This window comes from Flavobacterium gilvum (assembly GCF_001761465.1).
Classification (GTDB): Bacteria; Bacteroidota; Bacteroidia; order Flavobacteriales; family Flavobacteriaceae; genus Flavobacterium; species Flavobacterium gilvum.
In genome coordinates this window covers 1036926-1094596 of sequence record NZ_CP017479.1, presented here as the reverse complement: position 1 = coordinate 1094596, position 57671 = coordinate 1036926, and the positions used below count along the sequence as shown (strand labels likewise).

Annotated in this window: 42 protein-coding genes (2 of these 42 cut by a window edge); 24 read left to right on the top strand and 18 right to left on the bottom strand. The window is 36.4% G+C overall.

What is annotated here, in order from left to right; translation table 11 throughout:
- From EM308_RS04705 to EM308_RS04695, 3 genes are all read left to right on the top strand, one after another.
- Positions 1–678, top strand: the 3' portion of a protein-coding gene (locus EM308_RS04705; protein WP_035635488.1) for a DNA polymerase III subunit. 459 nt of this gene lie to the left of the window's left edge; the window shows 678 of its 1137 coding nt (coding positions 460–1137); the start codon falls outside the window, past its left edge; its stop codon occupies positions 676–678.
- 5 nt (positions 679–683) lie between these two features.
- The gene (locus EM308_RS04700; RefSeq protein ID WP_035635490.1) at positions 684–1067 is read left to right on the top strand and encodes a hypothetical protein; all 384 of its coding nucleotides are present in this window, start codon (positions 684–686) and stop codon (positions 1065–1067) included.
- Between the two features lie 211 nt (positions 1068–1278).
- Positions 1279–1788, top strand: coding sequence for an acyl-CoA thioesterase (locus EM308_RS04695; RefSeq protein ID WP_035635493.1), 510 nt, complete (start codon positions 1279–1281; stop codon positions 1786–1788).
- A 161-nt stretch (positions 1789–1949) separates the two neighbouring features.
- Here the strand turns inward: EM308_RS04695 and proC are convergent, their stop codons facing one another.
- From proC to EM308_RS04660, 6 genes are all read right to left on the bottom strand, one after another.
- Complete coding sequence (gene proC / locus EM308_RS04690) at positions 1950–2726, bottom strand: pyrroline-5-carboxylate reductase (protein WP_035635496.1); 777 nt, start codon at positions 2724–2726, stop codon at positions 1950–1952.
- Positions 2727–2886: 160 nt separating this feature from the next.
- Entirely contained in the window at positions 2887–4236 is a 1350-nt protein-coding gene (gene mgtE, locus EM308_RS04685; RefSeq protein WP_035635499.1) for a magnesium transporter, read from the bottom strand.
- The gene (rsmA, locus tag EM308_RS04680) at positions 4226–5005 is read right to left on the bottom strand and encodes a 16S rRNA (adenine(1518)-N(6)/adenine(1519)-N(6))-dimethyltransferase RsmA (protein ID WP_035635502.1); all 780 of its coding nucleotides are present in this window, start codon (positions 5003–5005) and stop codon (positions 4226–4228) included. The genes mgtE and rsmA overlap by 11 nt, the downstream gene beginning before the upstream one ends.
- 69 nt (positions 5006–5074) lie before the next feature.
- On the bottom strand, positions 5075–5551 hold the full coding sequence (locus EM308_RS04675) for a nucleotidyl transferase AbiEii/AbiGii toxin family protein (protein ID WP_035635505.1): 477 nt from the start codon (positions 5549–5551) through the stop codon (positions 5075–5077).
- Positions 5552–5759: 208 nt separating this feature from the next.
- Positions 5760–6071: a DUF4286 family protein gene (locus tag EM308_RS04665; RefSeq protein ID WP_035635510.1), complete on the bottom strand. Its 312-nt coding sequence runs from the start codon at positions 6069–6071 to the stop codon at positions 5760–5762.
- 123 nt (positions 6072–6194) lie between these two features.
- Positions 6195–7973: a tetratricopeptide repeat protein gene (locus tag EM308_RS04660; protein ID WP_035635513.1), complete on the bottom strand. Its 1779-nt coding sequence runs from the start codon at positions 7971–7973 to the stop codon at positions 6195–6197.
- A 369-nt stretch (positions 7974–8342) separates the two neighbouring features.
- Here EM308_RS04660 and EM308_RS04655 point away from each other — a divergent pair, with 369 nt between their 5' ends.
- On the top strand, positions 8343–9260 hold the full coding sequence (locus tag EM308_RS04655) for a hypothetical protein (RefSeq protein ID WP_051877687.1): 918 nt from the start codon (positions 8343–8345) through the stop codon (positions 9258–9260).
- Positions 9261–9392: 132 nt separating this feature from the next.
- Here the strand turns inward: EM308_RS04655 and serS are convergent, their stop codons facing one another.
- Entirely contained in the window at positions 9393–10664 is a 1272-nt protein-coding gene (gene serS / locus EM308_RS04650; protein WP_035635516.1) for a serine--tRNA ligase, read from the bottom strand.
- 255 nt (positions 10665–10919) lie between these two features.
- On the opposite strand from serS, the gene EM308_RS04645 reads away from it, so the two are divergent.
- Positions 10920–11435, top strand: a complete 516-nt coding sequence (locus EM308_RS04645; protein ID WP_035635519.1) for a ferritin — start codon at positions 10920–10922, stop codon at positions 11433–11435.
- A 571-nt stretch (positions 11436–12006) separates the two neighbouring features.
- Here the strand turns inward: EM308_RS04645 and EM308_RS04640 are convergent.
- Positions 12007–12330 carry a single-stranded DNA-binding protein gene (locus tag EM308_RS04640; protein ID WP_035635522.1) on the bottom strand — a complete coding sequence of 108 codons (324 nt, stop codon included), beginning with the start codon at positions 12328–12330 and terminating at the stop codon, positions 12007–12009.
- Between the two features lie 325 nt (positions 12331–12655).
- Between EM308_RS04640 and EM308_RS04635 the strand changes: the two genes are divergently transcribed.
- The 6 genes from EM308_RS04635 (at position 12656) to EM308_RS04610 (ending at position 20468) form a co-directional block, all read left to right on the top strand.
- The gene (locus tag EM308_RS04635; protein ID WP_035635525.1) at positions 12656–13558 is read left to right on the top strand and encodes a class I SAM-dependent methyltransferase; all 903 of its coding nucleotides are present in this window, start codon (positions 12656–12658) and stop codon (positions 13556–13558) included.
- A 265-nt stretch (positions 13559–13823) separates the two neighbouring features.
- Entirely contained in the window at positions 13824–14171 is a 348-nt protein-coding gene (locus EM308_RS04630) for a hypothetical protein (protein WP_035635527.1), read from the top strand.
- A gap of 11 nt (positions 14172–14182) precedes the next feature.
- Positions 14183–16576 carry a M20/M25/M40 family metallo-hydrolase gene (locus EM308_RS04625; RefSeq protein WP_035635530.1) on the top strand — a complete coding sequence of 798 codons (2394 nt, stop codon included), beginning with the start codon at positions 14183–14185 and terminating at the stop codon, positions 16574–16576.
- 146 nt (positions 16577–16722) lie between these two features.
- Complete coding sequence (locus tag EM308_RS04620) at positions 16723–17565, top strand: NAD-dependent epimerase/dehydratase family protein (protein WP_070261784.1); 843 nt, start codon at positions 16723–16725, stop codon at positions 17563–17565.
- A gap of 5 nt (positions 17566–17570) precedes the next feature.
- A complete protein-coding gene (locus EM308_RS04615; RefSeq protein WP_035632876.1) occupies positions 17571–18518 on the top strand; it encodes a DMT family transporter in 948 nt (315 codons plus the stop codon).
- A gap of 3 nt (positions 18519–18521) precedes the next feature.
- Positions 18522–20468, top strand: a complete 1947-nt coding sequence (locus EM308_RS04610; protein ID WP_051877594.1) for a S9 family peptidase — start codon at positions 18522–18524, stop codon at positions 20466–20468.
- Positions 20469–20573: 105 nt separating this feature from the next.
- On the opposite strand, the gene EM308_RS04605 is transcribed toward EM308_RS04610, so the two are convergent.
- Positions 20574–22637, bottom strand: coding sequence for a M13 family metallopeptidase (locus EM308_RS04605; RefSeq protein ID WP_035632874.1), 2064 nt, complete (start codon positions 22635–22637; stop codon positions 20574–20576).
- Between the two features lie 134 nt (positions 22638–22771).
- Between EM308_RS04605 and EM308_RS04600 the strand changes: the two genes are divergently transcribed.
- From EM308_RS04600 to EM308_RS04585, 4 genes are all read left to right on the top strand, one after another.
- Positions 22772–23449 (top strand): SCO family protein, encoded by a 678-nt coding sequence (locus tag EM308_RS04600; protein WP_035632872.1) that lies wholly within the window; start codon positions 22772–22774, stop codon positions 23447–23449.
- A 71-nt stretch (positions 23450–23520) separates the two neighbouring features.
- A complete protein-coding gene (locus EM308_RS04595) occupies positions 23521–23757 on the top strand; it encodes a FeoA family protein (protein ID WP_035632871.1) in 237 nt (78 codons plus the stop codon).
- Position 23758: 1 nt separating this feature from the next.
- Positions 23759–25858: a ferrous iron transport protein B gene (feoB, locus tag EM308_RS04590; protein ID WP_035632868.1), complete on the top strand. Its 2100-nt coding sequence runs from the start codon at positions 23759–23761 to the stop codon at positions 25856–25858.
- Between the two features lie 328 nt (positions 25859–26186).
- Complete coding sequence (locus EM308_RS04585) at positions 26187–26672, top strand: YybH family protein (protein WP_035632865.1); 486 nt, start codon at positions 26187–26189, stop codon at positions 26670–26672.
- A gap of 334 nt (positions 26673–27006) precedes the next feature.
- Here EM308_RS04585 and EM308_RS04580 read toward each other — a convergent pair whose 3' ends face one another.
- The 3 genes from EM308_RS04580 to EM308_RS04570 all read right to left on the bottom strand — a co-directional run bounded on the left by EM308_RS04580 (position 27007) and on the right by EM308_RS04570 (position 30949).
- Positions 27007–28137 (bottom strand): hypothetical protein, encoded by a 1131-nt coding sequence (locus EM308_RS04580; protein ID WP_035632864.1) that lies wholly within the window; start codon positions 28135–28137, stop codon positions 27007–27009.
- 208 nt (positions 28138–28345) lie between these two features.
- Positions 28346–28999: a metal-dependent transcriptional regulator gene (locus EM308_RS04575; protein WP_035632862.1), complete on the bottom strand. Its 654-nt coding sequence runs from the start codon at positions 28997–28999 to the stop codon at positions 28346–28348.
- A gap of 78 nt (positions 29000–29077) precedes the next feature.
- Positions 29078–30949, bottom strand: a complete 1872-nt coding sequence (locus tag EM308_RS04570) for an Nramp family divalent metal transporter (RefSeq protein ID WP_035632860.1) — start codon at positions 30947–30949, stop codon at positions 29078–29080.
- Positions 30950–31042: 93 nt separating this feature from the next.
- Between EM308_RS04570 and EM308_RS04565 the strand changes: the two genes are divergently transcribed.
- Positions 31043–31798: a transporter gene (locus EM308_RS04565; protein WP_051877593.1), complete on the top strand. Its 756-nt coding sequence runs from the start codon at positions 31043–31045 to the stop codon at positions 31796–31798.
- 228 nt (positions 31799–32026) lie between these two features.
- On the opposite strand, the gene EM308_RS04560 is transcribed toward EM308_RS04565, so the two are convergent.
- Entirely contained in the window at positions 32027–34558 is a 2532-nt protein-coding gene (locus tag EM308_RS04560) for a mechanosensitive ion channel domain-containing protein (protein WP_035632859.1), read from the bottom strand.
- Between the two features lie 364 nt (positions 34559–34922).
- Here EM308_RS04560 and EM308_RS04555 point away from each other — a divergent pair, with 364 nt between their 5' ends.
- A complete protein-coding gene (locus tag EM308_RS04555; protein ID WP_035632858.1) occupies positions 34923–35333 on the top strand; it encodes a BrxA/BrxB family bacilliredoxin in 411 nt (136 codons plus the stop codon).
- Positions 35334–35434: 101 nt separating this feature from the next.
- On the opposite strand, the gene EM308_RS04550 is transcribed toward EM308_RS04555, so the two are convergent.
- The 5 genes from EM308_RS04550 to EM308_RS04530 form a co-directional block, all read right to left on the bottom strand.
- Positions 35435–39163, bottom strand: coding sequence for a PAS domain S-box protein (locus EM308_RS04550; protein WP_051877592.1), 3729 nt, complete (start codon positions 39161–39163; stop codon positions 35435–35437).
- 489 nt (positions 39164–39652) lie between these two features.
- On the bottom strand, positions 39653–42610 hold the full coding sequence (locus tag EM308_RS04545; RefSeq protein ID WP_051877591.1) for an ATP-binding protein: 2958 nt from the start codon (positions 42608–42610) through the stop codon (positions 39653–39655).
- Between the two features lie 274 nt (positions 42611–42884).
- Positions 42885–44252, bottom strand: a complete 1368-nt coding sequence (locus tag EM308_RS04540) for an efflux transporter outer membrane subunit (RefSeq protein WP_035632856.1) — start codon at positions 44250–44252, stop codon at positions 42885–42887.
- The gene (locus EM308_RS04535; RefSeq protein WP_035632854.1) at positions 44242–47415 is read right to left on the bottom strand and encodes an efflux RND transporter permease subunit; all 3174 of its coding nucleotides are present in this window, start codon (positions 47413–47415) and stop codon (positions 44242–44244) included. Before EM308_RS04535 ends, EM308_RS04540 begins: the two co-directional genes overlap by 11 nt.
- A gap of 28 nt (positions 47416–47443) precedes the next feature.
- A complete protein-coding gene (locus tag EM308_RS04530) occupies positions 47444–48592 on the bottom strand; it encodes an efflux RND transporter periplasmic adaptor subunit (RefSeq protein WP_051877590.1) in 1149 nt (382 codons plus the stop codon).
- 282 nt (positions 48593–48874) lie between these two features.
- Between EM308_RS04530 and EM308_RS04525 the strand changes: the two genes are divergently transcribed.
- The 7 genes from EM308_RS04525 to EM308_RS04495 form a co-directional block, all read left to right on the top strand.
- The gene (locus EM308_RS04525; RefSeq protein ID WP_081907207.1) at positions 48875–49849 is read left to right on the top strand and encodes a polyphosphate kinase 2 family protein; all 975 of its coding nucleotides are present in this window, start codon (positions 48875–48877) and stop codon (positions 49847–49849) included.
- 216 nt (positions 49850–50065) lie between these two features.
- Positions 50066–51748, top strand: coding sequence for a SulP family inorganic anion transporter (locus EM308_RS04520; protein ID WP_051877589.1), 1683 nt, complete (start codon positions 50066–50068; stop codon positions 51746–51748).
- A gap of 361 nt (positions 51749–52109) precedes the next feature.
- Entirely contained in the window at positions 52110–53468 is a 1359-nt protein-coding gene (trhO, locus tag EM308_RS04515) for an oxygen-dependent tRNA uridine(34) hydroxylase TrhO (protein ID WP_035632852.1), read from the top strand.
- A 136-nt stretch (positions 53469–53604) separates the two neighbouring features.
- Positions 53605–54846, top strand: a complete 1242-nt coding sequence (locus tag EM308_RS04510) for a peptidase U32 family protein (protein WP_035632849.1) — start codon at positions 53605–53607, stop codon at positions 54844–54846.
- A complete protein-coding gene (locus tag EM308_RS04505; protein ID WP_035632846.1) occupies positions 54846–55076 on the top strand; it encodes a ferredoxin in 231 nt (76 codons plus the stop codon). The genes EM308_RS04510 and EM308_RS04505 overlap by 1 nt, the downstream gene beginning before the upstream one ends.
- A gap of 127 nt (positions 55077–55203) precedes the next feature.
- Complete coding sequence (locus EM308_RS04500) at positions 55204–56730, top strand: hypothetical protein (protein WP_035632843.1); 1527 nt, start codon at positions 55204–55206, stop codon at positions 56728–56730.
- Positions 56731–56925: 195 nt separating this feature from the next.
- Positions 56926–57671, top strand: the 5' portion of a protein-coding gene (locus EM308_RS04495) for a PSP1 domain-containing protein (protein WP_035632842.1). The gene runs 664 nt beyond the window's last position; the window shows 746 of its 1410 coding nt (coding positions 1–746); it begins with the start codon at positions 56926–56928; its stop codon lies beyond the right edge, outside the window.

Sequence of the window (57671 nt, the reverse complement as noted above, 5' to 3'; positions counted from 1 at the left end):
TGGATGGCTGACAAAATGAATATTTCGGCATCCAATAAACTCCTCAAACTACTGGAAGAGCCACCCGAAAAAACAGTATTTCTCCTCGTTTCAGAAAATGAGGAAGATATCATTCAAACGATTCGTTCGCGATGCCAAATCACAAAATTCGGTGGTTTGAGCGAACAGATTATTGCCAATGCTCTTGTGGACAGAAAGCAAATCGAACTAAACATGGCCTTAAAAATTGCCCATCAGTCTCAAGGCAATTACAACAAGGCCTTGCAATTGCTCAATGACGATCAGGAAGGACTTCCGTTTGAACAATGGTTTGTAACCTGGGTACGTGTTGCGTTTAAAGCTAAAGGAAATGCAGCCGCCATACAGGACTTAATTGAATGGAGTGAACAAATTGCTGCATTGGGAAGAGAAACACAAAAAAAATTCCTTCAGTTTTGCATAGAAATGTTCCGTCAGGCGTTATTACTTAATTATGAGACCAAAAGTCTAGTTTATATAGAACCAAAAGTCGAGAAATTCAAATTGGAAAACTTCGCGCCATTTGTAAACGGGAATAATATTACCGAAATTTTCAAAGAATTATCGGATGCGATGTACCATATAGAACGTAATGGTAATGCAAAAATAATATTAACCGATCTGTCGATAAAACTTACACGTTTAATTCATAAAAAATAAAAACCATGGACAATGTTGCCTCAATCTTAATACTTGTTTTTTTGGCCATCACTTTTTTGCAGTCTTCACAGGATAAAATATTCCATTGGAAAGATAATATCGATTGGTTAAAAGAACATTTTGCCGAAACACCTTTACGCAATCAAGTGCCATTGGCCTTGGTAAATGTATTGATATTAGAATTAATCTCCGGAATTTTATGCGTCGTTGGCGCTATTGAACTCGCTGTAAACAGCGGCAGAATATACGGATTGTATGGCGGGATTTTTTCCTGTATTACGCTTATCATGTTGCTTTTTGGACAGCGTTTGGCCAAAGATTATGATGGCGCAAGAACTATTGTATTGTATTTTATCCCCTCGGTTATGGCTGTTTACTGGCTTAACTAATAACTAAATAACTATGAACTTGAAGTCCGTAGGTTTGGTTAGAAAACATAATTTTAACGACAAATTGCACAAATTTCCACAAATTGATCTGTGAAAATTTGTGCAATTTGTGGCAAAAGAACTTTTTTGGAAGCTGAAAGCGAAATGCATTAAACTGCATAGTTTTAAACTATTTTTGAGACCAATAAATTTAAATTATAAAACTACCTAAATGACGCCAAAACACCCTTCTGAATCCTTAACGGTATTAACCGATTTGGTTTTACCAAGCGAAACCAATCCTTTGAACAACTTATTTGGTGGGGAATTGTTGGCAAGAATGGACCGCGCAGCTAGTATTGCCGCCGGAAGACATTCGCGCCGCATTGGCGTAACCGCATCGGTTAACCACGTAGCTTTCAACAAATCTATTCCGTTGGGAAGTGTTGTTATAATTGAGGCCAAAGTATCGAGAGCATTTAAAACTTCGATGGAAATCTACCTAGATGTCTGGATTGAAGACCGCCAATCTGGGAAAAGAACCAAGGCCAACGAAGCGATTTATACTTTTGTCGCTGTTGATGAAACTGGAAGACCCGTTGAAGTTCCAGAAATTATACCCGAAACTGAACTGGAAAAACAACGCTACGAGGCTGCTTTGAGAAGAAAACAATTGAGCTTGGTATTGGCTGGCAAAATGAATGCCAACGATGCCACAGAATTGAAAGCTTTATTTGTATAAAAGACAAAATTCTCTGCTAAATTGCAAATGCTGTTTTGCGTGAGGGATAGAAGCAAGCTACCAAAGTAGCGCGGATAGCCCGACAGCATAAAGAAAAGGGGCCGAATCACCAGTGCGATGATTTGGCCCCTTTTCTTTATGGTGACACGCCCAAGTGATTATTACCCTTGAATTTGTTTTAAAGACGTTTTGATTCCTTTGATTAATGAAGAACTAAAGCCGTGCAATTCCATTTCGTTCAATCCGGCAATTGTACAACCTTTTGGCGTTGTTACACGATCGATTAACTGTTCTGGATGTCCTTTTTCTTCAAGAAGCATTTCGGCAGCCCCTTTTACGGTTTGTGCCGATATCGCCAAAGCTGTTTGCCAATCGAACCCAATTTCGATTCCTGCCTGCATTGAAGCACGAATATAACGCAAAGCAAATGCAGTTCCGCTCGCGGCAAGAACCGTTGCGGCATCCATTAATTTTTCATCGATAATTGGCGCTGTTCCCAATCCCTGAAAGAGCGTAACCGTTTCTTCGGCTTTACTTTTGTTTTTCTCGTTGTAAGCAATACAAGTCGCCGATGCGCCAAATTGAGCAGCGATATTCGGCATGATGCGAACAGCGGTATGATACTCTCCTATTTTGTTTTGTAAATTTTCGATTGACAATCCGCTTACCGCCGAAGCAATTACTTTATTCGAAATTACTGGCAAAATCTCCGCCAAAACTGTATCTACCTGATACGGTTTGATGGTCAGGATAATGACATCTGCCTCTTGTATATTTTGGGTATTGTCTGAAGTAATGGTAACTCCTAATTCTTTCAAATGTGAAATAGGCGCAAGGTTACGTCTGGTTACAGTTACTTGATTATTTTTGGTGAATTTTGCAATTCCTATTGCTACAGAAGCGCCAAGGTTTCCTCCTCCTATAATGTGTACTTTCATTTTGGTTTCGATTATGCTAAAGTTGGTAAATTATAAATCTGATATAAAAGCAACTTTATTGCCATTTAATAACTGACAACAAACTATACTTAAAGAGTGCAAAGTACACGAATTATCCCGAATTTATTATTTTTTAATATAAATAAAATCAGATAAAATGTTAAAATCCAAGAATTAATTTGGCTACTGCAAAATAAATCATAATTCCAAAAACGTCGTTTGTCGTAGTAATAAATGGACCGGTAGCAATAGCAGGATCGATTTTATTTTTATGAAGAAAAAGAGGCACCAAAGTACCTAAAGTAGCTGCAAACAAAATCACAACCACTATCGAAATGGAAATTGCAAAACCCACCATATATTGCTGATACATTACAGAATGGTACACCAACAAAAACATTGAAATTATAAATCCTGATATCATTGATACCGTTAATTCCTTACTGAAATAATCGCGGCTATAGGTTTTTAGGGTACCGTTAGCCAATCCCTGCACAACGATTGCCGAAGCTTGTACGCCAATATTTCCTGCAGTAGCAGAAAGCAACGGTACAAAAATAATTAGGGTAGAATATTTTTCAAATACAGCTTCATTTCCTTTCAATACAAATGAAGCAATAATCTCGATAACCATTCCGATTAATAACCAAGGCAAACGAGCTTTGGTTAATTCATAAACACTGTCATTGGTCTCAATATCATTTGTAATACCCGCCGCCAATTGGTAATCTTTATCAGCTTCATCCTTGATTACGTCAATGATGTCATCAATTGTGATTCGACCCACCAAGCGCCCCAATTCGTCGACCACAGGAATGGCTTCCAAATCGTATTTCTGCATGATTCTGGCTACCTCAACATCTTCTGTATCAACAGTAACAGAATTCAGTTTACTGATATACACATCACTGATTGCAGTTCTAGTCGAAGTAGTCAGCAAATCTTTTAGAGATAATCTGCCTTTTAATCTGTCTTCGTCATCTACGACATAAATGGAATGTACCCTCGAAATATTCTCGGCCTGAATACGCATTTCCTTAACGCAGGTAAGTACGTTCCAGTTTTCGTTTACTTTTACCAACTCTTTGTGCATGATTCCCCCCGCTGTATCCTCTGGATAACGAAGCAAATCCACAATATCTTTGGCGTGCTCTACGTCTTGCAGCTCGGAGATAACCTCAGCTTTCTTTTCTTTGGAAAGTTCCCCGATAATATCCGCGGCATCATTGGTATCAAGTTCATCCAGCTCTTCGGCAATCTCTTTTGCAGAAAGTCTCTTTAATATATTCTCCCTTAAATCATCCTCTAACTCTAAAAGAATTTCCGCTGTCTTTTCGCTATCTAATACCTTAAAAATATAAGTCGCTTCATCAATATCAATTTCTTCAAGAATTTCTGCAAAATCAGCATGGTGCATATCATTCAATAAAACTTCCAATTGCTGGTCGTTCTTCGTTTGAATGAGTTGCTCTAGTTGTTGTATTAACTCTTTGCTGATTTTAAACTCCATCTGCTTCTATTTTTTGGGTCAATGCAATAAATTCTTTGTAATCCAATTGTTCGGGACGAAGATTAAAAAGTTCTTCTTCTCTCAAATTATCCGACAAATTTAGGCTTTTTAGACTGTTCCGCAAAGTCTTTCTCCTTTGTTGAAATGCTGTTTTCACTACCGTAAAAAACAACTTCTCTCCACAAGGCAAACTAAAATCTTCTTTCCTGCGCAAACGCAACACGCCAGACTTTACTTTTGGCGGTGGATTAAACACATTTTCATCTACCGTAAATAGATATTCGGCATCGTAAAAAGCCTGCGTCAAAACCGATAAAATACCGTAGGCTTTGCTCCCTTTCTTTTCGCAAATACGTTCTGCTACTTCTTTTTGGAACATCCCGGCAAACTCTGGAATTTGTTTTTTGTATTCTAATACTTTGAAAACAATTTGAGTCGAAATATTATACGGGAAGTTTCCAATTATGGCAAATTGTTTTCCTTTAAACACTTCATTAATATCGTATTTCAAGAAATCTTTTGAAATGATTCTGTCTTTCAGTTTATCGTAATGAATTCCTAAATATTCAACCGATTCGGTATCAATTTCGATAACATAAGTATTGATGGGTTTCTCCAACATATATTTGGTCAAAACTCCCATTCCCGGTCCTATTTCTAATACATCCTCATAACCCGAAAGACTCAGCGTATCGGCAATGTCTTTGGCAATGCTTTCGTCCTTTAAAAAATGTTGTCCGAGGTGTTTTTTGGCTTTTACTTTTTCCATTTTCTCATTGCGAGGCACTTATGTCATCTCGCTGTGTTTTGGGGTTATTTTCTCGCAAAGACGCAAAGCTTATTTTTTATTTATTTCGCGAAGTTGCTGAACATCAAACAAATCTTTTGTTCGATTAGCTTTAATTTTACTTGTAATCAAATCTTCTAAAGACAAAACATTCCATTTCAAAAATGTTTTATCATTTACAACAACTTCTTCACTGTCATTATAAGCATCTTCAAAACTTTTATTCACAGAAAACTTCGTTATAAGTTCTAAATCCAAATCTAACGGTGAAAATTTTATGGATATATTTTGTTGTTGTTGCTTTACATTTTCAGGAAAATCATCAATCTCGTATCCCATTTCATTAAAAACCAACACGAGTTTTTTAAAATTTTCATCTGTTGTTTCTATCCAAAAATCAACATCTGCCGAATGCCTCTGATAACCGTGAAAATTTACAGCTCCTCCTCCAACCATAATCATTCTCACATTATGCTTGGCTGCTAAAGTTATGAACTCATCAATATTTTGATCCCACAATTTTGACATATTATTTTGATGGTATTACAATCAGAAAATTGTCTTTGTTTTTATTATCTCTGTTCTTGACTGGAAATTTACTTATACGTTCGCTTAAGCGCAAAAAGCTATAAAACCTTTCAACTTTTGATAACTTCAAAAAGTCTTCTTGTTGCCTTTGGTTACTTTCTTCTTTGGTTTGAAATCGAATTTCCATAACACTTATTTTTAAAGTAAATTAATGCACACTTATCACTTCCAATTCGGTTCTAAAAGTCAGCATTTTATCACCAAACAATTTAGCTCCTTCTTCTCTCAATTTAGGCGCGTCTTCCTGATAATATTTCTCTAATGTTTCTTTACTGTCCGTTTCATATTGAACTGAATAGGTAACCCCGCCCATTTCTTCTTCCACCAAAACGCGAACTAAACGTGCCGAAGTGAATTTTCCGCAAGCCAGCATTTCGGGAATGTGTTTGTGTTGCATCCAAATCATCCATTTGTCGTGAACACTTTCGTGTATGTTTGTGGTAACGTTGTATATAATCATTTTATCCCCCTAACCCCCGAAGGGGAACTCCTACTAGGGGTAAGTAGGGTTGAAAATTGATATTTTACTACTTCTATATTTAAAAATCCTATAGGAATTCCCCCTTCGGGGGTTAGGGGGATACTATAAGTTCGTATCTCCCCTCAATTCCCTGAATTTTCTTCTGGCATCGACAAAATAAATACTGTCTTGATGTCCAAAAATAATTTTTTCATACAAAGCCTTGGCTTTTTCGGGCTGTTTCAATTCCTTATTGTAAATATCTGCCGAAAAATATAAGGCTTCGTCTATATAAATTCCATCGCTGTGATGGTCAATTATATCTTGATATTGTACCAAAGCCTGAGTAAAATCTCCTAGCTTTTCATAAATTCTTCCCAATCGCAACAAGGTCACGGCTTCGATTTCCTGTCCTTTGAAGGTTTTCAAAATCTGCTGAAACTGTGCAATCGCTTCCTTGTTTCTATTTTGGTACAAAAGATAATCTCCTTTGGCAAATTGCTTCAAAGCGGTTTGGGTTGAATCTGCAACGGTATTATCATTAATCAACAGAAAATACTCCAATGCATCATTTGCAATCAACTGTGTATTGGCGGCTTTCAGTTCCTTGAATTGTTTCAGAGCCCATTCAAAATCGGTTTTGAAATAACTCGTTTTTGCCGATTTCAAACTCGCCTCGTGCGACAACACATTATTCTGCAAATTCTCCTGAATCTGCGAATAATAAAGAAGCGCCTGATTGAACTTTTCTTCTGAAAGCAAAATATCTGCCAACTCCATTTTGCATTGCGCCTGATCGTAGGGATTCAGTGGCAATTCCATCGCCTGTTTGATAATTGCTTTCCCTTCTTCAGGATTTTTCATTATGAAACTCGCAAAATACGCCTGTTTCAGCTGCAAAGATAAGGTAACCGGAGTAATACCGTATTGTTTTAACAAAAGTCCAAATTGGACATCAATAGCAGCATAATCTTTCTCTTGTGCTTTGTCAATTTTCATTTGCAAAAGATACGCATTGGCTTGCACTATCAATTCAACATCTGAAGTATTTGCTAATACATAATCCATAACCTCTGTAGCCACTTCGTTGTCACCTTCGCCAATGGCAATTTGTCCCAAACTTAAAATATTCGCCAACGATTCCGGATTGCGTTTATAGATTGCTTTTTCCTGTATAAATGCCTTTCCGAATTCTTTTTGCTGCATATAAAACCAACTCAAAAACTGATTCCAAAAAATGTCTTGGCTTTTTTGAACTCTCACTATTAATGCTTTTCGAAGGCTTTCATTAAATTTCGAATCTCCATCGGTTGACATAAAGCGCGACAATTGATTCTGAATCATAACTGAAGCTTGAGGGTTAATAACCGCTTCCTCGAGAAAATTGTCAATCATCTGATCCATATTACCCAACTGCCCATACAACAAAGCTGTTTGATATCTAAAATCAAATGTTGGCACCAATTGAGAAGCAACTTCATACGATTTTAAAGCATATTCAAGAAGCACTTTTCTTTCAAAAGAAATGGCAACCCCAAACACTTCATTCGGACTTTTCCTGATTCTGTCGATGGCATCGTCGTAATACTTTTTTGCTTTTGCATCATTTTTTTGTAATTGAAAATTGTATCCCAATTCGACCAAAAGTGTTGCCTGCTTGTATCTATTCAAGCGATCCTGAATTTCTTTTTCAGCTGCTTCAAACTGGAGCAATTGCTGCATACAATCTATTTTTCGCTGAAAATAAAAAGGATTGGTTGCCAAACCTTCCGATAATTCCTGATAGCTAACCAACGCCTTTTCAAAATCACCTTTATCATAGTAATATTGTGCCAATTGCTCGTTTTGGGAAAAAACAAACATTGGCAAAAACAAACTCAGATATAGCAGTAACTTTTTCATAATTTATAAAGTTCACTCAGAAAATCTGTTTTTCGACGATATAACAACGGTAAATTCTACTTTTTGAAACATTAAAACAACATTAAAAAAAGCTGTTGTTTCATTAAGTTGGTAAAAGTAATTATTATTATTCTAAATCTATTTTAGGGAAACCGATTTATTGATTATTTTCACGCTGACGGCGCAGATTTTTGCAGATTTTACGCTTTTAAATAATTAAAAATCTTTATGAATCTGTTTAATCTTAATCATCTGTGTCCCATCTCGAAACTTCAAATTAACCATTCAAAGTAATCGTACAAATTTTTTAGTATTAAAATTTTAATTTCCTTTACGGTCTGATTTTTGTTTAATAATCAAAAAAACTTTATGGAATTCAAATCTAAATTAAACCTAATTTCTCCTCTATTTCTTATTCTTATTTTGTTTTTCGCTGCCTGTAGCGGTGATAGCAACAATGAAGAAACTCCGGCAACACCTGCAACGCCTCCTGTGACTACCAATTTAAAGATTGAACCTTCAAATACTTTTAGCGCTCTAAAATTATCAACCGAAGAATACAATTACTGGAATAGCCATTCCATCAATTCTGTAGAAGCGACTGCAAAAATAAAAACGCTTTGTAAAACAGAGATTTATCCCGCTCTAAAAGACGAATTCGATTTCATCATCGTAGTAATGAACAATGCAGATCTTCCGCAGGGGATGCCTTACGGAGAATTTCAGCATGTAAAAAATGATACGCAAGGTATTGGGTTGGATTTATTTGACCACAGCTCAAAATTTGGTTCATCAGGCAAACTGCAGGGTATTTATTTCCTTTACAAAAACAACATTGATAGTGGTCCTGTTTTACACGAAATGTTTCACCGTTGGGGAAATTGGGTGGTACCTCAAAATTTCACAAGTCATTGGGATAAAGTACAAGGAATACTCACGAGCGTTGCCAATAATTATGCGGACATCGAATTGTATCTTGCAGGAGCAATCCCCGCTTCGGAAATCAAAGATCCCGAGAGTTTAGCAATCTACAATGATCCCCGTTTTACAAATAAAACAAGAATTCCGAATAGCTCAAATTCACAGAAAAGTTTTAAATCGCTTGTCGTTGTCATGAGCACTTCTAATTTGACCGACACAGAAATAACCGATTTTAAAACCCGAATCGCCAATATCACCCGCACACCTTCGCAGGGAACAACAAATTCTGGATATCAAAACATATACAACAAAAGCAAAGGCTTATTGACCCTAACAATAGGAGAACTTGATAAGGCTAAAAAATAGATTTATAGTAACTAAAACACCCTGCTTTGTCGGAATGACAAACTTGACAAAAAATACATTATCCAACAATCGAATTCAGGTTAATAAAAAAGGGAAATCTTGCGATTTCCCTTTTTCTATTTTTAATCGAAATTAATCGATGATATCAAACCCACAGTATGGTCGCAACACTTCTGGTATCACGATTCCTTCCGGCGTTTGGTAATTTTCCAAAATTCCGGCAAGGACTCTTGGCAAAGCCAATGAACTTCCGTTTAGCGTGTGTGCCAACTGGTTTTTACCGTCCTTGTCTTTGAAACGCAATTTCAAACGATTGGTCTGGAAAGTCTCAAAATTAGACACCGATGATATTTCCAACCAACGTTCTTGCGCCGTAGAATACACCTCAAAATCATAAGTCAATGCCGATGCAAATCCCATATCGCCTCCGCAAAGACGCAAAATTCGGTATGGCAATTTCAAATCCTGCAAAAGACTTTTTACATGTTCTACCATTTCGTCTAGCGCTGCATACGATTTATCAGGATGCTCCACACGAACGATTTCGACTTTATCAAACTGATGCAAACGATTCAAACCACGTACATGCGCCCCGTATGAACCCGCTTCACGACGGAAACATGGCGTATAACCAGTGTATTTAACCGGGAATTCATTTTCGGTCAAAATAACATCTCTGAAAATATTTGTCACAGGAACCTCAGCAGTTGGAATCAAGTACAAATCATCGGCAGCGTCGTGATACATTTGCCCTTCTTTGTCTGGTAATTGCCCGGTTCCATAAGCCGAAGCTTCATTTACCAAATGTGGAACCTGAACTTCTTTGTAACCTGCCTCTGTATTTTTATCAAGGAAATAATTGATTAATGCGCGTTGCAAACGAGCACCTTTTCCTTTGTAAACAGGAAATCCGGCCCCGGTTATTTTTACACCCAATTCAAAATCGATGATGTCATATTTTTTCACCAATTCCCAATGCGGTTGCGCTCCTTCGTGCAAAACGGGAATTTCTCCTTCCTCAAAAACATTTAAATTATCTTCGGGGGTTTTTCCTTCGGGAACAATATCAGCCGGAAGATTTGGCAAAGTGTACAGTTTCTCTGTTAGTTCATTGGCTAAAGCGACAGCATTTTCACCCAATACTTTGCTTTTCTCTTTTAATAAAACCGTTTTTTCTTTAAGGATAGCCGCTTTCGACTTTTCCCCTGCTTTCATCAAATCCCCAATATCTTTGGACAATTTATTAGATTCGGATAAAGTGTTGTCCAACTCGGCTTGTGTAGCACGACGTTTTTCATCCAGTCCTACCACTTCTTCAACAATCCCTCTGGCATCCATATTTCTTTTGGCCAAAGCTTTGATTACTTTCTCTTGATTCTCTCTAATAAATGCGATTTGTAACATAGTCGTTTTTTTATAACTAAATAATGACAGCAAATTTAGGGAAATGTTTCCTAAGAAAATGACAAAGTTTTTCTCCAATTTTTATTTTAGTTTTCACCTTACAATTTTGGGCAATTCAGCCATTCATTCTTACTTTTTGGTTCAATTTTAAGGCGTTTTTAAAGATTCTAAATTGACAGTGTTATTTCGTTTTTGCAAATAAAAAGACATTCATTTAACTATTTTTTTTCTAATTTTACTAAAAAACCAGAAATCATGTTACTAAAAAATATTGAAACAGCACTGAATAAACAAATTCGTATCGAAGCAGAATCATCCCAAATTTATCTGTCAATGGCTTGTTGGTCTGAGGTAAATGGACTCGAAGGAATTGCAAGGTTTATGTATGCCCAATCAGATGAAGAGCGTTTGCATATGCTCAAATTAATCAAGTATGTTAATGAACGTGGTGGTCATGCTCAGGTTACCGACCTGAAAGCACCCAAAACGTCTTATGAAACTTTCAAAGGAATGTTTGAAGAATTATACAAACATGAAGTTTTTGTTTCGGAATCGATTAATAAGTTGGTTCACATCACATTTGAAGAAAAAGATTATGCCACCCATAATTTTCTGCAATGGTATGTAGCCGAGCAAATTGAAGAAGAAGCAACTGCCAAAAATATTTTGGATAAAATTAACCTTATTGGTGATGACAAAGGCGGTTTGTATCTTTTTGATCGTGATATTCAGCAAATGGCAATCGCCAGCGCCGCAGCTCCAGCCAAATAAAACAACTGTAGAGACGTTGCAGTCAGAGACGTTGCATTGCAACGTCTCTACAACGAAATGAATAGCAACCCCAAAATGCATGATTTGCCTTTTGGGGATTTTTTTTACTCCAAATATGTTAAAGTTTATTTAGAATAGATAAAAATAATATACATTTGTCTTGGTTTTAATTCTTTACAAAGTGAGCAAGAAAGAAAAAGAAAAGAAGGATAAGAAGAAGAAAAAGGATAAAAAAGAAATCCTCAAGAAAATAAAAGCGATAGAAAGCTGTAAATCGAGTTGCAAGTCCAGTTGTAAAGTGGCTTCAAACTGCAAATCGAATTGTTGCGAAAAATACAAAAAGAGTGAAAAAAAGCGCTGCAGTCGTTGCCCAATGTTTGATTTACTGAAAAAATCGGCTTGATTACAACACATTCAAAATGCAATATACCAACGGGTTTCAATTTCCTGTTGTTTTATCATAAGCCCTGACAATTGTTAATTAGTTAATATTGAGAAAAAGAGTTCCAAAACCATGGAACTCTTTTTTTTTTTTTGGAAATTACGAGATGTAATTGTGAGCAACAAGAATCTACTTCCCGAGCAGTGTAATTTCATTTACCAGTACTTCGGTGATGAATCGTTTCACACCGTTTTGATCATCATAACTTCTGTGGGTGAGTTTTCCTTCAACGGCTATTTGTTTACCTTTGATAACAAATTTTTCGATGATTTCGGCGGTTTTTCCCCACGCGACAATGTTATGCCATTCTGTTTGTTCTACTCGTTCCCCTTTGTCGTTTTTGTAATGATCATGCGTAGCGATGGTTAAATTGGCGACTTTTCTTCCTCCATCCAAAGATTTGATAGTTGGGTCATTTCCTGCGTTTCCGATTAATAGTACTTTGTTTTTCATGGCGTGTAAAATTTAAATAGTGCGTATAAATGATTTTTATTAAAACTGAAACTTGCTATTGCTATTGACATATACTTTGTTTCATTTCGATGGGGCAAAGATGCGGTGGCTTACAAAAATTATTCGGTTGCTAACTGCTTACTTTCGATTGTAATTATTTGTAACCGTTTGTAAATGGAATTTTTTTATGTATATTTGGCTACAGTTAATCTAGAGAGAAATACTGTGCGCTGAATATTAGCCATTTTTTAAAAGTGAATACAAACCATTCACAAAACCATAAATCCTAAATAGCCCTGTTACCTGAAATTATAAAAAACCGATTATGAAATTAAAAAATAAAATAAAAACTTTTGTAAATAAATTACCATACGTTAGGGTCTTATATAAACAAAGTTTAAATTCTGCTCACCCTAATGGACATTTCTATTCTCCAGTTATTTCAATTGAAGATATTAAAAAAAGAGAAACTGAAATATGGAAAAATGTAGAAATAGATGGTATTCAAGGTGTTGATTTGCGAACAGATGAGCAAATAAAACTAGTTAAACAATTTACTCAATACTATAATGAAATGCCTTTTAAAGCTGAAAAACAAACTAATATAAGGTATCAATTTGAAAATGGATACTACTCTTATACGGATGGCATTATTTTGTATTCATTTATAAGACATTTTAAACCAAAAAGAATAATAGAAATTGGTTCGGGATTTTCATCGGCAGTTATGTTAGACACCAATGAATTGTTTTTTAAAAATCAAATTGATTTAACTTTTATCGATCCTTATTCCGAAAGATTATTTTCATTAATGACAGAAAAAGATAAACAAAAAATAAAAGTGATTGAATCAGATGTTCAATTAATTTCATTAGATGTTTTCCGAAAACTTGAATCTGGAGATATCTTGTTTGTAGATAGTACACACGTGACAAAAACTGGAAGTGATGTAAATTATATTTTATTTGAAATTTTACCAATTCTTAATAGTGGTGTTTTAATTCATTTTCACGATGTTTTTTATCCGTTTGAATACCCAAAAGAATGGGTATTTAGAGGATTTAATTGGAATGAAGACTACATTTTAAAAGCATTTTTAATGTATAATGAAAAGTTTGAAATTAAAATATTTTCAGAATACTTACACAAACATCATAAAAATACTTTTACTGATTTACCTCTTACCTATTCCAATACTGGGGGAAATTTGTGGATTGAAAAAAAATAACTTCAGGTAACAGCTACAACGGATTTGGGCAATAGGTTTAATAGAAAGATGGTTTTGTATTTGGAATGATTTTGCCAATCCGAAGAATGGGCTTAATTTAATCCCAAACCCGCTGTAGTACCAGAAACGATGGCGCCGATATCCTCGTAACGGAGTGGAGAGATAAAGGCAACAGCAGGAACCCATGATTACAAATAATGCCTTATCATTCGCTCCAAAAAAATGAAATAATTTTGATTATTAATTGTTATAAAAAGAAAGTACTATGAAAACTTGTCTTGAATGTGGAGAACCTTTCGTGGGTCGCGAGGACAAAAAGTTCTGTAGCGATGGCTGCCGAAATGCTTACAACAATAAAATAAATAAAGACAGTACGAATTATATGCGCAATATCAATAACAAATTGCGCAAAAATTACCGAATTTTGTCGGAATTAAATTCTGACGGAAAAACTACAACAACCAAAACCAAGCTGATGAGCAGGGGTTTTGATTTTGAATTTTTCACCAACATATTGAATACCAAGTCTGGGAATACCTACTATTTCCTGTACAACCAAGGTTATATGGCTTTGGAAAATGATTATTATGTGCTAGTTAAAAAAGACATTTAAAACCCCACAATATGAAAAAGAATTATTCCTCCATTATAAGCGTTGTCATCATCCTTGGGATTTTGGGACTATTATTTGCTACCCTGATGCCATCGTGGTCAGCTGGCGAGGAAAATAAAATAACGGAATTTTCAACCAGCAGGGCTTTGGAACACGTTAATTCGATTGCCAAACAACCCCATTATGTAGGAACTCAAAACCACGAAGTTGTGGGCGGTTACATTATCCGCGAACTCAAAAAACTGGGTTTACAGGCAACTGTTCAGGAAGGTTACACACTGACTGATTGGGGAAATTTGGTGAAATCCAAAAACATTATGTGTCGCATTAAGGGTTCCAAAGATGGTAAAGCATTGCTGTTACTCTCGCATTATGACAGCGCACCACATTCTTTTTCGCACGGAGCAAGTGATGATGCCTCGGGCGTGGCGACAATTTTGGAAGGCGTACGTGCCTTTTTGAATGCAAAAACCAAACATCAAAACGATATCATTATTTTGTTTACCGATGCCGAAGAATTGGGCTTGAATGGTGCCGCTCTTTTTGTTACTGAACACCAATGGGCCAAAGAAATAGGATTGGTATTGAATTTTGAAGCCCGCGGTTCATCGGGGCCGAGTTATATGCTGATGGAAACCAACAAAGGAAATGCAGGTTTGGTTGCTGCATTTTCAAAAGCCGGTGTATCGTATCCGGTTTCAAATTCGTTGATGTACAGCATTTATAAAATGTTGCCGAATGATACCGATTTAACCGTTTTTAGAGAACAAGGCGATATTCAGGGATTTAATTTTGCTTTTATCGACGGACATTTTAATTACCATACGCAACAGGACGATGCAGCGCATTTGGACAAAAACAGCTTGAAACATCAAGGTTCGTATTTGATGCCATTGCTAAATTATTTCTCTAATGCTGATTTGAACGCCACGGCTTCGACAACCGATGATGTTTATTTTACGATTCCGTTTACGTTTATCAGTTATCCATTTTCCTGGGTAATGCCAATGACATTGATCGCCGCCGGTTTGCTACTTGTTTTGATATTTTTGGCGAAAGCCAAAAGAATGCTGAAGATAAGAGAAATTATGAAAGGATTTTTTCCGCTCTTGGGTGCTTTGATTGTAAGTAGTTTAATCACTTATTATGGTTGGCAGGGATTGTTGATATTGAATTCGCAATACAATGACCTTCTCAACGGATTCACTTACAACGGACACGATTACATTGCCTCTTTTGTATTGTTGAGTATTTCGATTTGTTTTTTCTTTTATAAAGTTGCTTCCAAACCAAAAGTCACAATGATACATTATGTGGCTCCCTTATTGTTTTGGATTGTTTTAAATGCATTCCTTGCCGATAGTTTACGTGGTGCAGGATTCCTTATTATTCCAGTATATTTTGGACTGGTTGCCTTTGCCATTTTTGTTTTCACCCAAAAATCAAATTGGATTGTAAACCTCATTTTGGGTATTCCTGCCTTGCTGATTGTTGCTCCGTTTATCGTAATGTTTCCGGTTGGTTTGGGACTGAAAGTGTTGTTTGGAAGCGCGATTTTGACCGTTTTGCTATTTGGATTGCTTTTGCCTCTTTTTGGAGATTATGTCAAAAAAGGAAGTTGGTCATTATTGTTCTTATTAGCGGCTGTCCTCTTTTTTGCGAAAGCACAATACCATTCAGGTTATGAATCGGGTCAAGCCAAATCCAACAGTTTGGTTTATCTCCATAATGCAAATACCAACAAATCATATTGGCTAACCTATGATACCAATCTCGATTCTTGGACAAAAGGGTATTTGGGCGAAAACCCGAAAGGAGCAAAAATTTTCAATAAGTTGAAGCTGTTCAGTAAATACAATTCAGAATTTACTTATTGTGCAGAAGCGCCGCAGAAAGTCATTGCCGGACCAAGCATTACTTTTCTACGAGACAGCGTGGTGGATTCCAAAAGATATTTGAAAATACAAATCACGCCAAACCGAAAAGTAAACCGCTATGACATTTTTGCTAATGAAATTATGCGTTTTTACAATTTCAAGGCAAATGGAGCAACTACTTTGGGACAAGAAGGAACAGAATTGGATCGAAACGGTCAAAAACTGTTGAGCTATTATGTGGTCAACAATGAGCCTTTGGTATTGCAATTCATTATAAACAAAGCAACAGTTCTCGATATGGATGTAATGGAGAGTTCATTTGATTTAATGACTAATCCGCTGTTTTCGATGACTCCAAGGGAAACTTGGATGATGCCTACTCCTTTTATCCTAAACGATGCAGTTATCATTTCTCAAAAAATAAGAAAAACCCCGAAAGTGATTGCTCCGGTAGTAAATCCTGCGGTATTAAAACCAATAATAAACGAAAATCCAAAGGCAGCAAAAGACACATTGAAAGTGAATTAATAGCTGTTTTTTCTCGCAAAGACGCGAAGGCGCAAAGAAAATGACTCAAAACTTTGCGCCTCTGCGTCTTTGCGAGAATTCAATTGGAAAAACCTTGAGAAAAATTTTGTTCTTTTGCCAACAGCAGAACTATTTACAAAGTACAAATGGCACAAATTAGCATATTGGGTTGCGGTTGGCTGGGTTTTCCTTTGGCGAAAGCCTTACTAACAAATGGTTTTTCGGTAAAAGGTTCTACTACATCTGAAAGCAAACTTCAGGCATTAAAGTCGGCAGGCATCGCCCCATTTTTGATAAACCTCACCCCAACCCTCTCCAATGGAGGAGTCGAATATGGAAATACTATTGCAGACTTTCTCGATGGAAGTGAAACTTTAATTATCGACATTCCGCCTCAATTAAGAGGAAAAAACAACGATGCTTCAACTGCGAATGAAAAGATTTTTGTCGAAAAAATAAAAACACTTATTCCTTATATCCAGAAATCAACTGTCGAGAATGTGCTCTTTGTGAGTTCAACATCGGTTTATGGAGAAATCACTGGAACAATCACCGAAGAAACCCCTCCAAAACCCGATACCGAAAGCGGTAAACAATTATTGGAAGCCGAAATGCTTTTGCAAATGAACTCCAATTTCAAAACAACGGTTCTCCGTTTTGGCGGACTCATTGGCGAAGACCGAAATCCAATTCATTTTTTAGCAGGAAAACAAAATCTGGAAAACCCGAAATCGCCCATCAATTTTATTCATCAGGAAGATTGCATTGGTATTATCCTTAAAATCATCGCATTAAATTCCTGGAACGAAATTTACAACGGCGTATGCCCATTTCATCCAACAAGAGAAGCATATTATACACAAAAAGCAACTGAATTAGCCTTATCTTTACCTCAGTTTATCCATTCTGAACCTTCTGTTAAAAAGTTGATTTTAAGTCACAATATCGAAAAGGTTTTGAACTATGGTTTTATTAAAAACTATCTTTAAATAAATTGAGAACAAAAATTAAGACTGCCTTTAAATCAAAAATACAATCCATTGGACTGCCTATTTTGGCCTTATGCTGGGTGAGCTTTTTTTGGGGAACTACTTGGTTGGCTTCCAAAGAAGCGGTATCACACATGCCGGGTCTGCAGGTCGCCGCCACGAGACAATTTATTGCAGGAATTCTTTATTTGTGTTTCTTTATCTTAAAAAAAACGCCTTGGCCCAAAGGAAAACAATGGAAAAGCATCATCATTCTAAGTTTGCTCAATTTTGTTTTAAGTAATGGCCTCAGTACTTGGGGTGTTAAATTCATTAGCAGTGGATTGGGAGCTATCATTGGGGCGATGGTCCCTGTGTGGATTGTATTTATTAGCATTTTTAAAGGCGAAAGAATTACCAGATTGGCCGTTTTTGGAATCTTGGTTTGTTTTGGTGGCGTTTGTGTCGTTTTTTATGAGCATCTTCTTGATTTTTTGCAACCCAATTTTCGATTTGGAATAGTTCTATCGATAGCAGCAACAATTACTTGGGCTTTTGGCACTTTATATACCAAGAAAAAAGCCGCGAGTTTTAATCCGTATTTTAGCTTGGGATTACAAATGTTTATTTCCAGTATTCTTCTCTATGCGATGATTGGTGCTACAGGAACAGGAATCAGAATTTCAGAAATTCCTGCAAATTCCTGGTGGTCAATTGCTTATTTGGTTATCTTTGGTTCAATATTGACTTTTATTGCTTTTATTTATGCACTGCAAAAACTCCCAACAGAATTGAGCAGTCTTTATGCTTATATGAACCCGATAGTCGCAGTTATTTTGGGAGCTCTCATTTTTGATGAGCCATTAACGATGGCAATTGTCTTTGGCGGAAGCATAACCTTAATTGGCCTGTATCTCATTAATTATGCGATGTATAAAAAGAAAAATTATAATACTAACCTTAATCTAAAGTAATTTATGAAAATCAAATTTTTCGTATTAGTCCCCACTTTCATTGGATTATCATTTGTCTCTGCGCAGCAAAAACAAAATTATGTCTCGCCAAATGAAAATTTAATAACCGAAAACATAGCCTCAATTCCGAGTGAGTTGGCTGGACAGGTTAAAAAATATTCGGAGGCAAGAGGCGCCAGTTTAGCCGAAATTCATCCTTTAAAAAACGAAATCATAATCAACACCCGATTTGGTTCTACTTCACAATTGCATCTTGTGTCAATGCCGATGGGTGCAAGAAAACAAATTACATTTTTTGACGAGCCTGTAAGTGGTGCTTCGTATGAACCTATCAAAGGGGAATATCTTATTTATTCCAAAGATATTGGCGGTAATGAATTTGGACAATTATTCAAATTGGATTTAAAAACACTGCAGTCAACCTTACTAACCGATGGAGGAAAATCGCAAAACGGAGGTGTGACTTGGCGCAAAGACGGAAAAGGATTTTATTATTCCTCTACCAAAAGAAACGGTGGAGACAGGGATATTTATTACATGGATCCAAACAATCCAGCCTCAAACAAGCTTATTCTTGAGGTAAAAGGTGGTGGCTGGGGAATTGAGGATATTTCAAAAGACAATAAACAGTTATTGGTTAGCGAATATATTTCGGCAAACGAATCCCATTTATGGGCTTTGGACACCGAAACTGGCAAACTAACAGAAATTACAGACCGAAAATCAAAAAACATTGTTCAAACCAATGCAAAATATAGCGATAAACAAGACGAAATTTGGTTTGTAACCGACCGCGACAATGAATTTGCACGATTGGCTACGCTAAATTTATCAACAAAAAAAATAACGTATTATACTTCCAAAATTCCTTGGAACGTAGAACAATATTCTATTTCTGAAGACAAAAAAAAGATCGTGTTTGTAACCAATGAAGCAGGCAGAAACAAAATGTATCTTATGAATACTGCTGACAAATCTTATCAGGAAATTAAAAATATTCCGATAGGACTAATTGGAAATGTTGATTTTACCAAAAACAATGAGAACATTTTCTTTTCTGAATCGACAGCCCAAACTTCCTCAGATGTCTTTAAATTAAACTTAAAAAGCGGTAAAATTGAACAGTGGACTGAAAGTGAACTTGGCGAAATGCAACAATCTGATATGGCTACTCCCAAATTCATAGAATGGAAAAGCTTTGATAATTTAACGATTTCAGGTTTTTATTATCCTGCCTCACCAAAATTCACAGGAAAAAGACCCGTTCTTATCAATATCCATGGCGGTCCCGAAGCACAGTCACAAGCTTCGTTTTTGGGTGCCAGTAATTATTACACAAATGAAATGGGAATTTCCATAATTTTTCCAAATGTTCGAGGTTCCGCTGGTTTTGGAAAAACATTTTTGGCAAAAGACAATGGATTTCTCAGAGAGGATTCTGTAAAAGATATTGGAGCGTTACTGGACTGGATTGCACTCCAACCCGAATTAGACAAAGACAGAATAATGATTATGGGCGGAAGCTATGGTGGTTACATGACTCTCGCAACGGCCTATCATTTTGCCGACAAATTAAAATGTTCTGTTGATATTGTTGGAATCTCCAATTTCAATACTTTTCTAAAAAATACCGAGGAATATCGTAGGGATTTAAGAAGAGTCGAATATGGCGATGAAAGAGACGAAAAAATGGCAGCATTTTTCGATAAAATGGCTCCTTTGAACAATACCGACAAAATCAAAAAGCCAATGTTTATCATTCAAGGGAAAAATGACCCTAGAGTTCCTGTAACAGAAGCTATTCAAATGAGAGACAAACTAAAAGCGCAAGGCAACACCGTTTGGTATCTTGAAGCCAAAGACGAAGGTCACGGCTTTAAAAAGAAAGCAAATATCGATTATCAACGCCTTGCTACGATACGATTTATGCAGGAGTATTTATTGAAATAATTCTAGTTCTAGTGGTTAAGTAATAAACACGTTCAAACCTAAAAAAACAAAATCCCATTTGTCAAAACGACAAGTGGGATTTTGTTTTTAAAAATCATAAATCTATTACCAAATCTTGACTCTTTTCTCTGGAGTAACATACATTCCATCACCCTGTTTTATGTCGAATGCCTGATAAAAAGCATCAACGTTCTGAATTGGTACATAAGCTCGATACATTCCTGGGGTATGCGGATCTGTTTTAACTTGGCTTTTTATAGCTTCGTCACGCATTTTTGTTCTCCAAACTGTAGCCCAAGAAATAAAGAAACGTTGTTCTGGTGTATATCCATCAATTAATCCTGGGTTTTTATTAGGTTTCAAAAACAACTGCAAACCATCATAAGCGGCATTTACACCTCCCAAATCTCCAATGTTTTCACCAAGAGTAAACTTCCCGTCCACATGGATTCCCGGAAGTGGCTCCAAAGCACTGTATTGATTGGCGAGTAAACTTCCTAATGCAGTAAATTGTTTTAAATCTTCATCAGTCCACCAATTCACAAGGTTTCCTTCAGCGTTGAAACGGGCTCCGGAATCATCAAATCCATGAGATATTTCATGACCAATTACAGCTCCGATACCTCCATAGTTTACAGCCTCGTCTGCTTTGTAATTGTAAAATGGCGGTTGCAAAATAGCAGCCGGAAATACAATTTCATTATACGACGGATTGTAATACGCATTTACAGTTTGCGGAGACATGTGCCATTCTGTTTTATCAACTGGTTTTGAAAGTTTATCCATGTCGGTTTTGAAATTCCAACGGCTGCAATTCCTCATATTTTCAAAATAACTACCGCCTTCTGCCGGATTTTTTATCACCAATGCACTATAATCCTTCCATTTATCAGGATATCCAATTTTTGGATTAATCGTTTTCAATTTTTGGATTGCTTTAATCTTAGTTTCTGGTGACATCCAAGGCAAATTCTGAATACGGTTCTGATAAGCCAAAACGATATTTTTGATCATTAGGTTTGCTTTTTCTTTGGCTTCAGCCGGAAACATTTTTTCAACATATAATTTTCCCAATGTTTCCCCTATCGTTGTGTTGATAACCTGCAAAGCTCTGTCATCTCTTGGTCTTTCTTTGATTGCGCCCGTTAAGGTTTTTCCATAAAAATCAAAATTGGCGGCTTCTACATTATTGGATAACTCTTTGGCGGTTGCATTAAGAATAGTCCATTTCAGATATGCCTTCCAATCGGCAACTTTGTTTTCTGTAAATATTGCCTGCAACGCTTTCATGTATCTGGGTTGCAAAACATTTATGGTATCTAATTTTTTAAACCCTAAACCTAAAAAATAAGAATTCCACTCTATTGCGGGTGTCATTTTTTGCAAATCGGCAACAGTCATTGGATTGTTTTGCAAACGAGCATCTCTTCGTTCTACTCTATCCAATCGAGAACTGGATAGTGCTGTTTCCAAAGCCAAAATTCTGGAAGCGTTACCTTTAGCCTGCTCCTGATTTTCTCCTATAAGTTGAAGCATTCTGGCAACATGCTGTTCGTATTTTTCTTTTTTCTCTTTAGAATCCTTATCCACAGATGAATAATAATCTTTGTCTGGCAATCCCAGACTTCCCGGCGCTACATTTAAGATGTTTTTATTACTGTCCTTTTTGTCAGCCGCAATTCTCACACCAAAAAAACCAGCAGGAAAAACAGGTTCCAACTCAACCAAAACCTTTTGTAAATCCTTAATGTTTTTCACGTTATCAATTTTAGCCAAATATGGTTTCAAAGGAGCTATTCCTGCCTTATTGCGTGCAACGGTATCCATAATCGTCTTGAAAAGACTTATTGCTCTCCCTTCGTCAGTGTTCGATTTGAAAGCAGGATTTTTGGACGCTTGCTTCAAAATTGCCAAAGCATCTTTGTCTGTTTTTTCTCTTAACTCATTAAAACTTCCCCAAGAAGTTCTGTCCAACGGAATTTCAGTTTTGTCTAACCATGCACCATTCACAAAACGAAAAAAATTATCATTCGGTTTGGCGTTTTTATCCATATAGGAGACATTGATTCCCGGTTCAATCTTTTTTGCAACTGATTGTGCCTGGCTTTCAGACACCCAAATCAGCGCTGGAATCACAAAAAAAAGTCTTTTGATCAATACGTTATTCATTTGTTAAATATTTAGAAATTGTTACAAACATATTTAAAAATTCATTGGTTTGTTAAATTATTTTAAATAAATCTAAAAATTAAATAATCCAAAAAAAGAAACTCCTTTTTGTATTTTTGCACCAAATCATTTTTATGTTGTCAATTTTAAAAAAATACAGAACCTACATTGTTGGTGTATTGATTTTTTCTTCCATAACGATTTACCTGTTTTACGGGGCATTAAAACCCGCTAAAACATTGCCTATCTATAATCCTGCCGATGTAAACCCAGAATTGGTGGACAGCACCGTACAATATGTAAGCAAGTACCACACGATTGCCAATTTTTCTTTTGTGAACCAAAACGGAAAAACAATTACCCAAAAAGATTATGAAGGCAAAGTATATGTAGCCGATTTTTTCTTTACTACTTGTGGTTCTATTTGCCCAAAAATGACCACCAATCTAGTTGATGTCCAAAAAGCAGTGCAGCACAATCCAAAAGTAATGTTGCTTTCCCACACTGTTTTTCCAGAAACAGACAGTGTTCCTGCCCTAAAAGCCTATGCCAAAAAATATGGTGTCATCGATGGAAAGTGGAATCTGGTGACTGGCGACAAAAAAGAAATCTATACCATGGCCCGAAAATCCTATTTGGCAGTAAAACTTGGAAAACCGGAACAATTGTATGATATGGTTCATACCGAGAATTTTGTATTGGTGGACCAAAAAAGAAGAGTGCGAGGTTTTTATGACGGAACAAAGAAAGAAGAAATCCAACGATTGATCGAAGATATTAACTGGCTTTGTGAGAATGAAAAAAATGACTAAATCTGATAATAATCAACATTAATTATAATAAAAAATGTATTTTTGCAATCTTAATTCAATCTAAATAAGCTTTGCAAACAACGATACATTCTCTCAAAAAAGGCCAAAAAGCCATCATACTGGATTTTGATATCGATTCTGTACCATTAAAACTTTTGGAAATGGGCTGTTTGCCGGGCAATGAGGTTGAATTACTTCAAATTGCTCCTTTTGGAGATCCACTATACCTGGATATTAATGGCTCTCATCTTGCCATTCGCGTTGAGACCGCCAAACAAATTGAGATAGAACTCATTAACAACAAATAAAATGAGTTTAAAAAATATCAACGTTGCTTTAATTGGGAATCCAAACGTAGGGAAAACTTCGGTTTTTAACCAACTTACCGGTCTGAATCAGCAAGTGGGAAATTATCCGGGAATTACGGTCGAGAAAAAAATGGGTTTTTGCAAACTGCCCAACAATATCAAAGCCAATATCCTTGATCTACCGGGAACCTACAGCCTGAACGCCAGCTCCATTGATGAAAGTGTTGTAATTGAACTTTTACTAAACAAAAACGACCGTCTCTATCCAGATGTTGCTCTCGTTGTCACCGATGTGGAGAATTTAAAACGAAATTTACTTCTTTATACCCAAATAAAAGACCTTGAAATTCCGACCATTTTGGTCATAAACATGGCCGACAGAATGGAACAAAAAGGGATTAGCCTTGACATTCCTTATCTCGAAGAACAATTAAAAACCAAAATCGCGCTGATTAGTTCCCGAAAAGGACATGGAATTGAGGAATTGAAGAACCAAATTGTCAGTTACAAAACCATTCCAACGGAACCTTGCCTGAATGCATCGGTGATTGATGCAGATTATTTCAATAGTCTTCGTCAGGCATTCCCAAATCAGTTAATGTATAAATTGTGGCTAGTTATTACGCAGGATGTGAATTTTTTGAATTTGGAACGAAATGAAATCCGAAGCACGTTTACCAAATCCCACTCGGATTTAAAGCGTTTGCAACAAAAGGAAACCATTAAGCGATATCAATTCATTAATGAAGTTTTAAAAGAAGGATTAAAAGTAGATTCTAGTGTTGCCAAAGATTTCCGAAGCAAACTAGACCGTATCCTCACACACAAAGTATGGGGCTATGTTATCTTTTTCCTCATTTTATTTGTGATTTTTCAATCTATATTTGAATGGTCCAAAATTCCGATGGATCTCATAGATAGTTCTTTTGCTGCATTAAGCACCCTGTCAGACCAACATTTGCCGCAGGGAATGCTAACCGATTTGATTTCGCAAGGAATAATCCCGGGAATTGGAGGAATTTTGATATTTATCCCCCAAATTGCCTTCTTGTTTTTATTCATCTCCATCCTTGAAGAAAGTGGCTATATGAGTCGAGTAGTTTTCCTAATGGACAAAATTATGCGCCGATTTGGATTATCGGGAAAAAGCGTTGTTCCCTTGATTTCAGGGACAGCCTGCGCCATTCCGGCCATTATGGCCACCCGAAACATAGAAAACTGGAAAGAACGATTGATTACCATATTGGTGACTCCGTTTACCACCTGTTCTGCCCGGCTTCCCGTTTATGCCATTATTATTGGTTTAGTAATTCCTGATACCTACGTAATGGGCGTTTTAAACCTGCAGGGATTAACCTTGATGTTGCTTTATGTCATTGGTTTTGGAATGGCAATATTTGCCGCTTATATTTTGAATATAATTTTAAAAGTAAAAGGCAAAACATTCTTCGTTGTCGAAATGCCGAACTATAAATTACCGCTGTTCAAAAACGTTGCCATCAATGTAGTTGAAAAGACGAAGGCCTTTGTTTTTGGCGCGGGAAAAATCATTTTGGCAATATCCGTCATTTTATGGTTTTTGGCTTCTTACGGCCCAGGAAAAGAGTTTAAAAACGCCGAAGAAATAATAATCGAGAATACCAAAGCACATCCTTTGTCTCCAACAGAATTTAATAATGCCGTAGCTTCACAAAAACTGGAAAACTCATACATCGGTTTAATGGGAAGAGGTATCGAACCCGTTATTTCGCCTTTGGGTTATGATTGGAAAATTGGTATCGCTATAATTAGTTCATTTGCTGCCAGAGAAGTCTTTGTTGGCACTTTGGCAACGATCTACAGCGTGGGCGGAACCGATAATGAAACAACCATCAAAGCCAAAATGGCCGAAGAAATAAACCCCGTAACAGGCCAAAAAATATTCAATTTTGCCTCGGGAATTTCCTTATTGATGTTTTATGCCTTTGCCATGCAATGTGCCAGCACGCTTGCAATTACCAAAAAAGAAACCAACTCCTGGAAATGGCCAGCAAGCCAGCTTATTTTTATGAGTTCGTTGGCTTATCTGGTGGCTTTAATTGCTTTTCAAATCTTAAAATAGTAAGAAATGATTCAGGAAATAATCGCCTTCAGCATCCTTGGAATTGCACTTGCTTTTTTGATTCGAAAATATTTTTTCAAAAAAAAATCCGACAAAAACTGCGGAAATGGCGATTGTGGGTGTAATTAACAAGAGATAAACTAAATCTTCAAAAAAACATCTTTGTTTGTTTTTTTATCAAAAAACATCAAAACAAGCCAAACAAAACTAAGTACGTTAAGGGAAATTACTATTTTCTATCAATAATCACATTACATTCCAATTTTTATATTAAATTTATGTCATTAATATTCAATATTTTAATTTGTAAATTTAAAAACTGATGGTTATGAAAAATTTGTTTAGTAAAGGATTAGTTGTATCTAGTGTATTGTTGGTATTAATTTCCTGTAAAAAAGAAGAATCGGCAGCCTCGGCAATTGATACTAATAAAATCAAAGAAGAAATCCAAGCCAAAGAAAATGAATTTGCCGACACCTATAATTCTGGCGTAATGAAACAAATAGGGTACTTTGCAGATGACGCAGTAACCTTTCCTCAAAATCACGAACCAGTATCTGGCAAATCAGCAATTATTGAATATTTGAAAGCCCATATTGATACTGTTGCAAGAGGCAGAAAAATTGCATTTACAACCAATGAAGTTTTTGTCTCAAAAGATGGCGAACAAGTTGTCGAATTAGGTAGCTATACAATCTCCGACTCTACAAAAAACCTCATCAATTCTGGAAACTACATGACATTATTCGTCAAAAAAGACGGAAAATATTATAGTTTAAGAGACATTAGCACCTCTGATTTGCCAACCGAATAAAAGATACCCCCACCATTGAAAAAGGTTCCCAGAATTATTTTTGGGAACCTTTTTTTATTTTTAAACCTGAAATTTTCCTTCGATTCCGAAATAGCCACAAATTACACAAATTAACACAAATTTGAAAAAAGACATTTTGACTAGGATTTAACATAAGATACGAATTGTTCAGATTTTTTATTTTTGTAAAATAAAAATCTGTGCTAATCTGAAAAATCTGCGTGAAAAAAAATCTATAAAAATCAAATGTGGATTCAGTGTTAAAACACCGGCAAATAAAAAACCCTGATAACCATTTTATCAGGGTCTATTTTATTATCAAATAAATAATCTCTTAACGTCTTCTTCCGCCGCCACCGCCGCTGAAACCGCCGCCACCGCCGCCTCTAAAACCGCCACCGCCACTACTACCGGAACGGTAACTTCCGCCACCAAAACTAGAACTACTGGAACGCGAACTCATAGAGTTACTAGCCGATGGCCTAGAAGACGATGATGATCTGTCTGAAACTGAAGATCTATTACCAGAACCACTGCTACGATCAGAAACAGAACTTCTATCACTAGTTGAAGCTCTATTACCTGTTGAAGCTCTGTCACTCGTTGACGCTCTATTCCCGTCTCGTGATGAGTTTCCTATATTGTTATTATTTCTGCTATTATTAATATTAGTGTTTCTGTTGCCAGTATTTATGTTATTGTGAGAAACCCTGTTTGAGGTGTTTCTATTAAAATTATTATAATTATTGTGACTATGGTGGTTAACATACACATTTGTGTGATGATAGCCATAGCCTCCTCCGTGATAATAATAATGATTGTGACGATAGATTCCCACAGCCATAACAGTAGCAAATCCAAACCAAGGAGGATAATAACCGTAATAATAAGGAGGATAATATGGAACATAAGCCGGTGAGTACACATATTGTACGATAGGAGCCTGTTCTACCACCACTGTTGTAGTCTGAGCCGGAACATTTACTGTAACCGGATTACTTCCCGTATAACCTGGATTTGCTGTTACACCAGCATTTCCTTTTGGACTTGGCTCAACAATATAATCCTTTCCATACAAATCCTTGTCTCCAACAATCTGCATCGAAATTTTCTTGTTTTTGTCTTTAGAAACATAAATAACGGCAACGTCCTGAGTCTCTTTTTTATCTATCGGGTCACGAAGAATAAAGGTAAAATCGTCTCCGTCTTTTTTGGTTTCCACTTTGATAAAATCTATTTTTTTATCTCCGTTCAAATCCAAATTATTGATTTTATTTTTACTATCATTCAAAGACTTTTCAAAGTCCTCTATTGTTTTAGACTTTTGAAAAAGATCCAAAACCGCATAAAGATCTAGATTATCACCGGGCAAACCCAATTCCCCGGTATCACTATCTTGCGCAAAAGCAATTGTACCAAACAAGCTCATTATTATTACTAGGAGTGATAAAAAACGTACTTTCATAATATCCTGATTTTTAATTTGTAATGTAAATATAGCAAACAAAACTTAATAAATTATGTCTTGATATAGAATATATACAGCAATTAAATCAAAATGCGTGCCAAATAGTCAAAACCCTATGTGTCAACTTTTTAACCCTACAAAAGAATGAATAAAATTTTGGATATTAACCTTAAACTTTAGAATTCAGAAATAAAACTGTTTGTAACTAATTCTTTTTTACAAACAAATTACTTGCAATCTTATTCGAAATCACGAATTCGATATCATTAACTTTTATTTTTAAAGATAAATCGAAGGTTTCTTTTCCAATCACTTCAATCCTAGTTCCCAAACCAATTTGTTGCTTATCAAGGTATTTTAAGAAATCTGGAGAATTGTCCTTTACCCCTACGCATATACCCGATTGATTGGATTGCAACTCAGACAACAATTGTTTTTCTATCGCAATAATACGGCCTTGCGCGTCGGGAATTGGATCGCCGTGAGGATCTTCGGTTGGATTTCCGAGAAAATCATCTAGTTTATTAATTAATTTTTCCGATTTAATATGTTCCAATTGCTCAGCAACATCGTGAACTTCATCCCAAGAAAAATCTAGTTTTTCGACCAAAAAAACTTCCCACAAACGATGTTTTCTAACAATCATTTTGGCAGCGAGTTTCCCATTTTCGGTCAGCGAAACACCCTGGTATTTTTTATAGTTAACCAAATCTTTTTCGGCCAATTTTTTGAGCATATCCGTCACGGAAGAAGCTTTGGTTTCCATCGCAACGGCAATGGCATTGGTGCTTACTTCGCTATCGAGATTAGCCGTCAGATGGTATATCGCTTTTAGGTAATTTTCTTCGGAGAAAGTCATTTTTTTATAGATTCTAAGATTCTAAGATTCTGAGATTCTAAGATTTTAAAAAATCTTAGCAACTCAGAATCTCAGCAACTATTTTTTAACAATCAGCAAAGGTATCGAAATTTTATGACGCAGTTTATCTACGGTTGTACCAAAAATCAAATCCTTTAAGCCCGTATGACCGTGAGTTCCCATAACCAATACATCAAAATTTCCATCGTTGATTATCGTTGATATCACCTTCGTTGGTTCGCCGAAACCGAGTTCTGTTTTCACTCGAAATCCTTTTTGCGAAAGCATTACTTCGTATTCCCTCAACAGTTTTTTATCTATTTGCGTTTCATGATCCTCGATATTTTCACCATATACCATTGCTCCAACGGTTTCTACCACGTGAATTAAAGTGTATTTTGCTTCTATTCCGCCCAATTCAAAGGCACTGTTTAAGGCAATTTCATCGGCAAGCGAAAAATCCACAGAAACGGCGATGTTCTTTTTATCATAACTACCCGACTTAGAAAATTGCAGTTTTAAAAGGTGTGGCGAATGATTTTCGATATCCTGTTTTGATTTGGAAATAAAAGGATTGAAAACAATATATAGCAACAATCCGAGAAAAAAAAGTGCCAAAGGAACGACCGTAAACCAAAGTATCGTAGGGTTTTCTGAAGATTCGAGCCAACCACTGATTTCATTAAAAACTAATTTTGCATTTAGCGAAACAATAATAAATGCTATAATCCAAGCGGCTATCTGTGTAGCTTTTGAAATATGAAATCCTTTCATTTTGGTTTTATCGCTTACAAAATGAATTAACGGAATGATTGCAAAACCCAATTGTAAACTCAAAATAACCTGGCTCAAAATCAGCAGTTTTCCCGTTACGCTTTCGCCATAAATTAAAATCACAATAACAGCTGGAACAATCGCAATTAATCGCGTAATAATTCTTCGAACCCAAGGCTGAATGCGTAAATTAAGATAGCCCTCCATCACAATCTGTCCCGCCAATGTCCCAGTAACAGTCGAGCTTTGCCCTGCCGCAATTAAAGCTACCGCAAATAAAACCGGAGCCCATTTGGTTCCTAAAAGGGGTTCCAAAAACCGGTGTGCATCCTGAATCTCGGCCACTTCAAACATACCATTTTTATAAAATGTGGCTGCCGCCAAAATTAAAATCGCAGCATTTACAAAAAAAGCCAAATTCAAGGCAATTGTCGAATCTATAAAATTATATTTCAGAGCTTGCTTGATTCCCTTTGGTGATCGGTCAAAATTTCGGGTTTGCACCAACGAAGAATGCAGGTACAAATTGTGCGGCATTACCGTTGCACCAATAATTCCGATTGCGATATACAATGCATTTTCACTCGGTATCGAAGGCACCAAACCATAAATCACTTTATCCAATTCCGGTTGGGCAAAAATCATTTCGAAAATAAATGAAAAACCAATAATTGCAACTAATACAATTATAAAAGCTTCCATTTTTCGGATGCCTTTATTTATTAAAAACAATAACAAAAAAGTATCCAAAACCGTAATCAAAACTCCTTGTATAAGCGGAATATCAAACAATAAATTGATTCCGATTGCCATTCCCAGCACTTCGGCAAGGTCACAGGCCGCAATCGCAATTTCGGCCAAAAAGTATAAAATGTAATTAATGGGTTTAGAATAGGTTTCTCTTGAAGCTTGTGCTAGATCGCGTTGGGTAACAATTCCGAGTCGTGCGCTTAAACTCTGCAACAGCAAAGCCATTAAATTACTCATCAATAAAACCCATAAAAGGGAATATCCAAATTGACTTCCGCCCGCAATATCTGTTGCCCAATTTCCAGGATCCATATAGCCAACGCTAACCAAATAGGCTGGCCCAAAAAAAGCCAATATTTTTTTGAAAACTGTTGTTTTATTTTGAGTAGCCACCGATTGGTGCACTTCCTCTAGGGATTTAGTCATAGTTAAAAGATTAAAAAACAAATGTATAAAATTTATTTACACAAATGAAATAATTTTTTTAGTTTTGTCTAAAAATAAATTAAACCTAAACTAATGAAAACTGTACTACCAATAATAGCGTCTGTATTACTATATTCTACTTCTTGTTTCTCTCAAGATTTGCCCTCTATCCAAACCGACAGACCTGACCAAACGGAATGCCCATTTATTACACCTACCGGCTATCTTCAATTCGAAAATGGTTTTTCTTTCGAAAAAAATAATTCGAAAAGCACCGTTATGGCTGTTCCTTCGATTTTGACAAAATTTGGAATTAATGACCATTTTGAATTACGTTTAATTACCGAATTCTCTATAGAAGATAATGATTCAAACAAAATTTCGGGTATTAATCCAGTTTTAATCGGATTTAAAACACGTCTTTTGGAAGAGAAAGGAATAATACCAACAACCTCATTCATTGGGCATCTTGGGCTTCCAAATTTAGCTTCGCCAGAATTAAAAGCGACTTATTATAACCCGGAATTTCGTTTCACTATGCAGCACACTCTTTCACAAAAACAAACTTTAAGTTACAATCTGGGTGCCGAATGGGACGGATTTACACCGGAACCAACATTTATTTACACTCTGACAACAGGGTACTCTTTTACTGAAAAAATTGGTGGATACATCGAATTCTTTGGATTTATTCCGCAAAAAGGAAAGCCAGACCACAGATTCGACGGAGGATTGACTTATTTATTCAATCCAAATCATCAATTGGATGTTTCGGCAGGTTTTGGGCTTTCCAAAATTTCTCCGGAATATTATGTTGCGTTGGGATACTCGTTCCGATTTAAGATATAATCGCATTTGAAAGTTGGACAGTTTAATTTTGAACAAAAAACTTAATTAAACGCGTTGGCCGCAATTAATTTATAATATATAAGTCATACAAGTTTTTTCAATTCAATATTCAGATTAAGGTTAAAAGAGATTATAAGTAAAACTTTTTTGGAAACAAAAAGAAGTCCTTGAAAGAACTATCCATTTTACTTTATTTTGTTTCAACTAGAAACTTATATGACTTATATGTTAAAAACTAATAATCGTTTTTCTTGCCACCGGTTTCTTTTGTATTTTCTTGTTTAACATATATATATCTTCTTTTGGAAAAGGAATTTCTATATTATTTTCTCTAAAGACAGCATCGATTGCTATAATTAATTCGCTTTTTACATCGCTGGAAAAATCAATATGACTCACCCAAAATTTGACAACGATATTAATGGCGCTACTGTTGAATTCGGTTACCCAAACAATCGGTTCGGGATTTTGTAATACCTCAGAATTGCTTTTTAATATATCAAACAATAACGTTTTGGCTTGTTCCAAATTTGTTCCAAAAGCAACTCTTATGGCAATGTCTGTTCTTTTTTTATTACTTGACAATGTCCAATTGGTAAGATGTTGACTTAGTAAATCTCCATTGGGAATCACAACATCGGCACCATCAAAACTAGTCACGACACTGCTTCTTATTCCTATCGATTTCATTTTGACCATTTGCCCGCTTATTTCAATAACATCTCCAATATTTACAGGTTTTTCAAAAGCTATTATAAGACCGCTGACTAAATTGTTTACCAAAGTCTGCAAACCAAATCCAATCCCAACTCCCAGAGCACTAATAATTATTGTCAATCGGTCAATGGGAATTCCACTTGATATAAAAGCGAGGCTCAATCCTACTGTGAAAATTGTAATTTGAACAAGCAACAACCAATTTCCAAATTTATTTCCTCTTGAATTATTAGATGAAGCAAAAGTATTGCTCGTTAAAAAAGAAACAATCTTTGCAATAAAAACAGCCGTAATAAGAATAAAAAAGAAAAGGAATATACTTTTAAAAGAATAATTAATGTCGCCTACAGTTCTTGTCATTGTAAAAAATTCGACAACAGGATCTACAATAGAATGAAAAAAATAGGAACTTTTACTGATAGTTATCAGCCAACACAAAATGAATAAAATATTTGTTTTTGGATTAAGAGCATTATCTTCCAAATGGTCTATATCCATTTGTCGTTCCTGATCACTTTCTTTTAAAAAATCAGAATAATTAATAATGTCAAAAATTAAACGATAGGTGTTTACAAAAAGATAATACATCAAAATTGTAGTTGCTCCTACAATCATTAGCAATTTCCCAAAATTATAATTGTTCTCAAATATGATAAATAACATTGCTGCTATTTCAAATAAAATAACGGTATAAAGAGTGTACCGAAACATTGGATTAATATACCCAGTATCCTTTTTTAAGATATAAAAATTAAATGCTGCTATCCCAAAAGATAACAATAAAATTAAAAAGACTTCTTTTACGGAATGCAAGAGTATGTTGTTGTCAAAGAGTGCCAGAAAAATAAAAATGAAATAAATTCCCCAAACCGCCATTTCCTTCTTGCCATAATAATCTTTATTTGCAATGGTCAATGCTATCATCGAAATAAGCCAAACAAGAGCTGTAAAAGCAAACGGAGGAAAGGCAAAGGAAAAATTGAACAGTGTAAAAGATATTAAAACAGAACAAGCTATAGGATGCTTAAAAATTTTCTTGGACAGCTGAATATCATAATAAAGATTTCCATTTTTATATTTATTTTTCAGCGTTATTAAGTAGGCAATCAAAGCCAAAATAAATAAAAACATCCATAAAATGGTATTGATATGGTTTGAAATAAAAAAAAGCAAAACAATAACTTCTTTACTCAAAGAATAATAGAACGACTCATAAAACGACATTTTATTAGAACTTGGTTTAAAGATATTACCGTCAGGAGATAACAAATTAACAAACTCATTTTTTCTGATATTGTCGGTTTCGATGACATCTTTTTGAAGGTCATTCTTAAAATTACTTGCGATGATCTGAATTTTAATGATGCTGTCCAAAGCATCCTTAAACCTTTTATTCAACAAATTTACATCAGAGCTCATTTGACTGTATCTGTCATAATACAATCTCCTATTCAATTGATCTTTTGGGAGTATAAAAAGAGCATCTTTGATAGTTAAGGAATCGATCTTGCTCTGCATTTCGCTCAATTCAGTTCTATTCTTATTGATTTTTGCAAGCTGAATTTCAATTCGCGCTTGTAATTCTTTTAGCATTACCGAAGTAACTGTAATATTTCTAAGGGTTTGGAACTCATTTTTATTTTGAATTATACCATCAATAGCCGTTTTTTTTAATTTAATGACATAGTCTAATTCTGAGGTAAATCCTTTGTAATCAATACCCGTTTTTAATGTAATATCAGCCGTTTGAATGTTTTTATAAATTGCATCAAATAACAAACTATGCTCCTTGTTGATTTTATTTTCTTTAAAAAGAAGATGACTGTTTTTCTCATTTCTTTTTAGCATGCTTTCAATACTATCCCCTTTATTTTCTTGTGTTTTTTTACCTTTTGAAATAACATTACTATTAATTTCATTAGCATAACAAAGCGAAATATGCAAAAAAGCAATAACAAGAATACTTATTGTTTTTAAAGTAAAATGACTGATTTTGGATTTTTTTGGAAACGTATTATTGTGTTTTACATCAAAAGACTTCATCAATACTGAAATTTAAAAGGTTACGCCTAATTTAGCTCAAAAAAAATTAAGATTTAACAGCTTTATTAATAAAAATGTAAAATCATTTTTTCACACTATATTTTAACACAGAATCCGTAATAGAATTTTATTGATTCTTTTTTCACGCAGAATCCGCCGATTTACGCCGATTTTTATGCTTTTAAGCAATTAATAAATCAGTTTTAATCCGTTTAATCTGCCTCATCTGAGTCCCATTGCGTAATCTTGATTTAATATTATCCCTTGAATATCAAACTATAACAAAACTTTATAATTCAAACCTATATGTTGATTTGAAACTTTGTAACTTTGCATTACAAAAGTTAAACTTAAAATAAAAAATATGTATCCAGAAGAAATGGTAAAACCAATGCAGGCTGAATTGACAACTGCAGGTTTTCAAGATTTACATACTGCCGAAGAAGTTAATAATGCAATAAAATCAGAAGGTACAACATTTGTGGTTGTAAATTCTGTTTGTGGTTGTGCTGCAAGAAATGCACGTCCAGGAGCAGTTATGAGTTTAGAAGGCGCAAAAAAACCAGATCATTTAATCACAGTTTTTGCTGGAGTTGATAAAGAGGCCGTAACTGCCGCAAGAGAGCATATGTTCCCTTTTCCTCCGTCATCTCCAAGTATTGCTTTATTCAAAAACGGTGAATTGGTTCACATGTTGGAGCGTCACCACATTGAAGGGCGCCCAGCAGAAACAATTGCTGAAAACCTAAAAGATGCTTTTAACGAATTTTGTTAAGCATTAAATGATTTTAAACAAAAAACCACGCAAGTTGCGTGGTTTTTTGTTTATTTCTAAAATCGGTATTTAGTGATAATACCTTTAATTAATGACACTTATTACTTCCTTTCAACAGAAGAAGCTTTAATCTTGTTCAAATCCAGCTTTAATTGTTCTTCTATTTCTTTACTTAATAAGATAGCCTCATCAATCCATAATAAGCATTCGGTCAGATTTGTTTTCTTCTGTGCAGCAGTCTCAATTTTTAAGAGTAATTCATACAGCGAGGTCTCCTGAAATAATCCTACAGGGCTTTTTGCTTTATGGGTCTTCTCATAAACTTCTTCCCAATTGCCTTCCTTTGCGCTTTCTCTGACATTATCCAACAACACAGGAACCGTCTCAAGATAAGTGAGCACAATTTCTTCAGAATAATCAGGATCTCCCAACTCTTCCAACCAGCTTAAGTTATAGAATTGTTTTTTCGTTACATCATTCTTCTGTATTGGTTCAGGATTTTTATTTTCATCTGCTTTTTCAACAAACTGCTGAACAATTTCAAAAAACTTTTGAAACTCAAAAGGCTTTGACAAATAACCGTTCATGCCTCTTGACAAACATTTGTCTGCCTCACCCATCATCGCCGATGCGGTCATCGCAATAATTGGGATGTTTAGTTTTAAATCATTGCGAATACGGTCTGTTGCAGAAAAACCGTCCAATATCGGCATTTGCAGATCCATTAATACCAAATCGAAATTACTATCATCCTTTAATTGGTCTACAGCCACTTGACCATTTTCTGCAACCACAATATGGCCTCCTGCTTTCTGAACCAATTTGGTTACCAATTTCTGGTTGACCTCCTGATCTTCTGCCAACAAAATTCTCAATCCTTCCAATGTCTTGCTATCCCATTTTGACTGCGCTTTTTTGACTGCAACATCTCCATCATTTCCAATACCTAACGGTAACCTAAAGCTGAAAGTAGAACCTTTACCCAATTCACTTTCAACCGTAATACTACCGCCCTGCAACTCAATCAAATGTTTAGTAATAGAAAGTCCCAAACCTGTGCCTCCGTACTTGCGAGTAATGTTGCCTTCGGCCTGTGTAAACGACATAAATATTTCGTCGACTTTGTCACTTGCTATACCAATACCCGTATCCTTCACGGCAGCCAGCAGTACAATTCCTGATAGAGTCTTTTCATAAGAAATTGCAATCCGAAGTTCCCCTTGATGCGTAAATTTTACAGCATTACCAACCAAATTATTAAAAATCTGCTTCAAGCGGAGTGAATCGCCTACTAAGACTTTGGGAATGTTTGAGTCCATGTCAAATTCCAATCTGGTGTTGGGCTTCAACATCGGCCTAAAATTATAAATTACGTGCCTTACCAGTCCTTCCAAATCAAAATTTACTTGCTCAAAAGTAAGTTTCCCGGCATTTATCTTAGAAAGATCCAATATATCATTTACGATACTCACTAAATTTTCTCCGGAAAAACTAATTGCATTGGTGAGTTCAAGTTGTTCAGTATTCAGATTTGTATCCATTAACAAGCGATTCATGCCGAGGATACCATTCAATGGTGTTCGCATTTCATGACTGATATTGGCAAGGAAGGCCGTTTTCAGTCTTTCACTTTCTTCAGCTTTTTCCTTGGCAATTATTAATTCACTTTCGAATTTTTTTTGCGCGGTGATATCCTGAATCGCACCTGTCATCTTGATGGGATCTCCGTTCTCATCAAATATCAACAGGCCCCTGCCGTGAATCCATCTTTCGGCTCCGTCGTTTCTTCTTATGATTTTGTATTGTTTGCTAAATTTCTTTTTCTGAGCAATTACATCATAAAAATACTCCTCAATTTCTTTTTTATAATCGGGATGGATGAATGTCTTATAGTCATCTAAGTTTTTTATACTATTGTTATCGATTCCGAAAATTAAATTTATTCCTTCCGATGTTTGCCAAACCTCGGTATTGAGATCAATCTCATAGCTGCCAATACGCCCTACTTTTTGTGATTCTTTTAAAAACTGCTCACTTTTTTCCAACCGTTCGGCGGCCAATTTACTTTCGGTAATATCTCTAAGCAGTCCGGCAACTCTATATGGGTTTCCTAACTGGTCTGTGTATGCTCTCGCAGTAGTCTCTACCCATCGTTCGGCCCCGTCATTAGGCCTGATGATTTTGTATGCGAGTTCTGTATCTATATTTTGAGAAATGACTATTTGACGATACTGAATCACTTTGTCAATAGAGTCAGGATGAACTAGTTTCATCCAACCCTCCATATCTGTCACATAACTCTCGTCGATTCCCAATATTTCTTTGGAAATTTCGGACAATTTATAAATTCCTGTTGCTAAAGAAAGATCAAAGCTTCCAAGTCGACCGATTCTTTGCGCTTCACTCAAACGTTCATCAGCAATTTTACGCTTACTGATATCACGAGTGAGTCCAAGATGAACCATTTCTCCATCGAGCATCATTGGAACGGCAACCGTTTCCACCCATCTTTTGGTTCCTTTTAGTCCGACTATTTCAAATTCAAGCTTTTCGTGATTTCCTTTAATAACTTGTTTGTGTAAATTAATAAACGCTTCCTTATAATTAGGTTCGATTAAATCGAATACACAAGCTCCTTCGACCTGTTCCATTGAGTCAGCTTCAATCATTTCCAATCCAATCTGATTCATCAATATAAGATTGCCTGTAGCATCTACTATTTTAATGCATTCCGGTTGGTTTTCAAAGATGGTATGCAGCAGATTTTCAGATTTGGCAAGCTTTTCTTCAATTTTTTTACGTTCAGTAATATTTCTCATAATGCCATTTATATAAGATGGATTGTTGTTCTCGTCAAACATCCATTTTGCGGTTAAGGAAACATGGAGTAACTCGTTTTCTTTGGTTTTAAACGTCACTTGAACATCATTACATTCTCCCGCTTCCCCCATTATATTTAATACCATTTTCCTTTCCTCAGGATTCGCATACAAAATGGTGCTTGGGGCCCCTATAAGTTCCAGCCTGTGGTATCCAAATACATTAACAGAATTTGAGCTTATTTCCAGAAAATTCCCGTTTAAATCTGCTTGGTACAATATATCTTGTACATTGTCTATAATTTCCTTGAATCTGTTTTCGCTTCTGTTTAATTGATTTTTTATCTTTTTTACTCTTTGAAGTTCATTATTTAAAAGTTTATTGTTCAGTTTAATTTTAAGATACCCAAAAAAGACTATCAAAGTGAGTATAAGTAAAATAGACGCTTGAGTCATTTGATAAATAATATTGGAGTACCATCCTTGAGCATCAAAGTTCATTCCAAAAACTGCTATTATTTTTTGAGTAACTGGATCTTTTATCGGGACAAGGACGCTAACCCATTTTCCCCATCTGTCTTTAACAGCATTAGTTATAATGGTTTTATCTTCATTAAAAGAATCATAATATGCCTTTTCGGCTTCAGTAAATTCTTGCCCCGGGGGGGAATAGTCTCGTGAACCAACTGATTCACCACCTACCATAAAATAGAGTTTATCGTTTTTTAATGTGTACAAATAAGCAAATCTCACCTGAGGATTTTGATTTGCATTTACTAAAGACCGAAGATCACCATTAAGATACTGGTACTCTGCAGTGTGTATATCACTGGCTTGTACTTTCAACTTTTGTAAATCAGATGTATGTATCATCGCTGCGGCAGATTTTGCGATTTGAATCGCTTTTCTGTCCAATTTATCTTTGGTATTTACCCATGTGAAACAGAGATAGATTACCCCGAAGAAAATGATAAGAGGTAATCCTACCTTTTTTTTAATTATTTCATCCATAAAATTGAAAAAATTGAAAAAACGTTTTTTACAAAAAAGTCACTGAATTTATTTAACTCCAGACTTGTGACACTTTATTTTAACGTTTTATGTTGATTTTAAGTTTTGTATTAAATCAATTTCTGGGGGAATACTAGAAAATGGCTACAGCAATTTCCGAGCTAGATCTTTTTTTAATATAAAATATGATGTTAAAGCCATTTTGAAAAACTGTAAATCTTTATCCTTACTGATAAAATGCTATTTCTTTCTTGATGCCTTAACACAAATAATAGTAATGTCGATTTAATTAATTCCTGAGAGCTACTTTTATATTTACAATTATTATTATAGTTACAAAAAAATCAAAAATAAGTATTTAATCGGTTAAATAATACCGTTAATCGGGTTTTTATTTATTTCGTCTTATTGATGTATTTTCTAAAATCTATATTTAGTGATAAGTGTCCTGTTAATTTTATTGGCTAATGATTTTCATGAATCACTACTTCATCTATCAATTGAGGCAGCTTTAATTTTGTCTATATCCAACTTTAACTGCTCTTCTATTTTTCTATTCAACACTACGGCCTCAACAATCCATAATAAACATTCTGTTAAATCTGTTTTCTTATGGGCTGCGACCTCAATTTTCAAGAGTAAATCATACAGCGTGGTCGCCTTGAATAATCCTACAGGAGTTTTTGCTTTATGAGTCTTTTCATAAACATCTTCCCAGTTGCCTGCATTTGCACTGTCGTGGACTTTATCCAACAACACCGAAACGGTTTCAAGATAAGTGCTTACCATTTCTTCAGAATAATCGGGATCTCCTAGCTCTTCTAGCCAACTTAGATTATAAAGTTTGTTTATTACTTCATTCGCTTTAGGTGGTTTTGAGCTTTTATTTTCATTTCCCGTTCCAACAAACTGCTGAACAATTTCAAAAAACTTTTGAAACTCAAAAGGCTTTGACAAATAACCGTTCATGCCTCTTGACAAACATTTGTCTGCCTCACCCATCATTGCCGATGCTGTCATCGCAATAATTGGGATGTTTAGTTTTAAATCATTGCGAATGTGATCTGTTGCGGCAAAACCATCCATTAAAGGCATTTGAAGATCCATTAATACCAAATCGAAATTACTATCATCCTTTAATTGATCGACAACTTCCTGCCCATTTTCGGCTACTACAACCACACCTCCAGCTTTCTGAACCAATTTGGTTACCAATTTCTGGTTGACCTCCTGATCTTCTGCCAACAAAATTCTCAATCCTTCCAATGTCTTGTTATTCCATTTTGACTGGCATTTTTTGACTGCAACATCCTCTTCATTCCCAATACCGAAAGGCAACCTAAAGCTGAAAATAGAACCTTTACCCAATTCACTTTCAACCGTAATACTACCGCCTTGTAACTCAATCAAATATTTAGTAATAGAAAGTCCCAAGCCTGTGCCTCCGTACTTGCGAGTAATGTTGCCTTCGGCCTGTGTAAACGACATAAATATTTGGTCGACTTTGTCACTTGGTATACCAATACCTGTATCCTTCACGGTAGCCAGCAGTACAATTCCTGTTTGAGTCTTTTCACAAGAAATTGCAATCCGAAGTTCCCCTTGATGCGTAAATTTTACAGCATTACCAACCAAATTATTAAAAATCTGCTTCAATCGTAGTGAATCGCCTACTAGGACTTTAGGAATGTTTGAGTCCATGTCAAATTCCAATCTGGTGCTAGGCTTCAGCATCGGCCTAAAATTATAAATTACATGCCTTACCAGTCCTTCCAAATCAAAATTTACTTGCTCAAAAGTAAGTTTCCCGGCATTTATCTTAGAAAGATCCAATATATCATTTACGATACTCACTAAATTTTCTCCCGAAAAATTAATTGCATTGGTGAGTTCAAGTTGCTCAGTATCTAGATTTGTATCCATTAACAAGCGATTCATGCCGAGGATACCATTCAATGGTGTTCGCATTTCATGACTAATATTCGCCAAGAATTGTTCCTGCATTTTTTGCGCAGCTGTTGCGGCCTCACGAAGCTTAACAACTTCCGAAATATCAGCGACCACACAGGCTATTCCTGATACATTCCCTTCATCGTCAAAAAGAGGAACACCGTTAAACAAAAGTGGTGTTTTCACTTTCGCTACATCGTCACCAGAATAAGGTTTTATATCCAATAAGAATTCCGTAGAGACAGGCATTTTGGATTCCATAATTGCTCTGTCCCAGTTTTCGAGCATCTCTGCTACATCAGCAGGCATCAATTCAAAATTAGTTTTACCAATTGGGTCAGCCCAAAACAGTCTATCTGCATTATTGGTAGCAAATGTGAACTTATGTTCTAAGTCTTTGGCAATAGCAAGAGTTTTTGTGTTTTCAATAACCGTTCTGAATAATCGTCGAGTTTGTTTTCTCTCTCCTTCAGATATTGCAAGGTTTTCTTTCGCTAGTTTCTCTTCAGTAATATCTCTTATCGTAGTCAGGAAGCCTCCATTTATATCGTCTTGAACTACATATGTAGACTCAGCCACCACCCAGGATTCTCTCCCGTGTTTGGTTCTCATCATCATTTCCGACTTTGCAACAGAAACTCCTGGTGTTCTTATTAAATTGCTGTGGTTTTGAAGGATAGGTACTGAATCCGGAGTTACTAATTTCGAAACATGAAAACCACCCTCCATCAACTCATCTTTTTGATATTCGAACATTTCTGTAACCTTACTCGAAGCAAATATCAGATTCGAATCTATATCAGTTACTATAACAGAATAAGGAAAGCGCTCAAGAAAAGCAAAATATTTTTCTTCTTTTTCTTTCGTCTTCAGTAAATGTTTTTCCGTTTTTTTTAGCCGTTCCTGTTTATAAAGCAATACCGTAAAAATGGAGAATCCCAGAAAAAAAATTATTTGATCAAGGCGAATATATTTATCTGTTTCTTGGCTATGTATAGCCCTCAATTTTTCTACTTCCTTTTCCTTTACTACAACAAACTCATCGATAAAATTGTAAAAAGCAGTTAGGTTTGCATCAGACTGAAGTAACAATTGCTTTAATGCTGCATTATCCTTAGCATTCAAAATTTTATAGTCTAACGCTATTCTTTGCCTAACCATGCTATCAATGACAAGAGCTGCTTTTTGGGTTTGCATCGCTTCATTTATCACCAACGCATTAAGGCGATTAACCCTTATCTTTACCGAATCATGTAAAATTTTTAATTTTTCATCATCCTGAAAATCTTTTCGAAACAGAGAATTATTAACATTAATCACAGAAAGAAAATAACTTTCTCTCACGGATCTAGCAGTTCGAACCAAAACACGTTGTTCTCCTATTTGATTATAACTTTCTATTAATGATTTCTTTATTCCGCTGCTAATTATGAAATAAATCAAAAATAATACTATTGACAAAATCGTAACACCAACAAAGTTCCTCTGCTTAAACATCTTCATACATTATAGTTTATCAATGCAAACAAATATAACGTGACTGAAAGACAGATAAAATGACTAAAATCATATTCCGACTTCGATTTAGTTAAAAAAACAAAGAAAAAATTGTATACTGTGTTTTATATCATCAATAACTATGTTAAATCCTACTTTTTTTAACATAATTAGTTTTGGAGACCTATACTCATTATGGCTTTCTACTAGTCACTATAACAAAAAAACCATTCAAATTATGAATGGTTTTTTTGTTGTTAAGAAAGAGTTATTTTTAGTTCCAACCGCCTCCCAGAGCTCTGTACAATTGCATCATCGAACTCAGTTGGCTTTGTGTTAAGTCCGAAAGACTCAATTCGGCATCAAACAATGATCGCTGAACTTCCAGTACTTCCAGATACGAAACATATCCATTATAATACCTGGCTTCAGATAATTCGAGATTTTTTCTGGCAGCAATCACTTGTTTGTTTCTTGCGGTCCATTCTTCTTTATACGTTCTTACGTTCTGCAAAGCTTGCTCCGCTTCTGCAACGGCAACAATACAGGTTTTTTGGTAAGCGAGCTTCGATTCTTCGGCAATTTGACGGTAAATTTCTACTCTTCTTTTGTTTTTTCCAAAATTAAAAATAGGTCCGGCAACCGAAGCACTCGCGTTTTGCAGGTAAGAAGAACTATTGAACAAAGCACTTACATCGGAGTTTGCAAAACCAACCAAAGCCGCAATGTTGAAAGATGGGAAACGCATTGCCTGCGCAACTCCAATTCTTTCATTGGAAGCCATATAATACTTTTCGGCCTGTTGTACATCGGGTCTGTTTTTCAACAGAATTGATGGAATGGAAACTGGAATATTATTTGCCACTTGCAATTCCAAAATAGTTTTTCCGCGCTCAATTGGACCCGGAGCCATACCTGTTAGGATAGCGATTCTGTTTTCTCGGTCGGTAATTAAACGTTGAATAGCCGGTATCGAAGCTTCGGCAATTGCTACCTGTTGTTCAATCTGAACTTTATCCACCTCAGAAACATAGCCTGCCTTAAACCTTGAATTGATAAGATCAAATGCTTTTTGTCTGGTTTCCAAAGTTTGTTTCGAAATCAACAGTTGATTATCATAATCACGAAGCTCAAAATAAGCAATGGCAATATCACTTACCAAATTGCAAAGAACTACTTTTCGCCCTTCTTCACTGGCCAATAACTCATCCTGAACCGCTCTGTTTTCATGACGAACTTTGCCCCAAAAATCCAATTCCCAGGATAAAGTAGCCGCGGCATTGGATGGCAAAAACGATTTCTCATTACTATTTACCGTTCCGCTATATCCTATTGCAGGCAATAAATCGGCTTTGGTATAACCCAATTCTGCCCTTGTTCTGTCTATTCGGGCTTGAGCAATTTTCATATCATAATTATTTTCCAACCCTTTATTGATTAATCCTTTAAGAACCTCATCATTAAAGAGATCAAACCATTTCACATTGACCACAGAAGCCAATGTATCTGCGTTGGCAACACCATTTTGAAAATTACCCGCATGCTGTTCTTCTGGCTTTTGGTATTTTGGCCCTACCAAACAGCCTGTAGGCAGTACCGCAAGAACAACCATAACAACGATTATTTTAAAACTATTCTTCATGGTCTGTCGTTTTTGAATCTGTACTATTTTCAGTTGCTACAACCTCATCTTTGCTTTTTCCGATGTTTTCAATCATCACAAATAAGCCCGGAACGATTAATACCCCAAGAACTGTCGCAATCAACATACCGCTAAACACTGCCATTCCCATTACGATACGAGCCTGTGAACCGGCACCCGTAGCGGTAAGCAACGGAACAACCCCAAGTATAAAGGCGAAAGCAGTCATTAATATTGGACGAAAACGAAGTTTTGCCGCTACCATAGCCGATTCGTACAGTGGCTTACCCTTTTCATATTCTTCCTTGGCAAACTCAACAATAAGAATCGCATTTTTGGCGACCAGTCCAATCAGCAATACCAATCCAATTTGTGCAAACACGTTGTTTACATAAGCATCGCTTCCAAATCTGGCAAGGAATAATCCCAAAAATGCACCAAATACAGCAAAAGGAGCGCCTAGCAATACGCTAAATGGAAGTTTCCAGCTTTCGTATTGCGCCGCAAGAATTAAGAACACAAACACCAATGCCATCAAAAACACAGTTCCTCCGCCTGGCGAATGTTTTTCCTGATAGGAAAGGTTAATGTAATCATAACTCATATCTGCCGGCAGGGTTTCTTTTGCAACTTCTTCCAATGCAGTCAAAGCTTGCGCACTACTGTAACCATCGTTAGGACTTCCACCAATCTCTGCAGCCCTGAATAAATTAAGACGGTTGGTAAAATCGGGACCTGCTACTTTTGTGGCGGTAACCAAAGTAGACACAGGCAACATACTACCTTCGTTATTTCTTACATATATTTTATTCAAATTTTCGGGTTTCAATCTATCAACAGCCTCACCTTGCAGATACACTTTGTACTGACGTCCAAAACGGTTAAAGTCATTGACATAAGTTCCTCCCAAAAAGGCTCCCAAAACTTCGGTAACTTTTGAAACAGGAACTCCTAGTTTCATAGCTTTATCATTGTCGATATCCAGCTTTATCTGTGGCGTACCGGCATTAAAAGTGGTATAAATTCTTTTTATTTCAGGACGTTTTTGAGCTGCTGCAATAAATGCCTGAGTTTGTTGCGCTAGATATTGAGGTGGATTTCCGCCTCTGTCCTGCAACATTAAACTAAATCCTGCCGAAGCTCCCAATCCCTGGATAGCTGGTGGTCCAAACGAGAAAGCAGTTGCATTCGTGATTTGGGTTGCTAGCTTTTTATTTAACCTGTCCACCAATTGTTTTGCCGTTTCATGTCTTTCTTCCCAAGGTTTTAAGGAAATAAAGATAAAAGCATTATTCGGTTGGTACGAGTTGGTAAGCATACTAAATCCGTTGATTGTGGTATAAGAAAGTATTGATTCTTCCTCTTTCAAGAAACTATCCACTTTCTTTGAAACCTCATCGGTACGCTGAAGCGAAGATGCTGGAGGCAATGCTATGTTTACCAAAACATAACCTTGATCTTCCTCTGGGATAAATCCTGGCGGAATCCCTTTTCCTAAAAACACAACTGCAACCAAAATTACAGCCAACAAAAGAACGATACGCATTGCTTTTTTTGCAAAAAATGTAGCTCCTGATAAATATTTGTCAGTGACTTTTTCGAATATTCTGTTGAATCCGGCAAAAAATTTAGCCAACCACCCTGTTTGTTCTTCAACTGGTTTTGTGGGTTTTAATAACATCGCACACAACGCGGGACTCAACGACAAGGCACTAAATGCCGAGAAGGCTACAGAAACCGCAATGGTTATGGCAAATTGCTGGTAAAAACGTCCCGTAATACCCGGTGTCATTGCCACCGGCACGAACACTGCAATCAAAATAAGAGCAATTGCAATTACGGGCCCCGAAACTTCCTTCATCGCTTGAACAGTTGCCTCTTTAGGCGTTTTGCCATGCTCTATATGATGTATTACAGCTTCTACAACCACAATCGCATCATCTACAACAATACCAATTGCTAATACCAATCCCAACAAGGACAGCGTGTTTATTGAAAATCCTAACATTGGAAAAACGGCAATGGTTCCAATTAATGATACTGGCACCGTAATTAATGGGATTAATGTAGCACGCCAGTTTTGAAGAAATATAAATACTACCAGAATAACCAATATAACTGCCTCAAAAAGTGTGTGAACAATGTCTTTAACTCCTGCAGTAATAGCAAGTGTGGTGTCCAATGATTCTTGGTAAACAATGTCCTTTGGAAACTTATCCGACATTTCCTTCATTGCTTTCTTGGCTGTTTCGGCTACTTCGAGCGCATTACTTCCAGGCATTTGATACAACCCAACAACCGCACTTGGCGAACCATTTCTTCGGGCATTGGAACTGTAATTCTCTGTCCCCAATTCTATTCTGGCAATATCGCTCAATAATACTTCGGAACCATCGGATTTACTTTTTACAACAATGTGCCCAAATTCTTTTTCGGTTACCAAACGATCCTGAAGCGTTACACCATAGGTAAACTCAGTTCCCGCTGGCGAAGGCTCTGCACCAAATTTCCCTCCCGGGCTAATCATGTTTTGGGCATTCAAAGCATTCTTTACATCTTCAACGGTAACCTCAAGCTTACTCATCATATCCGATTTTAACCAGACGCGCATAGAGTAATCACTACCTCCAAAAAGTGCAACCTCACCAACTCCTTTTATACGAGCCAATTGATCCACAATATTGATACTCGCATAGTTATTTAAGAATTTTGCGTCATATTTTGGATTGGTAGATGTAATTGTAAAAAGCATCATCGGGAACGATAATGATTTTTTTACCACTACCCCTTGTTGCTTTACGCTCGCTGGCATAAAAGGGGCTGATTGGTTTTGCCTGTTTTGCGTAAGCATATTGGCGTTATCCAAATTTGTACCAACATCAAAAGTCACCTCAATGGTACAAGCTCCATCAGATGTATTGATGGATTTCATGTAAAGCATTTGCTCCACTCCATTTACTTTTTGTTCAATAGGTGTTGCAACTGCCTGTTCTACGTTTAGGGCATTTGCACCTGTAAAACTTGTTGTGATTTTTACAACTGGTGGATTAATATCTGGATATTGAGATATTGGTGTTTTCTGTAATGCGAGTAATCCGAGTATCACCGTAATGATACTGATTACTATAGCTACGATTGGTCTTCTAACAAAAAATTCTCCCATAATGTATCAAATTATTTATTAGCACTGATTAGTTTTCTGCTTTTCCTGGAGCCCAGTCTTTAATTTTGGGAGTTACAACGCTTCCGCTTTTCAATAAGGAAGTTCCGCCCATAGCAACTTTATCGTTTGCCGTTAGCCCATCGGTAACTATATACGAATCTTTATAAGACGAACCAACTTGAATCATTTTCATCTCGACTTTATTATCATTTCCTAAGACGAAAACCTGATAAATTCCCTGCATTTCAATAACAGAACGCTGCGGGATTAGTAATGCATTTTTGCGAACATCGGTAACAACGTTAATTTTCACATATTGCCCGGGACGAATTAATCGGTCTGGATTTGCAAATGCTGCTTCAAAGGTTACGGCACCAGTTGTTGGGTCTATTTGTCTGTCGGCAAAACTTATTTTTCCTTGTTCTGGATAAACCGACCCATCTGATAAAATTAATGAAATTGCTTTTCCGGCTCCTTTCAGACTGGAATCTTTCTTGGATATTTCTCTAAAAATTCGAAGGTATTCCTGTTCGCTCATTGTAAATCGAACTCTTACATCTCCTAAATCTGAAACTGTATTTAGAACGGAAGCGGCGCCCGGACGAACATAATCCCCAACCCGAACTTTGGATATCCCTATCAATCCCGAAATTGGGGCGACAATTGTACTATATCCTAATTCTATTTTTGAATTTGTCAGATTGGCATTTGCCGCTTGTAAAGAAGCAGTAGCCGCATTATACGCTGATTTAGCCGCTATTAATTCTCTTTGACTGACAGCGTTCATCTTGGCCAAGGGCACCATCATATCATAATCAGATTTTGTTTTGGCCACTCGAGCCTGTACCTCAGCCAAATCCCCTTCGGCTTCGTGCATTTTTGCCTGTAATGGCAACGGATCAATCGTGTATAACACCTGACCTTTGGTCACCATGCTTCCCTCCTTGAAGTTGAGGCTTTCGATAACGCCATCAACCCTTGGGTTAATTTCGATATCTGATTGTCCAAAAGTTTGCCCTGTAAACTCCGATTCGAGCCGGACATCCTGCTGCAACACTTTTACAACCGAAATCTCCAATGGTTTGGCTTCTGGCGCTGCATCTTTTTTACAAGAGATATAAAATTGGGGGAGAACTAAAACAACAAATAATATTTTAATCTTTTTCAGCGTATTCATAAAATTATTATTAAAATTAGTATAAACAAAAATACTGATTTATATTTTTCAGTAACAGGAAATTACAAAAAACTAATGAATAATTTACCTTATTTGGTAAAAAAATTAAAAATTCATTATCTTTTATACATATGAACTCAAATCCATCAATCATTATTTTGTTAAAACAATCCGGGTTCCTATTTTTTTATTAAATTAGTGGGTTGTTTTCACTTCACCCTAACAATAGGAAAAACTTCATTTATCTGTATCACCTTTTTAGCAACTTTAAATTTTAAGATCATGTCTAAATCAAACAAAAAAAAAGAAGAGTCGAATGATTTTGAGGAAATCCTTGTTGACCTATCTTCTTTAAGCAAAAAAGAATTAATCCAAAGAGCAAAAAAGTTTTCCAAACAATATTGCGTTGGAGATGGAGACGGTTTCAAACTTAAAGATTATGAGACCAAAGCCAGTTTCAATTTGGGTGAAGAGGGAAAACCATTAGTGAATCAAACCCTACAGATGGGTGTCGATGCATTGTCTTCCTTGCAGGATGTATTGTATGCTCAGGACAAATGGTCGGTGCTACTCATTTTTCAAGCAATGGATGCCGCAGGAAAAGATGGAGCAATCAAGCATGTAATGTCGGGAGTAAATCCACAAGGATGTCAGGTTTTTTCTTTCAAAGCGCCCAGTTCCGAAGATTTAGACCATGATTTTTTGTGGCGATGCCAAAAACATTTGCCTGAAAGGGGACGTATCGGGATATTCAATCGTTCCTATTATGAAGAAGTATTAGTCGTAAGAGTACACGAACAAATTTTAAAAGGCCAAAAACTTCCAAAAGAATTGGTTACCAAAGATATTTGGGATGAGCGATTCCAGGACATTAGAAACTTTGAAAAATACTTGAACCGAAACGGAACTATTGTTCTCAAGTTTTTTCTCAATGTTTCCAAAAAAGAACAAAAGAAACGATTTATAGAACGTGTGGACGACCCTGATAAAAACTGGAAATTCAGTGCCACAGATGCCAAAGAACGAGGTTATTGGGATGACTATATGAACGCCTATCAGGACTTAATAAAAAACACCTCGACCAAAAAATCGCCATGGTTTGTGATTCCTGCCGACAACAAATCCTATGCGCGCATTGCCATCGCATCGGCAATTATTACGGCTCTTGAAGAATTGGATTTGGAATACCCAAAAGTGAATGATGAAAAAATTGCCGAACTAAATGCTGTCAAAAAAGCGTTAGAAGAAGAAGACTAATGTAGGTCAAACGCATGAATTGATTTTTACCGCAAATTCGCAAATTTTAATATCAAATTCTATTGTAAATTAGCTACTTCAGCAGAATTAACTCAAATTAATTTCTCAGAAGTTACAAAATTCAGGTCTATTAAAAATTAATTTGCGAATTTGCGGTCATTTCAAAATTAATGTGTTTTCCTTGACGACTAATACCCTTTATTTAAAATTTGCACTATGAATTTTAAACTTTTTCCACCTACGGAATGGATTAAAAAATACAACGTCAAAACCTTAAAAAAAGACTTTGTAGCAGGAATAACACTAGCCGCCTATGGGATTCCGGTATCTATGGCCTACGCTTCTCTTGCCGGATTGCCTCCTCAATACGGAATCTATGGCTACCTTATCGGTGGTTTGTTTTATGCTTTATTGGGAACAAGCAAGCAACTCGCGATAGGCCCAACATCGGCAATTTCTTTATTGGTTGGAACCACCATTGCCGAAATGGCCAACGGCGACGTACAGCGTTGGGCCGATATTGCCTCTCTAACGGCCTTGGTTTTTGCTGGGATGGCAATACTTGCTTATCTCTTACGATTGAGCGGAATTATCAATTTTATAAGCGAAACCGTTTTGGTTGGTTTCAAGGCGGGTGCTGCAATAACCATTGGTTTGACTCAATTACCCAAATTATTTGGTGTAAATGGTGGCGGTGATAATTTTATTGATCGAATTATCACCCTTCTCCACCAACTTCTTGACATGAATACTGCGGTTTTCATTTTTGGCGTAGCCGCAATAATCATTCTCATTGTGGGCGAAAAAATAGCACCGGGACGTCCCGTTGCCATTTTGATAGTCGTTGTATCGATAATCCTTATTTCGACAACTTCATTGGGACATGACGGATTCAATACTGTTGGCACTATACCAACGGGTTTACCGGAATTTCACTTGCCCTCACTCCGAATTAGGGATGTAGATGGCGTAATGCCACTAGCCATGGCTTGCTTTTTACTATCATATATCGAAAGCGTTTCGGCGGGAAGAACATTGGCACAAAAAAATGGCTACATTATTGATCCCCAACAGGAACTTCTCGCTCTTGGAGTTGCAAATGCAGCCATAGCTTTTGGGCAAGGCTACCCCGTTGCCGGCGGATTATCACAATCTGCGGTGAATGATACTGCTGGTGCAAAAACCCCATTATCTCTTGTGTTTGCATCGGCAACAATCGCGGTGTGTTTGTTGTTTCTGACAGGTTATCTTCAAAATTTACCGACCGTGATTTTGGCCTCTATTGTCCTCGTTGCCATAAGAGGGCTTTTTGATCTAAAAGAACTTAAACACCTTTATAAGATTAACAAACAGGAATTTGGAGTTGCCTTAATTGCACTTGTGGCTGTTCTCATTTGGGGAATATTGACCGGTGTTTTGCTCGCAGCGATGGTAACTTTGCTGTTACTGATAAAAGCGGCCTCAAAACCCAATGTGGCATTCTTGGGAAGAATCCCAGGAACTAAACGCTACACCGATATGGAAAGACATCCTGATAATGAAAAAATTGAAGGTATATTACTTGTTCGCGTGGAGTCGTCAATATTTTATTTTAATGCAGAATACATCAAAGAGCGGATTTGGGAAAAAATCTACAGCGAAGCCGACACCCTGAAAACAGTAATTTTGGATCTTAACTCCTCACCCCACATCGATATTGCCGGAGCCCGATTTTTGAAACATCTTTTTTTTGATTTAAAAGCCAGACATATTACACTTCAAATTGCCGAAGCCCGTTCTGAAGTTCGCGACAGCCTGCGAGCCGAAAATCTGGAAGCCCTTCTGGGACACATTAGCCGTACTGTTTCGGTGGATGATTTGGTGGTTCGTGCCGTGCAGAATAATCAAATTGTGAGATAGGCCACAGATGACACGGATTTTACAGATTTTCACAGATTATATTTTGCATAAACATTTTGAATTAACGAAACTGTTTTAAAAGGCACGCAGATTTCGCAGATTCACGCAAATTTCTTTCTTCTTTGGGTATTATTTTTACATAAACATTAAATCCGTTCATATCTGCTTAATCAGTAAAATCCGTGGCCTATCTCACAATTTGGATTTAGCCCTTTTTCATTCGCAACCACCACAAATCATAATATTCCGCTAATTCGCATTTGGAAATCGCAAAAGTTCACTAATTTTGCGCCCGATTTCGAATACGTTATTAAAAAACAGAAATCGACATATATTTTTCTCAACTTAAACTGTTTATAGCATGCAACTGTACAACACCTTAAGCGCAGAAGAAAGAGCCATCATGATCGATGATGCCGGTAAACAACGACTTACGTTGTCTTTCTATGCGTATGCCAAAATTCAAGATCCCAAAAAATTTCGTGACGATTTGTTTTTAGCCTGGAACGCACTCGATGCCTTGGGCCGAATTTACGTTGCCCACGAGGGAATTAACGCCCAAATGAGTATTCCTGCCGAAAATTTGGAAGCTTTTAGAAAAACTCTGGAAGTTTATGATTTTATGAAAGGCATCCGTTTGAATGAAGCCGTAGAACATGATGATCATTCCTTTTTGAAACTTACCATTAAAGTTCGCCACAAAATCGTTGCCGACGGTTTGAACGACGACACTTTTGATGTTACCGATATAGGCGTTCACTTGAAAGCTAAGGAATTCAACGAAATTCTGGACGACCCAAACACGATTGTGGTTGATTTTAGAAATCACTACGAAAGCGAAGTGGGCCATTTTAAAGGCGCTATTACGCCTGATGTAGAAACTTTCAGAGAGAGTTTGCCAATCATTAACGAACAGCTTCAAAACCACAAAGAAGACAAAAATCTGGTAATGTACTGCACCGGAGGTATTCGTTGCGAGAAAGCGAGCGCTTATTTTAAACACCAAGGTTTTAAAAATGTTTTTCAATTGGAAGGCGGAATCATTAATTACGCCAAACAAATTGAAGCCGAAGGTCTGGAAAGCAAATTCATTGGGAAAAACTTTGTGTTTGACAACCGCCTTGGTGAAAGAATTACCGATGATATTGTATCGCAATGCCACCAATGCGGAAAACCTTGCGACAATCATACCAATTGCGAAAACGACGGCTGTCATTTGTTGTTTATCCAATGTGATGAATGCAAAGCCGCGATGGAAAACTGTTGTTCTACAGAATGTCTTGATATTATTCACCTGCCTTTGGTTGACCAAGTTCGTTTGAGAACCGGAAAACAGGTTGGAAATAAAGTTTTCAGAAAAGGAAAATCTGAAAATCTGAAATTTAAACATTCAGGTGAACTGCCAAATACTCCTTTGGCAACGAGCGAAAAGCCTGCAGATATCCGTCAGAAAATAAAAGTAAAGAAAGTGCTTCTTGGCAAAGCGGAACATTATTATGTGAAAGCGCAAATTGGACAGTTTACTTTAGAAAATAACGAATTGAACGCTGGTGACAAAATTTTAATCTCTGGACCAACAACCGGAAATCAGGAATTGGTTCTAGACAAACTGATTGTAAACGGCACTGAAACTGCAACTGCAAAGATTGGCGATAAAGTCACTTTTGAAGTGCCTTTCAGAATTAGATTATCGGATAAAATTTATAAGATTTTAGAATAAATTAAAACACAGATTGCACAGATTAGCACAGATTCATTTTTGAAATCAGCCAAATCAGCTAAATCTGCGTGAAAAAAATATTGCACGCAGAGAGCGCAGATTAATTCGCAGAATCTGTGTCAAAAATTATACTTACATGACAACAACAAACAAAATAGAATTAATGGCTCCAGCAGGGAACTTTGAGTCATTACAAGCAGGATTAGATAATGGTGCCGATTCAGTATATTTCGGAGTAGAGCAATTGAACATGCGTGCCCGTGCCACGGTTAATTTTACCATGGATGATTTACCGGAAATCGCCCGTCGTTGCGAAGCCAAAAACGTGAGAAGTTATTTGACGCTGAACACTATCATTTACGACCATGATTTATCGATGGTAAAAACATTATTAAACAAAGCCAAAGAAGCCAATATCACAGCAGTAATTGCCTCTGACCAAGCAGTCATTGCGATGGCAAGAGGAATTGGGATGGAAGTGCATATTTCGACACAATTGAATGTTACCAATATTGAAACAATCAAATTCTACAGCCTTTTTGCCGATACAATGGTTTTAAGTAGAGAATTGAGTTTGCGCCAAGTGAAAAAAATCACCGAGCAAATCGAAAAAGAACAAATCAAAGGGCCGAACGGCAAATTAGTAGAAATCGAAATCTTTGGGCATGGCGCTTTGTGCATGGCGGTTTCGGGAAAATGCTATTTGAGTTTACATTCGCATAATTCATCGGCAAACCGAGGTGCGTGCAAGCAAAATTGCCGTAAAAAATACACCGTAATCGATCAGGAAACCGGATTTGAAATCGAATTGGACAACGAATACATGATGTCTCCAAAAGATTTATGCACGATGGATTTTCTGGATCAGGTGATTGATTCGGGCATTCAGGTTTTGAAAATCGAAGGTAGAGGACGTGCTCCCGAATATGTAGCAACCGTAATCAAAACCTATCGTGAAGCCATTGACAGTTATTACGAGGAAACTTTTACCAAAGAAAAAGTGACAGTTTGGATGGAAGCGTTAAATACAGTTTACAATCGTGGTTTTTGGGCAGGCTATTACTTAGGTCAGGAATTGGGAGAATGGAGCGACGTTTCGGGTTCGGTGGCGACACAAAAGAAAGTGTATGTTGGAAAAGGAACGCATTTTTTTCCAAAAGCGGAAATTGGGCAATTCAAAATAGAGGCTTATGACATCAAAATTGGTGATAAACTTTTGGTAACAGGCCCAAGTACCGGTGCGCAGGAAATGGTTATCGAAGAAATGTATGTGAATGACCAATCAGTCAGTAAGGCAACTAAAGGTGACGACTGTACTTTCAAACTGCCTTTCAGAATCCGCATGTCCGACAAATTATATAAAATCGTGGAAGCCTAATGGTTATTGTAACACTCCAAAGGGACAAATGCATTGGGTGCAACTATTGCGTCGAAATGGCGCCCGTTCAATTTCAAATGTCAAAAAAAGACGGAAAATCGGTGTTGATTAAAAGCGTAAATGCCAAAGGTTTTTACACTTTGAAATCACCCGACCACAGCATAACCGAAAGTTGTGAATTGGCGGCTAAAGCCTGTCCGGTGAAAATTATTTCGGTGAAGGAAACGTAGAAAAAAAGGGAGATTTTTAAATTAAAAGCCTCCCCTTTTTATACCAAGTCACTAAGGTATAGTGATATACAGATTGTGAGCGATTTAATAAAATTGTATCTTTGATTAAACAAGCTGTTCAACATCAATGATCAAAACATTAAAAAACTACTTCAATACCACAAAAACTGTCAAATCATTTGCCATTTTTTGGTTGTGTTTAATCCCTTTTGAATTGTTTTCCCAATCGGCCGAAAAACAGGCCATTCAGGTGGAAAAAATGGAGTATACTTATAATTCTTCTATTTCAGAAACAGAAAATGGATCCAATTCTTTTTCGAATACCCGTATTATTTTAGCCGACAATCCCGAAATAGCCGACAAAATGAAGCAAAGTATTTTGACGGCAATAAACAATCGCTGGAACACAGTTGTTTCAAATCCTAAATGGGATTTCAAAGAAATCTCACGCAATAATAAGTCTCCAAAATTTAAAACCGAATTAAAAAAAGGAACACCCGGAAATTGGCATCTGTTTCTTCAGGTAATTGATCGTGGCCCTTATCCCATAACCGACAAAAGCAATTTGTTTTTTAACACATACCCCCCTTTTGAAAGTCTGGATTATGCGCCGTATTTTTTACAATTCAAAGTATCGATTGTTGATGGAAACAATGGATCTTCGATATTTTCAAATGAAATGATGGTCGAAATGAAGCGTACAGCAGTTCCTGCCGGGCAAATTCTGTTGCAAAAACTTCCTGCATTTACCGATTCTTTTCTTCAGGCTTTTGATAAAGCTGTTCAAACATTATTTGCTCCTGCTTCTCAAAGTGAATTAAAACTGGATGTAACCCCTGCCTGTTTATTTTTGGATACCGATAAGACTTTGGCGAAAGCCAAAAAACTAAACTTTGTCTCAAAAAACGATTCCGTTATTGAACTCATTCAGCTCAAACAAGAATGGATTGTTCAAAACAGTAAAACCCGAAAAACTAAACGCGTAAATAATTTTGGCAACAATTTATTCAATACCGTACTGACTTCCTCAACAGGCATAAGCTCCGATAAAATAAGAGCAATGAGGTATATTACTAAATTCAGTTTTACAGACACGAACGATAACGCTCATTATTTTTGCGAAATCCCTTTTATCGAAGAAACCCGGCAAGAGAAAGAAAGGGAAACATCGAGAGATGCTGATGGAACTAAAACATACAATAACCATCTCAATGGGAACAAAAGTGTAACTCGCATTTTTGAACCCAAACAACTTTACTATTTGATTCGTGAAAAAGATACTATCGCGCATTTTAAAATTACTAAGGGAAATCGATTCAGTTCCAAAAATCATTTTTCACAATACTGGGATGGTAAAAATGAATCCACCATTAGTAAGATGCCTGAGTTTTGGAATAATCCCTCATCGGAACAAAATAAATATCCAAATCCATTTGTACTCGAAGGGGAACTCAACAAATTGCCTTTTGTTATTGAAAACAGCAAAGCAGGAAACCAAATAGATATTGAAATCAGCGGTCAGGAAATTATGACATTAAAAATTTATAATAACAAACCCGTTTTGGGCTTGATGTATCCCAATACTGCCGATGAAAAAACCACAAATATTTTGCTGATGCTTTCAACGATGCCTTTCAATTTGATACTTTTCTGAAAGGTAAAAACCTTATATTTTTTTGATATAGAATCCCAATCCTTTTCATTTTATAAGCTAGATTTTTGTTTAATATAAATTTATCATTTTTTGGATTTCATTGTCCTTGTTGCATAAACCAAAAAAATAGTATCTTTACCCATTAAACCTAATACGAACTTAAATTGCATTTTTTGCAATACTACATATAGCATTATGGCATGTACAAGTTGTTCAACTTCTGATGGTGGCGCACCTAAGGGTTGTAAAAATAATGGGACTTGCGGCACCGATAGCTGCAATAAATTAACGGTTTTTGATTGGCTTTCAAATATGAGTTTACCTAATGGCGAAGCTCCTTTTGACTGTGTCGAAGTTCGTTTCAAAAACGGTAGAAAAGAATTTTACCGCAATAGCGAAAATTTAACTTTGAGTATGGGTGATATAGTGGCAACTGTCGCTTCACCTGGACACGATATTGGAATTGTGACACTTACAGGAGAATTGGTAAAAATTCAAATGAAGAAAAAAGGAGTCAATTCTTCGAGTAATGAAGTTCCAAAAATCTATCGAAAAGCGACACAAAAAGACATCGATATTTGGACCGCAGCCCGAAATAGAGAAGAACCTATGAAGGTTCGTGCTCGCGAATTGGCGATTGCTCAAAAACTGGAAATGAAGATTTCGGATATCGAATTTCAAGGAGATGGTTCCAAAGCCACTTTTTATTACACGGCAAATGACAGAGTCGACTTTAGGCTTTTGATCAAAGATTTTGCCAAAGAATTCAGCACAAGAGTCGAGATGAAACAAGTAGGTTTTCGTCAAGAAGCCGCACGTTTGGGCGGAATCGGTTCTTGTGGAAGAGAATTGTGTTGTTCTACTTGGCTAACCGATTTTAGAAGCGTAAACACTTCGGCGGCACGTTACCAACAATTGTCTTTAAATCCTCAAAAATTGGC

What these genes read in the sequence shown, in the direction of transcription:
- EM308_RS04700 (WP_035635490.1), top strand. Translation starts at nt 684, where the DNA reads ATGGACAATGTTGCCTCAATCTTAATACTTGTTTTTTTGGCCATCACT.
- EM308_RS04695 (WP_035635493.1), top strand. Translation starts at nt 1,279, where the DNA reads ATGACGCCAAAACACCCTTCTGAATCCTTAACGGTATTAACCGATTTG.
- proC (WP_035635496.1), bottom strand. Translation starts at nt 2,726, where the DNA reads ATGAAAGTACACATTATAGGAGGAGGAAACCTTGGCGCTTCTGTAGCA.
- mgtE (WP_035635499.1), bottom strand. Translation starts at nt 4,236, where the DNA reads ATGGAGTTTAAAATCAGCAAAGAGTTAATACAACAACTAGAGCAACTC.
- rsmA (WP_035635502.1), bottom strand. Translation starts at nt 5,005, where the DNA reads ATGGAAAAAGTAAAAGCCAAAAAACACCTCGGACAACATTTTTTAAAG.
- EM308_RS04675 (WP_035635505.1), bottom strand. Translation starts at nt 5,551, where the DNA reads ATGTCAAAATTGTGGGATCAAAATATTGATGAGTTCATAACTTTAGCA.
- EM308_RS04665 (WP_035635510.1), bottom strand. Translation starts at nt 6,071, where the DNA reads ATGATTATATACAACGTTACCACAAACATACACGAAAGTGTTCACGAC.
- EM308_RS04660 (WP_035635513.1), bottom strand. Translation starts at nt 7,973, where the DNA reads ATGAAAAAGTTACTGCTATATCTGAGTTTGTTTTTGCCAATGTTTGTT.
- EM308_RS04655 (WP_051877687.1), top strand. Translation starts at nt 8,343, where the DNA reads ATGGAATTCAAATCTAAATTAAACCTAATTTCTCCTCTATTTCTTATT.
- serS (WP_035635516.1), bottom strand. Translation starts at nt 10,664, where the DNA reads ATGTTACAAATCGCATTTATTAGAGAGAATCAAGAGAAAGTAATCAAA.
- EM308_RS04645 (WP_035635519.1), top strand. Translation starts at nt 10,920, where the DNA reads ATGTTACTAAAAAATATTGAAACAGCACTGAATAAACAAATTCGTATC.
- EM308_RS04640 (WP_035635522.1), bottom strand. Translation starts at nt 12,330, where the DNA reads ATGAAAAACAAAGTACTATTAATCGGAAACGCAGGAAATGACCCAACT.
- EM308_RS04635 (WP_035635525.1), top strand. Translation starts at nt 12,656, where the DNA reads ATGAAATTAAAAAATAAAATAAAAACTTTTGTAAATAAATTACCATAC.
- EM308_RS04630 (WP_035635527.1), top strand. Translation starts at nt 13,824, where the DNA reads ATGAAAACTTGTCTTGAATGTGGAGAACCTTTCGTGGGTCGCGAGGAC.
- EM308_RS04625 (WP_035635530.1), top strand. Translation starts at nt 14,183, where the DNA reads ATGAAAAAGAATTATTCCTCCATTATAAGCGTTGTCATCATCCTTGGG.
- EM308_RS04620 (WP_070261784.1), top strand. Translation starts at nt 16,723, where the DNA reads ATGGCACAAATTAGCATATTGGGTTGCGGTTGGCTGGGTTTTCCTTTG.
- EM308_RS04610 (WP_051877594.1), top strand. Translation starts at nt 18,522, where the DNA reads ATGAAAATCAAATTTTTCGTATTAGTCCCCACTTTCATTGGATTATCA.
- EM308_RS04605 (WP_035632874.1), bottom strand. Translation starts at nt 22,637, where the DNA reads ATGAATAACGTATTGATCAAAAGACTTTTTTTTGTGATTCCAGCGCTG.
- EM308_RS04600 (WP_035632872.1), top strand. Translation starts at nt 22,772, where the DNA reads ATGTTGTCAATTTTAAAAAAATACAGAACCTACATTGTTGGTGTATTG.
- feoB (WP_035632868.1), top strand. Translation starts at nt 23,759, where the DNA reads ATGAGTTTAAAAAATATCAACGTTGCTTTAATTGGGAATCCAAACGTA.
- EM308_RS04585 (WP_035632865.1), top strand. Translation starts at nt 26,187, where the DNA reads ATGAAAAATTTGTTTAGTAAAGGATTAGTTGTATCTAGTGTATTGTTG.
- EM308_RS04580 (WP_035632864.1), bottom strand. Translation starts at nt 28,137, where the DNA reads ATGAAAGTACGTTTTTTATCACTCCTAGTAATAATAATGAGCTTGTTT.
- EM308_RS04575 (WP_035632862.1), bottom strand. Translation starts at nt 28,999, where the DNA reads ATGACTTTCTCCGAAGAAAATTACCTAAAAGCGATATACCATCTGACG.
- EM308_RS04570 (WP_035632860.1), bottom strand. Translation starts at nt 30,949, where the DNA reads ATGACTAAATCCCTAGAGGAAGTGCACCAATCGGTGGCTACTCAAAAT.
- EM308_RS04565 (WP_051877593.1), top strand. Translation starts at nt 31,043, where the DNA reads ATGAAAACTGTACTACCAATAATAGCGTCTGTATTACTATATTCTACT.
- EM308_RS04560 (WP_035632859.1), bottom strand. Translation starts at nt 34,558, where the DNA reads ATGAAGTCTTTTGATGTAAAACACAATAATACGTTTCCAAAAAAATCC.
- EM308_RS04555 (WP_035632858.1), top strand. Translation starts at nt 34,923, where the DNA reads ATGTATCCAGAAGAAATGGTAAAACCAATGCAGGCTGAATTGACAACT.
- EM308_RS04550 (WP_051877592.1), bottom strand. Translation starts at nt 39,163, where the DNA reads ATGGATGAAATAATTAAAAAAAAGGTAGGATTACCTCTTATCATTTTC.
- EM308_RS04545 (WP_051877591.1), bottom strand. Translation starts at nt 42,610, where the DNA reads ATGTTTAAGCAGAGGAACTTTGTTGGTGTTACGATTTTGTCAATAGTA.
- EM308_RS04540 (WP_035632856.1), bottom strand. Translation starts at nt 44,252, where the DNA reads ATGAAGAATAGTTTTAAAATAATCGTTGTTATGGTTGTTCTTGCGGTA.
- EM308_RS04535 (WP_035632854.1), bottom strand. Translation starts at nt 47,415, where the DNA reads ATGGGAGAATTTTTTGTTAGAAGACCAATCGTAGCTATAGTAATCAGT.
- EM308_RS04530 (WP_051877590.1), bottom strand. Translation starts at nt 48,592, where the DNA reads ATGAATACGCTGAAAAAGATTAAAATATTATTTGTTGTTTTAGTTCTC.
- EM308_RS04525 (WP_081907207.1), top strand. Translation starts at nt 48,875, where the DNA reads ATGTCTAAATCAAACAAAAAAAAAGAAGAGTCGAATGATTTTGAGGAA.
- EM308_RS04520 (WP_051877589.1), top strand. Translation starts at nt 50,066, where the DNA reads ATGAATTTTAAACTTTTTCCACCTACGGAATGGATTAAAAAATACAAC.
- trhO (WP_035632852.1), top strand. Translation starts at nt 52,110, where the DNA reads ATGCAACTGTACAACACCTTAAGCGCAGAAGAAAGAGCCATCATGATC.
- EM308_RS04510 (WP_035632849.1), top strand. Translation starts at nt 53,605, where the DNA reads ATGACAACAACAAACAAAATAGAATTAATGGCTCCAGCAGGGAACTTT.
- EM308_RS04505 (WP_035632846.1), top strand. Translation starts at nt 54,846, where the DNA reads ATGGTTATTGTAACACTCCAAAGGGACAAATGCATTGGGTGCAACTAT.
- EM308_RS04500 (WP_035632843.1), top strand. Translation starts at nt 55,204, where the DNA reads ATGATCAAAACATTAAAAAACTACTTCAATACCACAAAAACTGTCAAA.